Source organism: Rhizobium sp. P2_G9 (assembly GCF_056403475.1).
On record NZ_JBFUFK010000004.1, the window covers coordinates 112,567 to 167,496 of the forward strand.

The following is a 54,930-nucleotide window of genomic DNA, read 5'->3' on the forward strand; positions in this document are numbered from 1 at the left end:
CGGTTTGGTAAGTCCGATTTTACCGGCAATTCACCGGTTTCATGCAATCGATTTTTGCTGCATTGTTTTTCAATGCGAGTCGCCCTATTTCAGGGCTCAAGGTTTTGTACTCTGGAGACGTGGATGAACGACGACGAAGACGACGACAAGGAGAAGAAGAGCGAGGCTCCGTTGGGCAAGGACATCGAGTCCAACCTGTTCAAGTCGCGTTCGATTTTCATTTATGGCGGCATCACGCAGGAACTGGCGCATCGCGTGTGCGCGCAGCTGATGGCGTTTGCTGCGGCCAGCGAGGACGATATTCGCGTCTTCGTGAACTCGCCCGGCGGTCATGTGGAATCGGGTGATTCCATCCATGACATGATCAAGTTCATCAAGCCGAAGGTCTGGATGATCGGCACCGGCTGGGTCGCTTCCGCCGGCGCGCTCATCTATGTCAGCGTGCCGAAGGAACAGCGTCTCTGCCTGCCCAATACCCGCTTCCTGCTGCACCAACCGTCCGGCGGCACGCGCGGCATGGCATCGGATATCGAGATTCAGGCGCGCGAGATCATCCGCATGAACGAGCGGCTCAATAAGATCTTCGCGGCAGCCACCGGCCAGGCGGTCGAAAAGATCGCCAAGGACACGGATCGCGACTATTGGCTCTCCGCCGAAGAGGCGAAGGACTATGGCTTGGTATCGCGCATCATTTCTTCGCAGGCCGATATCTGATCGACAAAAAATGATCTGCAAACAATGCCTCTGGAACATTCCGGAGGCATTTTTGTTGGGCGCCAATCTCTCGATAATTTCCGCAATTGCCTTGTAACCAATTGAAATTGCCCCTAGCATCCGCGCGATTTTGAAGCGTACTGGAGAATGCAATGATTGAAGCGGTCAAGCGGCTAGCGGGTGGATGGCGGGGAATCGCGTACGCCGCGTTCGCGGCAGGCGTGATCATCGCGGCCCCGGCGCTTGCCGATGCAGGCGAGACATCGCTGACGCTCGACGGCGGTATTTCGGCGACGCTTTATATTCCCGACCAGAGCGGCCCGGTTCCGGCGGTGCTGATGCTGCATGGTTTTGCCAGCAGCAAGGATGAAGTCGGCAATTTGTATGCGCGCGAAGCCAAGGCCCTGGCCGAAAAGGGCATAGCCTCGCTGCGGATCGATTTCGCGGGCTTCGGCAAGAGTGCGGGCGATCCCGGCAATATGACTGTTGACAGCGAACTCGACAATGCCAAGGCGGCGCTCGACGCGCTCAAGAAGACCGACGGCATCGATCCGAAGCGCATCGGCGTGCTTGGTTTCAGTTTCGGCGGCGGCATTGCCACGCTGCTTGCCTCCGATGACAATAGCAACGTGAAGTCTCTGGTGACCTGGTCCTCCGTTGGTGATTTCCAGAACGACTTCGTCAACTTGCTTGGCCAGAAGGCCTTTGATCGCGCCAAGGAAGACGGCGTTGTCGGCCTCGATCTCGGTTGGCGCACGATCGCGCTGAAGCAGGCCTTTTTCGACAGCCTTGCCAAGTACAAGATCGACGATGCCGTCGCGTCCTATTCAGGCGCCTATCTGACGATCGCCGGCTCCAAGGATTTTTCGGCCGGCTATACCGATCGCTTCGTCGGCCTGTCCAAGAGCCAGACGAAGGATGCCTTTATCGTCCAGGACGCCGACCATATCTTCAACGTCCTCGACAAGGACTCGAACGCACTCAACAAAGATCAGACGGATGCCAGCAACGTGATCAAGAAAACCGCCGAATGGTTCGCAAACACGCTGCAATAGCCGTCTGATATTGCCTTCCCGCCCGCGCGGCCCCCGCGCATTCCCGGACAAAAGACATGCTGAAGGACCTTTCGCCGCAGAGCGCTCTCATGGGCCTGCTCATCGCCTTTGTCGGCTTTTCCTCCTCCTTTGCTGTCGTCCTGCAGGGCCTCAAGGCAACCGGCGCCACTGACCAGGAGGCGGCATCGGGGCTGATGGCCCTGTCGGTGGCGATGGGCGCATGCGGCATCATCCTGTCGGTCTGGAAGCGGATGCCTATCTCGATCGCCTGGTCGACGCCGGGCGCCGCCTTTCTTGCCTCCGTCGGCATGGTCAAAGGCGGCTTCCCCGTGGTCGTCGGCGCTTTCGTCATCTCGTCGCTGCTCATCATCATTGCCGGTCTGTTCCGGCCTTTGAGCCGTGCGGTGTCGGCGATCCCGCCAGCGCTTGCCAATGCCATGCTTGCTGGCGTGCTGGTCACGCTCTGCCTGGCGCCGGTCAAGGCTGTCGCCTTCAATCCGTGGCTTGGTTTACCGATCGTCATCGCCTTCTTCGTCACCGCTGCGATCAATCGCCTGTTTGCCGTGCCGGTCGCGCTGGCCGTCTTCGTGCTGGTGCTGATCTTCGGCATTCATATCGATCCGGCAGCGCTGGCCCACATTGGCGATTCTCTGATGCCGCGGCCAATCTTCGTGATGCCGGAATTCTCGTTCGCGGCGCTGATATCGGTGGCGTTTCCGCTGTTCCTGATCACCATGGCGTCGCAGAACATACCCGGGATTACTGTGCTGAAGGTCAATGGCTATGAGCCGGGACCCGGGCTGCTCTTCACGGCCACCGGCATATTCTCGCTTCTGGCTGCGCCATTTGGTGCTCACGCCGTCAATCTCGCGGCGATCACGGCGGCGATGTGTGCCGGCGAGGATGCGCATCGTGATCCGCGCCGGCGCTATTGGGCCGGGATCATCAGCGGCATTTTCTATGTTGTCCTCGGCCTTCTTGCGGGCGCCGTCACCGCTGCCGTGGCGCTGGCGCCGGCGGTCCTGATCGAGTCCGTCGCCGGCCTGGCGCTGGTCGGCGCCTTTTCGGCTTCAGTCACATCGGCATTCAAGGAAGCCGAAACGCGCGAGGCGGCAGCCGTCACCTTCATCGTCACGGTCTCGGGCCAGGCCTTCGGCGGCATTTCCGGTGCATTCTGGGGATTGCTGGCGGGCGGGGCGGTGATGACGCTGACGGGCTATGCACGCCGATGGAAACGCTAAGAATTTCCAACGCCTGCGCTGTTGCCGCACTTGCCTTTGCCGGCGCCTCTGGTTTATACAGCCAAGCATGAGACAGACGGCCAAACACGCAAATCACTTCGGCCCGCAGGCGCATTCCGCCTCTGCGGCGCAGTTGCGTGCGCCAAACTCGCTTCTTCTCCTCGGCCTTATCCGCGGTTGCCGGGWCCACTGAGGAGCGCCCGGCGGCCGGAAAGCCGTTCGGCGCAACGCTCCTCGTCCAACCCGATATCTCAATTTCATCGGCTGTCCCTTTTTCTGTCGTCAAACGGATCGAAAGACAGTATCAGCGGAGCCGAGCGCCCGAAGGTGAATAACGACATGATTATGCAGACCCATTCCGTCAAGGACGGCATGCCAGACGCCGCCGTCAAGTACCAGCCCTATGGCCAGATCGCCTTGCCGGACCGGACCTGGCCATCCAAGACCATCGCCACCGCACCCGTCTGGTGCTCCGTCGACCTGCGCGACGGCAACCAGGCGTTGATCGATCCGATGGGCCATGATCGCAAGGAGCGGATGTTCAAGCTGTTGCTCGACATGGGCTTCAAGGAGATCGAGATCGGCTTCCCCTCGGCCTCGCAGACCGATTTCGACTTCGCCCGCTGGTGCGTGGAGCAGGGTGGCGTGCCGCAGGATGTGTCGCTGCAGGTATTGGTGCAGTGCCGCCCGGAACTGATCAGCCGTACCTTCGAAGCGCTCGAGGGTGCCCATAGGCCGATCGTGCATTTCTACAATTCGACTTCGGAATTGCAGCGGCGCGTCGTGTTCGCCAAGGATGTGCCTGGCATCAAGCAGATCGCCGTCGACGCGGCGAAGATGATCACCGACATGGCGGCGAAGGCCGCCAATAAGGATATGGGCGGCTTCCGCTTCGAATATTCGCCCGAGAGCTTTACCGGCACCGAACTGGATGTGGCGCTGGACATCTGCAACGCCGTCATCGCCGAGGTGAAGCCGACACCGGACAACAAGCTGATCGTCAACCTGCCGTCGACGGTGGAGATGGCGACGCCGAACATCTATGCCGACCAGATCGAATGGATGTGCCGGCAGCTCGACAATCGCGAAAACCTGATCATTTCGCTGCATCCGCACAACGACCGCGGCACCGCGATCGCGGCGACCGAATTGGCGTTGATGGCCGGTGCGGATCGCGTCGAGGGCACGCTGTTCGGCAATGGCGAGCGTACCGGCAATGTCGACATCGTCACGCTGGCGCTCAATATGTATACGCAGGGCGTCGATCCGAAGTTGGATTGCTCGAATATCGAGCGCATTCGCGACGTGTTCGAATATTCCAACCAGATGAAGATACCGGAGCGCCACCCTTACGTCGGTGAACTGGTCTATACGGCGTTTTCCGGCTCGCATCAGGATGCGATCAACAAGGGCATGAAGGCGCTGAAAGTGGCCAACAAGCCGCTCTGGGAAGTGCCCTATCTGCCGATCGACCCGCAGGATGTCGGCCGTACCTATGAGGCGATCATCCGCATCAATTCGCAGTCCGGCAAGGGTGGTATCGCCTATATCATGCAGGAAGATTACGGCATCAACCTGCCGCGCAACCTGCAGATCGAATTCCGCGACGACATCCAGCGGATCACCGACGAGCAGGGCAAGGAAATGCCCTCCAAAGCTATCCACGCCCGCTTCGTCGAACGCTATGTCGACCAGCCGAACGGCCGGTTCGAATTCATCGACCATGCGACTTATCCGGATGTCGATCATCGCGGCGTGCGGGTTCTCGCCGCCGAAATCCTCGATCATGGTGAGAAGAAGCGGATCGAAGGCAAGGGAACCGGCCCGATCGACGGCTTCGTGAACGCGATGTCGATCTATCTCGACGCCGATATTTCGGTGAACGACTATTCCGAGCATTCGCTGCAGCATGGCTCGAACGCCGCTGCGATCGCCTATGTCGAGATGAATACGCCGAAAGGAAAGCTCTTCGGGGTTGGCATCAACACCAACATCGTTGCGGCATCGCTTGAGGCGATCATTTCGGCGATCAACCGGATGATCGAAGAGGGGAAATAGGGCGTTTGGTCTTTGGAAAGAGCGACGCTCTGTGGAGTGCTGGGCTACCCCCCTCTGCCCTGCCGGGCATCTCCCCCTCAAGGGGGGAGATTGGATGCGGCACCCGCTCGACTCATCATCGGCGGCGCATGCCTGTCACTCAACATCGATTTGAGGCGAGGAGCGCGCCTCTGGCCAATCTCCCCCCTTGAGGGGGAGATGCCCGGCAGGGCAGAGGGGTACCCCGGACCACCAGCCGCATCCCGCGACCTCAGCTCCGATTCCGAATCAGCAGCGAGACAATCTCCGCCTCGCGCTTCGGCTTTTCATTGAAAATCTCCGCCCCGTCGGCGCGCGCGCGGGCCTGCAACTTCTGCCGTTGGGCTTCAATCGTCTGCAGCACGCGTTGCCGGTCCGTCGCGCCGAGGCCTTCCTGCTGGTCGATATGAACAGTCAGCATGGCGAGGTCGTGCTCATGGCCGAGCAGGTCGACCAGCGCTTTTGCCTGGCGCTGGATCGAGAGCATGCCTGACGACCAGGCTGAGCGGAGCAGGGTGGCCTGCATAAAGCGGTCCTGGCTGCGCTTGCGCAATTCGTGAAAAGGCTCGTCCCCGTCGGTCTGGTCACAGGCTTCGAGTGCCGCAACAGCGCGCTTTGCGGTCTTTCGCCAGCCTTGGGCGATGCAGGCAACCGCATGCTTGCGCAAGTCCGGTAGTTCGAAATCCCGGACCGCGCCCGCGGCCTCGCCAAGGGACTCGACGGCTTCCATGACCGTCCTGCGAATCTGGTGTTCGTCATCGGCGATGGTGTCGCGGCGCTCGAGCAACAGTTTTTCGAGCCGGCGGATTGTAGCCTTGGCCGGCTTTTCCGTGATCTCGCTTTCCAGATATTCGGTGGTTTCGACCAATGCGGCGCTGTCGCGGAAATGCGACAGGCTGCGGCTGATGTCGCGCAGGCGGTCGTTTTCGGCGGCGGCGGTGTCGGGGAAGCCAACTGCCACGAGCCGGTAGAGCGCGCGCAGTCGCTTGATATTCTTGCGGGCGTCGTGGATCGCTTCGTGCGGACCGTCGGGCTGCTTTTCCAGGAGTTCCGAGGCGTCCGCCAGAAGCTCGGAGGCGATGCGCCGAACCTCGTCACCAAGCGGCCGGTCGAAGTCGATCCTATAGGGCATCGCGCCAATTCTCTCCGAGGCTGCCCTGGGCGAGCGCCTGGTTGGAAAACCGCTTGTCGCCGGTCAATTCGCGGCCAAGCCATTCGGGAAGCTCGGGTTTTTCGTCTTCGCTCTTCATCTCGACTTCGGCGACGACCAGACCATCGAGAAGGCCTTCATAGACGTCGATTTCCCAGATGTAGTTGCCACGCGGCACGTCATAGCGGGTCTTGGCGATCGTTTTACCGTTGGCGAGCGACAGCAATTCCTCCCCATCGGAGACCGGCACCTGGTACTCGAATTCATGGCGAGACATGCTGCTGCCGCTGATGCCGACCTTGATCGTCACGGTGGCGTGCTGGCCATCGACGACCCGGACACGCAGGGTACGCTCTGCCTCGGAAAACACGATTGCCTGGCGAAAGCGCCTGCCAGGTGCGGCTTCCCCGCGCCAGCCATCGCCGGCGACGAGAAACTTTCGCTCGATTTCTTTCGGCATGCAAAGGCGCTCCATGTCTTCCTCATGGCCTTGGCGGGTAACACGAACCAATGTCACAAAAAACCCTGGGCACAGGTAATTCTTGTCATAAAACCGTAATGTATAACATAAAAGGCCGGAGCTGAGCCCCGGCCTTTGGCGAACTGAGAAGGTTTTTGCTCAGAGTGCTGCGGATGCCTTGTCTGCTACGGCTTTCAGCGCATTGTCGCCATTCGGACCAGCAACGATCCAGGCCGTATCGCCCTTGGCGCCGGACAGATATTGATTCGCGCCTTGCGAGGTCTCGCCCTTGGTGACAGTGCCCTTGGTGAAATAGAGCCCCACCACTTCACCCTTGGCGTCCTTGTAATACAGCGCGCCTGCCGGATTGCCGTCGACAGCGACCAGCCGGCCGCCCTGGAATGTCAGTCCGTCGGCACTCAGGTCCGGAATGTTGAAGATCACGCCGGTGCTGGAGGCGAGCCAAACTTTCAAGTCCTTTGTCTGTGCGGCGGAAAATTCACCCAGCCGGGTCGTTTCCCGGGAATAGACATCATGCACACCGGCGACAGAGGCGATCGCAATGGCCGGCAGCGAAATCGGCGCCGGCGTATCGAAACTGAGCTTCAGCTCGCGCGTCTTGCCGGTTTTGCCCACATTCGCGTCGAGCGATGTGGTAATCTCCATGTTCGGCTGGGCGGCGCTTTTCAGGCCGATGAAATAACCGGAATAGCCGCCGGAAAGCAGCAGTACAGCCGAGGCTGCAATCGCCTGCGGAATGAAGCGGAAGAACGAAACCGTGTTGTTGTTGGCCGCGGAGGGGCTGCCGCCGCTGCTCGACCTGGCTGGCGTCGCCTTGATGGTGCGCACGAGATTGAGCGGCACCGGCTCCCTGAGCATCTCGGCAAAGGCCTGATTGCCGAGCTCCGAGCCGGCGTTCAGAAGATCGAGGAGCTCGCGGGCATGCGGATCGGTGGCGAGGATCGTTTCGATCTCACGCTTGTCTTCTTCACTCACCTGTCCGTCGATATAGGCCGACAGCCGCACTTCAAGCGGCAACTCCTTGAAATTCTCCATCTTTCATGCCCTCGCTTCACGTGTGCCATTGATCATGGCGGCCAGTTTCAACCGGGCAGTCGACAGTCTGCTCATCACAGTGCCAATTGGAATATTGAGGATTTCGGCTGCTTCCTTGTAAGAGTGGCCTTCAACGTTGACGAGAAGAAACACGGAGGACAAACCCTCCGGCATGGATAGAATCATCTTGTGGAGTTGCGTGGCGTAGATCGCCTTTTCAGCGCTGGCTTCGACGATAAGCTCATCCTGTTCGCTTGCATCGACGGTGCCACCGCCTGTACGCACTTTCCTCTTCCTGACTTCATCAACCCACAAATTTCGCGTCATCGCATAGATCCAGCTCTCCAGGCGCCCTTCCCCGTTCCAAAGGTGGCTTCTGGTGATTGCCCGTTCACATGCTTCCTGCACCAGATCATCTGCATCCGATGCATTACGCGTGAGTGTCATCGCAAAGCGCCTCAGCTTTGGCAGTAAGATCACCAATTCGCGGCTTATCTGATCTGCCTTGGCTTGGTTACTCATGACCCTCACTGCAAGTATGACGTCGTTGCTTCTGGCTTTATTCGATTTGTGGATTCAAAAATTTGGGCCCGCGAAAATCGAGTCTAAGGCCCAAAACGCGGCAAAGGTATGAAACATTTTGATAGTCGTTCGCAAGTGATTAACAACAAATGGGCGCGAAAGCTCGCGCCCATCGTTAAATTGTTGTGATTTTCCCACAGCCTGGGCAGATGCCTAGCGCTTAGTAGGTGACCTTGCGCTTCAGCGCATCGTAAAGCGCCTGGTAGGCATAGGTGTCCTTGCCGCCGCGGTCGCGGATTTCGATCAGCTGGGCGCGCGCTTCCTCGATCTTGCCCTGCATGATCAGGCCCTGGCCCATATAGGAGCGCGCCAGGATATAGTTGCCGTCGATGGCGATCGCCTTCTTGTAATAGGTCATGGCGAGGTCGACGCGGCCGGCCTTGCGGTTGGCATAGCCCCGGTAGTTGAGGATGCGCGGATCGTTCTGGTTCTTGGCCGCGTCGAGCACGATCAGCGCGTCCTCATAGCGGCCGGCATAGGCCAGATCACGGGCGATTTCGTAGAGCTGCGTATCGTTCATGCTGCTCTTGTCGGCCTTGACGCACTTCTTCTTGCTTTCGGAATAGACCATGCCGTGCTTGCACTTGGCCATGGTCTTGTCCGCTTTGCCGCCCGAATCGGATGAGCTGGAGGAACTGCCAGGACTGTTGCCGCCCGCGGCAAAGGCGGAGGCGCCGAACGAGAGCGCGAGGGCTGAGACCGCTGCGATCATGGTCATTCTCTTGATATTCTGTACGGTCATTGCGGTGTTTCCTTTCTGCTGGGTTCTAGGCGGTGCTGCAGGTTGATCGGACATGAGTGCGATCTTCCGGAAGATAGAGCGCAGAGTTGACTGAATCCCGTTTGTTCGCAACTGACAAGTTCGTGACTGCCGACCACTTGTAAGTGATTGAAGACTCAATGTTGCATATAATTAATCAATCGATTAAACTTCTGATGTCATGGAGGCAGGAATGGAGAAACCCTTGTCCGGCGCGGAAGTCACGCGCGTCACCCTGGTGGAATCGGCCATACGCCTGTTCGGCGAAAGAGGTTATGATGCGGTTTCGACGCGAGATATCGCCGATCTGGCCGCCGCCAATATCGGCTCGATCGCCTATCATTTCGGCGGAAAGCCGGGCTTGCGCCGGGCCTGTGCTGAATATGTGATCGCCAATGTCCGGGGCACGCTCGGTGCCTCTTTCCTCAAGCCGACGGAAAAGATGTCGCCGGCGGATGCCCTCGCATGCATGGAGCATTCGATGGGCGCCTTTTGCCATTTCTGGCTTGCCAGTCCGGAAAGCCAGCACTTCGTCAACTTCATGCTGCGTGAGCTGCTCGATCCGGGCGAAGTGTCGGAACTGCTCTATGCCAATTGGATGAAGCCCATGCACATGCGCTTCTGTCTGCTCTTCGGTCTGGCGACGGGGCGGGATCCGTGTTCGGAAGAGGTCAAGATCGCGGTGTTTTCCTGCGTCGGCCAGGTGTTCCATTTCCGTGTCGCCAAGCCGCTGGTCATGCGTCGGCTCGACTGGGATGTGATGGGGGCGGAGGAGACCGAGCGGCTGTGCAGGCGGTTGGTCATGCATGTTGGGGGGCTGGTGGCCGCCTATAAGGGAGGTGCATGATGGATTTTCTCTGTAGCCTGCCTGTTATCGCAGGGCTTTTCAGCCACTGTGCTCCGCCGCTGCCACTCGCAACCGGCTATGTCGAGGGTGAATATGTGCTGGTGGCGCCGGTCGAGACCGGGCGGATCGTCCGGCTGCTGAAGAAACGCGGCGACCGGGTCGCCAAGGGCGAACTGCTGGTGCAGATGGAGGATGACGATGCGCTCATCGCGGTGCGCCAGGCGGAAGGTGCGCTCGACCAGGCCAAGGCCCAGCTCGCCAATCTCAAGGAGGGCAAGCGGCCGGAGGAACTGGCGGTGATCGAGGCATCGCTGCAATCGGCCGAAGCGCAGCAGGCGGAGGCGCAGCGCGTGTTCAATCGTGAGAGCGCGCTGGCCAAGCGAGGGATCAACGCCACGGCGGTACTCGATCAAGCAACGAGCGCCCTGCAACAGGCCGATGCGCTGGTCAATCAGACCTCGGCCAATCTCGCCGTGGCGCGGCTGCCGGCGCGGCCGATGGAGATCGAAGCGGCTGAGGCACAGGTGAAGCAGGCCGAACAGCAGCTCGCCGATGCCCATTGGCGGTTCGACCACAGGCGGTTGACACTGCCTTCCAACGGGGTCGTCGACGACATCATAAGGCGGGAAGGGGAGGTGGCAGGGCCATCGCAGCCGGTGATTTCGGTTCTGCCCGACGGGGCGGTGAAGATCAGGCTTTATGCCGGAGAACAATATATGTCCGGGCTGAAGCTCGGTTCGGAGCTTGCCATCCGCTGCGATGGCTGCGGCCGCGATCTCAGGGCACGGATCTCCTATGTGTCCGATAGCCCCGAATTCACCCCGCCGGTGATCTATTCGCTGGAGAATCGCCAAAAGCTCGTTTTTCTCATCGAGGCGAGGCCAGAGCACAACGAGCCGCAGCTGAAGCCGGGGCAGATCGTCGACGCCGTTCTGTCGGGCAGGGCAAAGTGAACGCGATCGAGGTCCATGACCTGGTCAAGCGATACGGTGACAAGACCGTGGTCGACCATGTGTCGATGACGGTACCGACGGGCGAGATCGTCGGTTTCCTCGGGCCGAACGGTTCCGGCAAGACGACGACGATCCGGATGATGTGCGGTCTTCTCACCCCGGACGAGGGCTCCGGCACGGTGCTCGGCCTCGATCTGGCGCGCGAAAGCCTGAAGATCAAGCGCCAGGTCGGTTACATGACGCAGAAATTCTCTTTCTACGAAGACCTGTCGATCGAGGAGAACCTGATGTTCGTCGCACGGCTCTATGGGCTCAGTCCATTGCGCGACCGCGTGGGGCAGACGCTCGAAGACCTCGGGCTGGCAAGCCGCAAGGACCAGTTGGCAGGAAAACTTTCCGGCGGCTGGAAGCAGCGGCTGGCGCTCGCTGCCTGCATCATGCACGCGCCGAAACTGCTGCTGCTCGACGAGCCGACCGCGGGCGTCGACCCCAAGGCGCGGCGCGAGTTCTGGGACGAGATCCACAGGCTGGCGGCGCATGGCATGACTGTGCTCGTCTCAACCCATTACATGGACGAGGCGGAGCGTTGCCACCGCATCCACTATATTTCCTATGGCAAGCTGCTCGCGAGCGGCACGGTGGCGGACGTGGTGAAGAATGCTGGCCTGCATACCTATGTGCTCGCGGGCCAGGGCCTCGGCGATTTGGTCGACGAGCTCGGAAAGACACCTGGCATTGACCAGGTGGCGCCTTTCGGCGCCGCGCTGCACGTGGTCGGAAAGGACAAAGATGCGTTGGAGGCGGCACTGGCGCCCTATCGTAGCCGGGAGGGCATCACGGTGTCCGAAGGACAGACTAGCCTCGAGGATGTGTTCATCCAGTTCATGGCCGGCTCGAGGGACAATATGGGATGAACGACATCTTTTCGCTCATCCGGCTGCGCGCGCTGCTGATCAAGGAATTCATCCAGATGCGCCGCGATCGCATCACCTTCGCGATGATGCTAGGCGTGCCGTTGATGCAACTCATTCTGTTCGGCTTTGCCATCAACAATGATCCGAAGGGATTGCCGGCAGCGCTGGTCACGTCATCGTCGGATCATTATGTGCGGGCGATGGTCTCGGCGCTGGAACTGACCGGCTATTATCGCTTCGTCTCCGTCGCGTCGAGCGCCGAGGAGGCCGAGCATCTGATCCAGAGCGGCGCCGTGTCCTTCGTCGTCACCATTCCCTCGGATTTTGCCCGGCGGGTCGATCGGGGCGACCATCCGCAGATCCTGATCGAGGCCGATGCGACCGATCCGTCCGTCGCATCGGGCGCGATCTCGACGCTCTCCACCGTCGCTGCGCAGGCGCTGCTGCGTGAGCAGGGCATGGAGGTCGCTTCGAAGGATGCCGCGGCAAAAGCGCTCGAAGTGGTGGTGCAGCGGCGCTATAATCCCGAATGCGTTACCCAGTACAATATCGTGCCGGGCCTGCTCGGCGTAATCCTGCAGATGACCATGGTGATGATGACCTCGATGGCGCTGACGCGCGAGATCGAGCGCGGCACGATGGAAAACCTGCTCGCCATGCCTGCCAGCCCGTTCGAGATCATGCTCGGCAAGATCCTGCCCTATCTGACGGTTGGAGCCGTGCAGGTGACGGTGGTGCTGGTCGCGGCAAAACTGTTGTTCCGCATTCCCTTTGTCGGATCGCTCGGCTTGCTGCTGATGGCTGTGTTCGCCTTCGTGCTGGCGCTGGTGCTACTCGGCTACACGATCTCGACGGTCGCGAGCTCGCAGATGCAGGCCATGCAATTGACCTTCTTCTTCTTCCTGCCGTCGATCCTGCTTTCCGGCTTCATGTTTCCGTTCCGCGGCATGCCGGTCTGGGCGCAATGGATCGGCGAGATTTTTCCGCTCACCCATTTCATCCGCATCATTCGCGCCGTGATGCTGAAGGGGGCGGCCTGGGCGGACGTGTCGTTCGAAGTTGGGATCCTGGCAGTGTTCATCCTTGCCTATGCCGGTCTGGCGCTGCTGCGCTTCCGGCGAACGCTGGATTGACGGCGTTTCTGCGGCAGCCTCTCTGGCCATCTCGATTTCAATGGAGAAATCGTCCGGGCGCCGCTTTGACTTTATCTTCTCGTCGCATCCTCGCCGACGATTTGAGGTGCGGAGCGTGCCACTTGCAAATCTTCCCCCTTGAGTGGGAGTTGGTCGCCCCTCGACAAAGGCTCGGGAGGCCACAGAGGGTTGGCGTCGATCGGGCCGAGAAGTTTTTCTTCCTCCACCAGGGCGAAGGACTGGCCGTCCGTCGCCAGCGCATAACGTTCGCGCCTGATCGACCAATCGCCCTTTTCGCCGTCGATACGGAAAAGATTATAGGCGGCCGGCGGCTTATGGCCACCATTGCCCTGGCTGGCGGAGGCGATGCCGACCACGGGTACCCGTGCGCCGCCCGGCGCCGGCAGCCAATAGAGTGAATTGAGATGGGTGTGCCCGTGCAGCACCAGTTCGGCGCCGCCAAGATGCAGCGCTGCGCCGAAGCGGCGGATGCCGACCATGCGCTTGTAGCTCGCCGTGGCGCCGCGGATCGGCGGATGGTGGATCATCACCACGCGGCAGAGGCCGGCCTCATCCAGTTGCTTCAGCAGTTCAGCGAAGCGCCGCGCCTGGTTGCGGCCGAAATAGCCTGATGCCATGAAGGGCGGGGTCGCCGTTGCCGTCGACAGCCCGATCAGCGCCACCTGTCCGCGAATGCGCAGATAGGGGAAATTATGGCCATCGGCGCGCGGCATGTCCGGCGCCAGCCACGCCTGCCATTGCTCCATGGCTTCGTCGAGGGCTCCCGGCACATAAGCGTCATGATTGCCGGGTACGACCGAGACATCATGTGGCTTCGCAAAGGATTTCAACCACACGCCGGCGCCCTTGATCTCGGTGTCGGTCGCCAGGTTGACGAGGTCGCCGGTGATGGCAAGATGGTCGGGCGCGTGTTTGTGCAGATCGCGCAGAAGCTGGTCGAGCGTGTCGCCGAACAGGTGCTTGCGGCGGTTGCGCTGCCAGTTCATGTAGCCGGTGATGCGCTTGGACATCAGATCGAGAATAGACATATCCGGCAATGGCCCCAGGTGGATGTCGGATATGTGGGCAAGCGTGAACATGCCCGGACCATAGGCGGTCGGGGGACGAGGAGCAAGTGTCAAACATGACCGACGACGTCACCCCGCCCGAGATGAGTGCGCTTCGCTACCGCATCCTGACGCGTGTCGTGCACACAGTCTTCATCTTCATCARGGGCATGACGATTGGCGTACGCGCGGCCTGTTTTGACGACCAGGGCCGGATCTTTCTCGTCCGCCATTCCTATATTCCCGGCTGGCACATGCCGGGCGGCGGTGTCGAGCGCTATGAGACGGTGCGCCAGGCGCTGGCCAAGGAGCTGAGGGAAGAGGGCAATCTGGAGCTCACTGCGCCGGCCGAACTCATCCATGTCTACTTCAACCGCCGCACATCGAAGCGCGATCACGTGGTCTTCTTCCGCTGCCGGGTGCGTCAAACGGCCCCACGCCTGAGGGACAGGGAGATCGTCGAGAGCGGCTTCTTCGCGCTGGACCAGCTACCCGAGGGCACGACCTCGGCGACACGCAGGCGGCTCAGGGAACTCGCCGGCGAAGCGGAGATCGAGGAGCTCTGGTAATCGGACGGTAGACAACGGGGCGCCAAGTGGTCGCGCCCTGCCGGTTGACAGCTACGAATGGACCACGGATAAGCGCGGCGTGGCACGTCCGTGCGGCCGGTGATCGTGTCCCGTGTCCGTGTTGAATTGGCGGAGCATGTCCAGGAGCTGGCTCATTTCGGCGGCCAAGGAGTCGCTTGCGGCATTGGACTCTTCGACCATGGCGGCATTCTGCTGCGTCACCTGGTCGATGCTGTTGACGGCCTCGTTGATCTCGCGCAGACCCGTGGATTGCTGATGCGAAGCCTCGACGATCGCCTTGACATTGCCGTCGATGCGCGCCACCTGCGAGACGATCTCAGACAGAGCCGCACCGGTTTGATTGACGAGTTTTACGCCGCTGCCGACTTGTTCGGAGGAAACGGTGATCAGCGCCTTGATCTCCTTGGCGGCCTTCGCCGAGCGTTGCGCCAGTTCGCGCACTTCCTGGGCGACGACGGCAAAGCCCTTGCCGGATTCGCCGGCGCGGGCGGCTTCGACACCGGCATTGAGTGCCAAGAGGTTAGTCTGGAAGGCAATCTCATCGATGACGCCGATAATGTTTGAGATTTCCTTCGAGGAATTCTCGATGCGACCCATGGCCTCGATCGCACTTTGCACGACCTCGCCCGATTTCTCCGCCGCCACGCGTGTCGCGCCCACAAGCTGGCCAGCTTCGGCGGCGCGGCTGGAGGAATCCGCTACGGTGGTCGTGACCTGTTCGAGTGCTGCAGCGGTCTCCTCGACCGCAGCGGCCTGCCTTTCGGTGCGCTCGGCGATTGCGCCGGAGCCCTCCTGCAAATGCTGGGCATTGGAGGAAATATTGCCGGCATTGTCCGAGATCGTCCTGACGGTTTCGCGCAGGCGATCGACGGCAAGGTTGAAGTCTGCCCGCGTCTTTTCCATGCTTGGCACGAGTGTGTCCTCGACCCGGGCCGTCAGGTTGCCCTGGGCGACCTCGGCGATCGCCTTGCCGAGCTTGTCGACCGAGGCCATGCGTTCGGTGACGTCGGTGGCGAATTTCACCACTTTCACGACTTTGCCGTTCTCGTCGAGAATAGGGTTATAGGCTGCCTGGATCCAGACCGGGTTGCCGCTTTTGCCGTAGCGGACGAATTCGTTGGAAAAGAACTCGCCATTGGCAAGCTTCTTCCAGAAATTGCGATATTCCTCGGATTGGGCATAGGCGCGGTCGCAAAACATCGAATGGTGCTTGCCGACGATCTCTTCGAGTCGATAGCCAAGGCCGTCGCAGAAATTCTTGTTGGCGGTGAGGATTGTACCATCCGGCTGGAATTCGATAACAGCCTGGGAGCGCGATATCGCGTCGAGTTTGCTCGCATCCTCCAGCGCCTGGCGCTTGCTCTCGGTGATGTCGGTGGCGATCTTTATGACCTTCACCGGCTTGCCATGATGGAGGACCGGGTTGTAGGACGCCTCGATCCAGATCGCCCGGCCACCCTTGGCGAAGCGCTTGTACTGGCGACGGTCGAACTTGCCGGCCTTGAGATTGGCCCAGAATTCCCGGTATTCGGCGCTCTTGGCGTAGTCCGGGTCGACGAACATGGAATGGTGCTTGCCGACGATTTCATCGAGCTTGTAGCCGAGCGCGTTACAGAAATTTTCGTTGGCGCCGAGGATGCGGCCATCCAGGTCGAAAGTAATTACAGCCTGCGACGCGCTGATCGCCGCCATCTCGCGCTCGGCGTTGCCCCGTCCAAGATTGAATATCCCCATCACCGCTTCCCCTCAGCTGCATGAATCAGCGCATTATAGCCTTAGGGTATGCATTTATTGTTTAATGAAAGTTTCTCAGACAATGCTAATTTATATAATTAGAAATTTAGGGTACTCCAGATTATAAACCTTTGGTTTTGTAGTCGGGCTTCTCAAATAGCGCAGATAAACTGCGCTATTTCTTCTCCAGGCAAGACTGTCAATCCAATTGCTGCAACGGTCCGAGCGGCACGATTCCGTTCGGGTTTATTGTCTTGTGACTTCCGTAATAGTGATGCTTGATATGGTGGAAATTCACCGTATCCCTGACGCCAGGATGGTTGTAGAGATTACGCAAGTATCTGTAGAGATTGGGATAATCAACGATCCGGCGCCGATTGCACTTGAAATGGCCGACATAGACGGGATCGAAACGGACAAGCGTGGTGAAGAGCCGCCAGTCGGCTTCGGTGAGCCGGTCACCGAACAGGTATTTCTGCCCGTCAAGGCGCTGTTCAAGCCGATCCAATGCTGCAAACAAGGCGTCGAAATTCCTCTCATATGCCTCTTGGGTTGTAGCAAAACCGCATTTGTAGACGCCGTTGTTGATCGAATCGTAAATATAGGCGTTGAGCTCGTCGATTTCGCCACGCAGCTCCTCGGGATAGAAATCGAGATTGCTGCCGGTGATGCCGTCGAAAGCGGAGTTGAACATACGGATGATTTCGGCTGATTCGTTGTTGACGATGGTGTTGGTCTGCTTGTCCCACAGCACCGGCACGGTCACGCGGCCGGAATAGTGTGGGTCGGCGCGGGTATAGATTTCCGACAGCGCCGAGGCGCCGAACAGATGATCGGGTGTGGCGTCTTCCTCCGGCTTGAACATCCAGCCCTTTTCCAGCATCAGGAAGTGCACGACCGAGACGGAGATATGGTCCTCCAGGCCCTTGAGCTTGCGGAAGATCAGCGTGCGGTGAGCCCACGGGCAGGCATAGGAGACATAAAGGTGATAGCGGCCGCTTTCGGCCTTGAAGCCGCCGCTGCCGGTCGGTCCGGGCGTCCCGTCCGGGGTGATGAAGTTGCGGAATTGCGAGGCGGCACGGATGAATTGCCCGCCGCTGTCCTTCGTATCGTACCAGGCATCATGCCATATGCCGTCGACCAACAGGCCCATGATCAGTCTCCTTGCGCTTTTTCCGTACATCGCAATCCCCATCGGATTTTGCGATAGCCAAAATGATGAACGCTGCGTTTTGGCTCTTGTTGCGCGGAAACTTTCCTGCTATCGGCCTTTCCACCTTAGCCGAAAGAGTTTTGCAAGGCATGACACTGCTGCGACGACCGCGATGATGTTTTCCCGCCCGCCATTCCGAATGCGCGGCGCGCCATCGCTATCGTTTGTTCAAATGCAGTGTCTTTTCCATGAAGAAGCATGACCTTGTCTACCTGACGGAAGATCCGTCCCATCACGAGTCTATCGAACTCATCAACGAGGAGGCCTTCGGCCCCGGCCGCTTCGCCCGCGCCGCCGCGCGGATTCGTGAGCAAGGACCACATGACATCTCGCTGTCTTTCATCTGCGCCGACCGGGGCGAGACGATCGCATCCGTGCGGATGACGCCTGTCATGGCGGGTGAGGTGAGGGGTCATCTGCTCGGCCCGCTCGCTGTCAGGCCATCGCACAAGAATATGGGTATCGGCCGTGAACTGGTGCGGATCGCGGTCGAGGCGGCGAAGCGCAGAGGTTCCGAAGCCGTGGTGCTGGTCGGCGACCCGCCCTACTATATGCCGCTCGGCTTCGAGAAGGTTACCTATGGAGCGCTGCAATTTCCGGCACCTGTCGATCCGGGCCGGGTGCTGGTGGTGCCAATCGCTGAAGATGCGCATGCCCGGCTCAAGGGCACGATCCATTGGCGGCCCGAGGAGAGGCATGCGGTGGAGGATGTCGAACGCGTCCTGACATTGAAGGCTGGTTGAAATCGACTGCGGAAAGATCAGGCAAACTACCAAAACGGCTGCCTGACTACCGTCCCTCGCGCCACCACGTCGAGCCGAGCGCCAGTCCCAGCAGGCCCAGTCCGAGGAAGCCGGCGAAGAGCGGCAGCGAGGTGACGCCCTTCAATGTCGTCTCGTCGGTCATGCGGATGACCATGCGGTCGGGATCATCGATGCGGACCTTGCCATTGACGGTGAGGATCTGCGGAATGGTGACTCCATCAGCGCCATCGTCGAGGCGCTTGACGATGCCCTTGTTGGCGGAGGCAAGAGGTTCGAGCTTTTTCGTGGTCGAGACCATTTCGCGGAATTCAGGTGCGTCGACGGCGCCGACATGGACGAGCGTGTTGAGGTCGCCGTCCTTGACCTCGTAGAGCCCATTGAGCGGCGTCTTCAGCGTGCCCTTGTAGAGGCCGGGTTCGGAGCGCGACAGCGTCACCTCCACGGTGCTGCCGTCCGGCTTCTTCAGGATCGCCTTGGGGTCGGAATCGCCCAGCGTCTGGCGGGTGATCTCGATCTCATGGCCGAATGCATGGGCGGTCAGCGCTTCTTCTTCCAGCGCCGGTTCCTTCATCAGCCAATGGGCGATGCGACGATAGAGGTCGATATGCGGCCCGCCACCTTCAAAGCCGCGCGCCCAGAGCCAGCCCTGGTCGGACAGCAGCATGGCGACACGGCCTTCGCCATTGTGGGACAGCACTAGCAACGGGTCCTTGTCGGGCCCGTCCATGATCACATTGCCCTCGGGCGGGTTGACGTCGACCACGCGGAACCAGCGGCCCCAATGCGGCGGCTCGGTCTTTCCACCCTCCAGGCCGCGTGTGACCGGGTGGCGCTGGCCGAGTTCGGAAACGCGCGGATAGAAGGGCTTGTTGACCATCTGGCCGGTCGGCATGGCCGGCAGCACGGAAGAAAGCGGCGTATAGGCGATCGATTCAGGTCCGGCATGTTCCGGTCCGGAGACCAGCAGCAGGGCGCCGCCTTCCTTCACATATTGGGCAATGTTGTCGTAATAGAGGATCGGCAGCACGCCGCGATGCTGGTAGCGATCGAAAATGATCAGGTCGAAGTCTTTGATCTTGTCGACGAACAGTTCGCGGGTGGGGAAGGCGATCAGCGACAGTTCATTGATCGGGGTGCCGTCCTGCTTTTCCGGCGGTCGGAGAATGGTGAAGTGGACGAGATCGACCGAAGCGTCTGACTTCAGCAGATTGCGCCAGGCGCGCTCGCCGGCATGCGGTTCGCCGGAGACCAGCAGCACGCGCAGGTTCTCGCGGATGCCATCGATGGTCTGGACGATGCGGTTGTTGATCGGCGTGACCTCACCGGGGATTTCGTTGACCGCGACTTCGACGATATTGCTGCCGGCGCGCGGCAGCTTGAAGGTGGCGACGCGATCGACGCCTGCTGTGGCGTCCAGGCGGTTGGTGACTTCGCCGTTGATGCGCACGGTGATCTCGGCCGAATCGTTGCGGCTGGTGCCGTCATCGACCACGCGCAGCGTCATCTGCTGGTCCTGGTTGACCAGACCGAAGCGCGGCGCCTTGACGATCTCGATGCGGCGATCGAATTCGCCGTCCTTGCCGGTGATCAGCGCATGCACCGGCGCGTCGATGCCGTCCAGCTTGTTGTTGGCCGGCAGGTCATGCACCTGGCCGTCGGTGACGGCGATCACCGCGCCGATGCGCGAAGGTGGGACATCTTCGAGTTCGTTGGCGAGATTGGAGAACAGCCGCGTCGAGGGCGTTTCCGAGCCCTCGTCGGCTGCGGCATTGATCACCCGTGTCTCGATGCCGTGGAACCGGCCAAGTGCGGCCCTGAGTGCCTCGACTGCCTTGTCGGTCTGGGCTTTGCGATCACCGACATCCTGGCTCTGGCTGCGATCGGCGGCAATGGCGACGATCGTCGGCAGCGGTTCGCGCTCCTCATTGACGATCACCGGATTGGCGAGCGCGCCGATGAGCAAAGCAAGCGCTACGGCGCGCAGGATCATGCCGCGTTGGCGGCGATAGAGGCCGAAGCCAATGAAGAGAACAGCGATGACGGCGAGGAGGCCGATCAGGACGGGCTGCAGCAGCGGATTGAAAACCACGCTCATATCACTGCCCCAACCGTTCCAGCAGAGCCGGCACGTGCACCTGGTCCGCCTTGTAGTTGCCGGTCAGCATATACATCATGATGTTGACGCCGGTGCGATAGGCCATTTCGCGCTGGTTCTCGTCCGGCGGCACCATCGGCATCAGCGGCGCACCCATGTCGCTTGTCGCCCACGCGCCGGAGAAATCATTGCCGGTGATCATGATCGGCGTCACGCCATCGCCGGCGCGGACCGGCCGCGAGGGATCGGACTTCGTCGTTTGCGCCTCGACCCAGAGCGGGCCTCCTGAGTAGCGGCCAGGGAAGGATTTCAGCAGGTAAAAGGCCTTGGTCAGCACATGGTCGGAGGGCACCGGCTCAAGCGGCGGCACGTCGATATCGGTGAGGATGGCGCGCAGCCGGTCGGTGTTGGGGCTGACGCGGCCCATGGCGGTCATCGCCGATTCCTGGTCCTGGGTGTCGAACAGCACGGTGCCGCCGGCGCGCATATAGGCGTCGATGCGGCTGATCGTTTCCTCGGACGGCATTTTTGCGGTCGCATGCACCGGCCAATAAAGGATCGGGAAGACGGAGAGCTCGTCCTTGGAAATATCGACACCCACGGGGTCTCCGGGCTCCAGCGTGGTGCGGTAATAGAGATAGTCGCTCAGCCCCTGCAGACCGCGCTGGGAAAGGTGGTCGACATCCTCTTCACCGGTGATCACATAGGCGAGATGCGTCTTGTCGAGCCGCGACATCAGCACATCGTCGCCGGGTTTGGAATCATCGGCACGGGCGCTGTCGAAATGGCCGAACGTGGCGCCGGCGGCGATGAAAAGCACGGCGGCTGCCGCGGTCGCCCGGCGGGCGAAAGCACCGCCAAGCAGCAGCATGGCAAGCGTGTCGGCCAGTGCCAGAATGACGGCTGCAGTGATCAGCCAGGGCTTCAGCGATACGGAATCATCGCCGGTAAAGCCGCTTTCCAAGACTTTCAAATCGCTCGGCAGGGCGATCGGCTGCAGCTTTGCGTCTTCCGGCAACAGGTTGAGCGCCTCAAAGCCGTCCTCGCCGCCATAGAGGCCAGGCGGATTGATGAAGGAGGCGATCACCGGCTTGCCGGGTTCGATCGGCTTGGCAAGGCCTTTTTCCGTGGTCAGCACGCCCTTGGCGTTGAGCAGCCGGTAGGGCGGCAGCACGGTCTTGCCATCGGCGGTCTGGGTGCCGGCGGTGCTGTGCGACAGCTGCACGATCCGGCGCAGCATTTCAACGAAGTCGCCCGACAGCGGCAGGTTCGACCAGGAGGATTCGGCGCTGACATGGAAGAGCACGATCCGGCCGGCATTGATCTTGCGGGCTGTCACCAGTGGCGTGCCGTCGGTGAGGCTTGCCCAGGTCATCGATTGCAGGTCCGGCGACGGCTCGGCCAGAACCTGGCGGTTGACCAGCACGCCCTTGGGCGGCGTCAGGCCGGCAAACGGGCTCGATTGCGGGAAAGTGTCGAGCGGCTGCGGCGAGGCCCAGGACATGGCGCCGCCGAGCGCGCGCTCGCCTTCGCGCAGGCGGACCGGGATCAGCGGGTCGCCGGTCGGGGCGGCGGCCAGACGCGGGCCGGCGAAGCGCACCAGTGTGCCGCCCTTGTCAATCCAGTCAGTCAGCGCCTTTTCGGCCGAGGGCGGCATGCGGCCGATATCGGCCAGCACGATCATCGACGGGCGCGTCTTGATCAGGTCGGGAATGGCGGTGGCGAGGTCGTTGCTCTTGGCCTCTTCAAGATTGGCGAAGGGCGACAGCGCGCGGCTGATATAATAGAGCGGCGACAATAGCGGCTGGCTGCGATCGGCGGATTCTCCGGAGATCAGGCCGACGCTGCGGCGCTTGAAACTGTCGTCAAGCAGGTGCACCGAGCCGGCCGTGTCGTAGCCGTCGATGGAGAGCCGGGCATAGTCGTTGCGCAGTTCGAAGGGCGCTTCGATCGAGCTCTCGGCCGTGCGCTCGCCTGGCTTGAAGTCGAGCTTGGCGGTGCCGACGACGCGGCCCTGGATGTCATGGGCGGAGACGCTGACGATTTGCGGCTGCGTCGCTTCCAGGCGCGTGGCGTCGATCGTCAGGCGTTCGGCGGAGTTGACCGCTTTGGTGATGGCGATCGCATCCGGGTTCTGGCGGCCGATCAGGTGGACCTCGCCTGGCGCCAGCACCTTAAGCGCGTCGTAGAAGGCGGCATCCTTCGATGACTGGATGCCGTCGGTGATGAAGGCGAGGGTGCCGGGCTTTTCATCCTTGAAGGCGGTCTGCAGGGCGCCGACGACGCGGTCGCGATCGGCGGGCAGCGGTTCGGGTTTTGCCGCAGCGAGCATCTTCATTGCATCGTCGGCATGCTTGAAGGTCGCGTCATGGGTGCTGTCGGCAGTGAACACGAGGCTCACCGGTGCGTCGCTGGCATCAGCCTCGCGGATCAGCATTTCGGCGGTATGACGGCGCTTTTCGAAGCTCGGTGCGCTTGCCCAACTGTTGTCGAGCACGATGGCAAGCGGACCTTTCCCGCCAACCAGGGCAGCATTGGGATTGATGACCGGACCGGCAAGCGCGATGATCAAGGCACCGGCGAGCAGCAGGCGCAGTGCGAGCAGCCACCAGGGTGTCGTTGCCGGCGTTTCCTCGCGACGGGTGAGTGCCAAAAGGATGCGGAAGGGCGGGAAGACTTCACGCTCGGGCTGCGGCGGCGTGATCCTAAGCAGCCACCAGATCGCCGGCAGGGCGGCGAGGGCGATCAGGACCAGCGGTGCGGTGAAAGCGAGCGCACCCATGGGTCACTGGCTCCCGATTACGGCACGGCCCGGCTGGCCGGACAGATAGGTGTGCACGGCCACGAGTGCCTCGGAGGCAAGCCGGCCGGTATTGTGGGCGATGAAATTCCAGCCCATATGCTGCAATCCTTCACGCAAGGCGTCGCGGCGGGCGAAATAGATGGCGCGATATTCCTCCTGCAGCGCTTCCGAGCGGCCGGAGAGGAATTTCGCACCCGTCGCGGGGTCGCGGAATTCGACGCGGCCGGCATAGGGGAAGGTTTCTTCCGCAGGGTCGGCGACTTCGACGACATGACCGCGCAGGCCGCGACGGGAGAGCGGCTGCAATCCGGCGAGCACGTCCGGCACCGGTTCGAGGAAGTCACCGAACAGGACAATGTCGCTCGACCCCCGGATCATGCGTGTATCCGGCAATGTGTCTGTGGGATCGGCAAGGGCAAGCGCATGGGCAAGCCTTTCAGCCGCATTGCGCGCGGCGACGGGCTCCATAACCCCCGGGCAGCCGATCCGTTCCCCGGAGCGCGCCATGATCTCGGCCGTCGCCAGCATCAGCACCAGCGCCCGGCTTTCCTTGGACACATTGCCGAGGGTGGACTTGTACATCATCGACGGCGACAGGCTGGCCCAGAGCCAGATCGTGTGCGCCGCTTCCCATTCGCGGTCGCGGATATAGGTGTGGTCGTCGCGGGCCGAGCGGCGCCAGTCGACGCGCGACAGGCTGTCGCCTTCGACGAAGGGTCGGAACTGCCAGAAATTCTCGCCGACGCCGCGCTTCTTGCGGCCGTGCCAGCCGGCAATCACCGTATTGGCAATGCGGCGTGCCTCGACYAGGCAATCGGGCAGCATGCGCGCACGCTCGCGCGCCCGGGCGAGGGCAGCACCCGGCGTGGTCGGCGTGACGGTCTGGCCAATCGGAGCCAACTTCTTTTCGTGTCCTTAGTTTCGCAGCGGCTCGACCAGCCGGGAAATCACGTCCTTCATCGTCACGCCTTCGGCGCGCGCGGCGAAGGTCAGCGCCATGCGGTGCTGCAGCACTGGGCCGGCAAGGGCAATGACATCGTCGATCGATGGTGCGAAGCGGCCCTGGTAGAGCGCGCGGGCACGGGCAGTCAGCATCAGCGACTGGCCGGCGCGCGGGCCGGGACCCCAGGCAATGCGGCTGTTGGCGAGCTCGTTGCCTTCGCCGGGACGGGCGGAACGGACGAGCTTCAGGATGGCCTCGACCACGCTTTCCGGCACCGGCATGCGGCGGATCAGCGTCTGGATTTCCATCAGCCTGGAGGCATCGATGACGCGCGAGGCCTGCGCTTCGGTCACGCCGGTGGTTTCGAGCAGGATGCGGCGTTCGGCATCGAGATCCGGATATTCGACATCGATTTCCAGGAGAAAGCGGTCAAGCTGGGCTTCGGGCAGCGGATAGGTGCCTTCCTGCTCCAGCGGGTTCTGGGTGGCGAGCACATGGAAAGGCTGCGGCAGGTCATAGCGCTGACCGGTGATGGTCACATGGTATTCCTGCATGGCCTGCAGCAACGCTGACTGGGTGCGCGGGCTGGCGCGGTTGATTTCGTCTGCCATCAACAGTTCTGTGAAGACAGGACCCTTGACGAAGCGGAAGGAGCGGCGGCCGGCTTCGTCCTGGTCCATCACTTCGGAACCGAGGATATCGGAGGGCATCAGGTCGGGCGTGAACTGGATGCGGTTGGTGGCAAGGCCGAGAACGGTGGCCAAAGTCGCAACCAGCCGGGTCTTGGCGAGGCCGGGCACACCGACCAGAAGCGCATGGCCGCCGGCGAGCACGGCGAGCACCGTCTGCTCGACCACCTTCTCCTGGCCGAAGATCACCTTGCCGGTTTCGGTTTTGATGAGCGCGATGTCGGCGAGGGCTTTCTCGGCTTCGGCCGCAACGGCCTTTTCGTCGATGGCACCATCCACCGGTGTCAATGCGCCCATGAAATTCTCCTGGTCCACACGTTTGAAGTTCGAATCGAAATAACCACTTGTGTTGTGTTGCTTTCTAAACTGACAGGGGTATCAACGGCTGACAAGCGCGATTCCAATCAAGATTGCGTATGCCTTATGCACCGGCAATGAGGACAGAAGAATGGCAGGCGGCCAAATTAGCGCGCAGACGAATGCCGGCGATCTCGCCTCGCTGATCGCGCGCGCGGCGGCCGATACCAATGATCCGAGCAAAGGCCTGCCACCGGTCGACAGATGGAACCCGCCGTTCTGCGGCGATATCGACATGCGCATCCGCGCCGATGGGACATGGTTCTACATGGGCACGCCGATCGGCCGGCATCCCCTGGTGCGGTTGTTTTCGACCGTGCTGCGGAAGGACGAGGACGGTAAAACCTATCTTGTCACGCCGGTCGAAAAAGTGGGCATACAGATCGAGGATGCGCCGTTCCTCGCCGTCGAAATGGCCGTGACAGGAACGGACGAGGGGCAGAGGCTCACGTTCCGCACCAATGTCGGCGATGTCGCGGAAGCCGGGCCTGACCATAAGCTGCGCTTCGAGATCGCCGGCGAAAACCAGGAGCTCAAGCCCTATCTGCATATCCGCGGCCGGCTGGAAGCGCTGGTTTCGCGGCCGGTCATGTACGATCTCGTCGAACTCGGCGAGGAGATCGATATCGACGGCCGGCGGATGTTTGCCGTCCGCTCCGCTGGCGTGCTCTTCCCGGTCATGCCGGCCGACGAGCTGGAAAGATTGTCGAGATGAGGCCACATCCGGCACTGTCAGCCGTTCCGCGCTATTCGGCCGAGGAGTTCCGTCGCCGCGCTGAAGTGCATATCGCGGGCGCGCCGGGAGATTTCCTGCAATATGGGGACTACAAGCTCAATGCGGGCACCGAGCTTGGCCTCGAAAACATGGATCTGAAGGATGCGGCGGTCCTGATCGGTGTCGTGGAACAGGATGACGATGCACGGGTGATCTTCACCCAGAGGACATCGACACTGAGGAAACATTCCGGCCAGATCGCCTTTCCTGGCGGCAAGCTCGATTCCGGCGAGACGCCGGAAATTGCGGCTCTGCGCGAGGCGGAAGAGGAGATCGGGCTGGCGCGGCATTTCGTCGACGTCATCGGCCATCTGCCGTCGATCCCTGTCATGTCGGGTTTTCGCATCACGCCGGTTCTCGCGACTGTGCGGCCTGGGTTCGAACTGACGCTCAATCCCGACGAGGTCGAATTCGTCTTCGATGCACCGCTGTCTTTTCTGATGAACCCGGTCAATCACAGGCGGGAGCGCCGAAAGTTTGGCGAGCGGGAATGGTATTACTACGTCATGCCCTATGAGGATCGCCGCATCTGGGGGATCACCGCCGGTATAGTCCGGTCCGTCTATGAAAGGCTTTATGAATGACCAGCATTGCCGGCCATGCCTGGTTCCGGGACCCGGCCCTGCAACGCGTGCTGAGCTTGCTCAACGATGAGAATGGCGAGGCTCGGATTGTCGGTGGGGCCGTGCGCAACAGCCTTATGGGCCTGGCGGTCAGCGACATGGACATTGCCACCACGCTTCTGCCGGACGTGGTGATCGAGCGCGCCGAAAAGGCTGGTGTCAAATGCGTACCCACCGGCCTGAAGCACGGCACGGTGACGCTGGTCATCGACAGCCGGCCCTTCGAGGTGACGACGCTGCGCCGCGACGTCGAGACCGACGGCCGGCATGCGACCGTGGAGTTCACGCGCGACTGGAAGGCCGATGCCGAGCGGCGCGATCTGACGATCAACGCGCTCTATGCAGACAAGGACGGCATGGTGCACGACTATGTCGGCGGGTTGCAGGACATAGAGACGGCGACGGTCCGCTTCATCGGCTCCGCTACAGATCGGATCGCCGAGGACTACCTGCGCGTACTGCGCTTCTTCCGCTTCTTTGCCATTTATGGCCGCGGCCGGCCTGATGCCGAGGGCCTGCGCGCCAGTGCGGCGGCGCGCAAGAAGCTCAGTTCGCTTTCTGCCGAACGGGTGTGGAGCGAAATGAAGAAGCTCCTGGGTGCCGCCGATCCGTTCCGGGCGCTACTCTGGATGCGCACTGCGGGCGTGCTGACCGAAATCCTGCCGGAGACGGAAAAGTGGGGCATTGACGGTATTCCGGGCCTCATGCTTGCCGAAAGTAAATTCGGCTGGGTAGCGAACCCGATGCTTCGGCTCGAGGCAATCGTGCCGCCGGTCGCCGATCGGCTAAACGCCATGGCGGAGCGGCTGAAGATGTCGGGTGCCGAGCGGAAATTCCTGCAGCAGTTTGCGGATTTTCCTGATGTGGCTGAGACTATCTCTGAAGCGCAGTTCCGTATCCTGCTCTATGAAAACGGGCCGGAAGGCGCAATTGCCCGACTGAAGCTCAAGATTGCTTCGGCGGTGGCGAAAGGCGACGACGATTTCGAAGCTCTCGGACGCATCGCGGCGTTCGGAAAGCTTTTGAAAATCGCTGAAACCTGGCGGAAACCCGTGTTTCCGCTGAAGGGCTCGGATCTGATCGAACGGGGCATATCTCCCGGCCCCGAAATGGGAGAGGTTCTCAATGGTCTCGAACGCGCATGGATCGCATCCGATTTTCAACGCTCAAAAGAAAATCTTCTGGCGACGCTGACGTCTTAAGAAGCCAACGTCGCTTCCACGTTCAATTTACACGGCCTCAGCCGTGCGAAAAGTCCGGCATCGCCCAAGCATTGAAGCAATCCGAACCCTTGGCGCTCGCCGGAACGTTCTTGTTGTCGTTGTCGGCTGCCTTGGGATTGAAACGCTCGAAATAGGAGATGCGGTCGATGAAGTCGAGCGACGCAGGGTCAAGCGGCTTCTCCGTCGCCTTGGCCTGATTGATCGTCTTATTGTCTTGCACAGTCATGATTACCTCCTCCGGCGCATCACGAACGAAATGATTCATAGCATACTTTTGTTCCATTAGCATGACGCAGGATACGAAATGTTTTTTATCCACTGGTTTTGAACCATTCGGCCGGCAACCTGAATTTTACATTCCCGCTGTCGGCCGCCATTGATCCAGATCAAGCATGATGCGGTGTTCGCCGGCCGAGTGATTCAAGGCCAGCGCACCACGGGCGGAAGCGACGATAGGATGGCTTCGACATTGCCGCCGGTCTTCAGTCCGAAGGTCGTGCCGCGGTCGTAGAGCAGGTTGAATTCGACGTAGCGCCCGCGGCGGACGAGTTGCTCGTCCCTGTCTTCCTCAGTCCAGGGCGTGTTAAAATTGTCGCGCACGATCTTGGGATAGATGACGCCGAAGGCACGGCCGATCTCGCGAGTCAGCGCGAAATCGGCGTCCCAGCCGCCGGCCGTATCGTCGGAATGCTGCCAGTCGTAGAAAATGCCGCCGATGCCGCGCGCTTCGTTGCGATGCTTGAGGAAGAAATACTCATCGCACCATGTTTTGAATTTCGGATAGTCCGCGACAGGATGCCGGGAGCAGGTGACCTCCAGCCCGCGATGGAAGATGCGCGAATCCGCATCCTCCTGGGTGCGGCGGCGCTCCAGCACCGGCGTCAGGTCGGCGCCGCCGCCGAACCACCAGGAACTGGTGACCACCATGCGGGTGTTCATGTGAACGGCCGGGACATTGGGATTGACCGGATGGGCAATCAGCGAAATTCCGGACGCCCAGAAGCGCGGGTCGTCATTGGCACCCGGCATCTGCTGGCGGAACTCGGCCGAAAATTCGCCATAAACGGTGGAAGTATGGATCGCCGCCTTTTCGAAGACCCGGCCTTCGAGCGTCGACATCGTGCCGCCGCCGCCGCGCCCGTCCTGGCGCTGCCATGGCTTGCGGACAAAGCGCCCAGCAGGCAGGTCGGAAAGCGGGCCGCTGAGCTCGTCTTCGAGCGCCTCGAAACTGGCGCAGAGATGGTCGCGCAGGCTTTCGAACCACAGGCGGGCGGTTTCCTGCTTTTCGGCGATATCGGCCGGCAGGCCGGTGGGTAGAACGGGTCGTTCCATAGTCTGTCAAATTCCATCAATCAGATGCGGCGAGAACTGGGTTAACTTGAACGAAAATTGTAAACGCAAAATCAACCATTGGTTCCGATAGTTTGAAAGTGACGAATTTTTTTTGCCGACTTTAAGCGTTTGATAGAACATCGGGCTTAATTCCAGACATACGGTCCTGCATGGTGCCCTGTCTACGAGTGCGGGAGGTATTCGGAATTTCGTCGCACTGATCCATGATGGGAACCAGCGCGACGGGGCGCAGGAAGGAAGGCCTAAGGCCCCTGGTCTTGGGCAGAATTTAGGCGGTCAGGTTGAACATGTCATTTAACTGGTTCAAGAAGCAGGACAAGGATGCGGCAAGCGGCAAGCTTTCCGATCGTCGGACTGCGCCCGATGTGCTCCAGGGAACTGATGCCGGCCGGTTCGACGTCATCCAGGCTCTTGCCCGATACAATGCCCGCCGCGTCAAACAGATGATCGTGGCGATCAATCTGTTGGTCGTCCTCTCGATTGTCAACAATCTAATCTTCGACCGCGGGATTTGGTTAACCGCTGCCGCCGCCCTGACTTTCGGTGTGCTGTTCGTGGCACGCCGCTACTATGACAGCGACCGGCCGACCGCGGCACAATTCATCTTCATCTGGACGATCTTCACCGCCGTTACTTATATCACCTGGCAGGGCGACGGCCTGCGCGATCAGATCATTCTCGGCAATTCCATCTCGCTGGTGTTTACCGCCATCCTGGCAACACCCCGGCATTTCGCCATCATGTATCTGGCAGTCATTGCCAACGCCATCGCGCTTGGCGTGGCCAATGAATACCACTGGGTCGACTATGGCCAGTTCTATTTCGACTGGTCGAATGTCGGCGATGCCGTGCTGCTTTATTCGGTCACGGCGGTGACTGTGTTCATGCTCGCCAATGACATGCGGCATCTGCTCTCACGCTACAACAGCGAATACCGCAAAGCCAAGGCTTCCGAAGACGAGATCTACCGGCTCGCCAATCACGACACGCTGACTGGCCTGCCCAACCTGTTCATGGCCGAGAAGAAATACCGCGACGAGCATTCGGCTGCCAACAGCCCCAAATGCACGCTGTTCATGATCGGGCTCGACAATTTCAAGACCGTCAACGACTCGCTCGGCCACGTCTTTGGCGATAGCGTGCTGAAGACCATTGCGGAGCGGCTGCTCAGCATTGCGACGCCGGATTGCTTCATCTTCCGCATCGGCGGCGACGTGTTCGGCATCATGACCTCGCGTGCGGTCACGCCTGAAGCTGTGGCCGAAATGGCGGAGGTGATTCGCAAGAAATGCTCCGAGCCGCTTGGATCCGGCCATCAGTTCATCCTGCTTACCTGTTCGATCGGTGCCGCAATCCGCGAGGAGGTCGCCACGAATTTCGAGCGCCTGCGCCGCGAAGCCGATATTGCCATGAACAAGGGCAAGAGCTCGGGACGCAATGTCTTCAAGCTCTATGACGAGACGATGAGCAGCCAGACCATGGCCTCGGTATCGATGGCGGCCAAGCTGAAGACGGCCATCGACAAGAAGGAATTCCGACTGTTCTTCCAGCCGAAGCTCGAGCTGGAAACCGGCAAGATCCATGGCGCCGAGGCCTTGCTCCGGTGGTTCCCCGACGAGGCAACGGTGCCGGTGCGTCCGGATCTCTTCATCCCTGTCGCCGAGTCGACCGGCATGATCGTCGAAATCGGCGAGTGGGTGATCCGCGATGCCTGCATGCAGTGCAAGCGCCTGCAAGAGCTCGGCGCGCCCGATTTCTCCATGGCCGTCAATATCTCGGCAGTGCAGTTCAAGCGCGGCAATCTGGAACATATCGTCCTCGATGCACTGGAGGCGAGTGGGCTTGCGCCGCAGTTCCTCGAACTCGAGCTGACAGAATCGCTGCTGCTCGAGGACGAATACGACATCAAGGGCCAGATCAGCCGTTTGGCCGAGAAGGGCATTTCCTTCGCCGTCGACGATTTCGGCAAGGGCTATTCGAACCTGGGCAACCTTTCCAAATTCGACGTCGAGGTCCTGAAGATCGACCAGTCCTTCGTCTTCCAGATGTTCGACACGCCGCAAAACGCCGCCCTGGTGGAGGCCATCGTCAGGATGGCCAAGTCGCTGGGCTTGAAGATTGTTGCGGAAGGCGTCGAGAACCAGCGTGCGGCCAATATTCTCGGCCTGCTGGGCGTCGATTTCGGCCAGGGTTACTACTGGGCCAAGCCGCTGCCGATCGAGGATTTCATTGGCTTCACTGGCATCGGCAAGATGAATACGGCGATCCGGGCCTGAGCGCGCGGTTCACCTCAACTCGCAAAACCCACCTGTCGCAGCGCTTCGCCGGCAATCATCGCCGCCGACATGGCAACATTGATCGACCGCTGGCCTTCCACCATCGGGATCAGGATGCGTGCGTTCGCCGCCTCATGGACATGTTCGGGCACACCGGCGCTCTCGCGGCCGAAAAGCAGGATGTCGTCCGGCGCAAACTCGAAATCGATGTAGGGCATGGCCGCCTTGGTCGATGCAAGGACGAGACGTCGGCCCGCGCCGGCGCGCCACGCCTCGAAATGCTGCCAGTCGACATGGCGGGTGAGGAGCACGGTGTGCAGGTAGTCCATGCCGGAGCGCCTGAGGTTGCGATCCGACGTGTCGAAGCCGGCCGGCTCGATGATGTCCACGGTCAGTCCAAGACAGGCTGCCAGTCGCAGGATCGTGCCGGTATTGCCGGCAATATCAGGCTGGTAGAGGGCAATAGAGAGCTTGGGCATGGTAGGCCTGATCCGGGTTGGCAGCGCTGGGATGCGGTAGACGGTCTGTGCCTATTTGGCAACATCCCCTCCGGCATCACCACATTCTGCCGAAAGTTTGGGCAAGGCTCTGGCGATCTGGCAAAAATCAGGTTATTGAAGCGCATCTCCAACACGAAGGAAAAGGAGGCCGTTATGGATATTGTAACCCACGCTTGGCGCCTCCGCCGGATGACCCCATATTCATCCTGAATTTCAATTCCTTCGCCTTCTGAAAATCATCGATTGACATTTGCAGCATGGCTTTTGCTGCGATTTTCTTGCCGATCGGCCCCGGGAGACATGCCGATCATGTCTCTTCTCTGGAGAGCTTCAAAATGTTCGCCTGGTTCGAAAAACGCGTAAACCCCTATCCGTCCGAAGAGCCGACGCGGCCACCGGAAGGGCTGTTCCCATTCATCATGCACTATTCGCGTCCCGTCCTTTGGTGGCTGGTCGGCATGGCGGTGGCAACCGCTCTGATCGGCGTCGGCGAAGTGATTATGTTCAATTTCCTCGGCCAGATCGTCGATTGGTTGTCGAAATCCGATCCGAAGACTTTTCTGGACAAGGAAGGCTGGCGGTTGCTCGGCATGGGCCTGTTTGCCGGTATCGGCCTGCCAAGCCTGGTCATCCTGCAGGCCTTCATGATCCATCAGGTCCTGCTCGGCAACTATCCGATGATCGGCCGCTGGCAGATGCACCGCTATCTGCTGCGGCAGAGCATGAGCTTCTTCGCCAATGAATTTGCCGGACGCGTCGCGACCAAGGTGATGCAGACATCGCTCGCCGTGCGCGAAGTGGCGATGAAGGTGCTCGACGTTTTCGTTTACGTGCTAAGCTATTTCATCTCGATGTTCGTCATCATCGGTTCGGCCGATTGGCGGCTGATAGGCCCGCTGGGGCTGTGGCTGATCGTCTATTCGTCGATCCTCTGGTTCTTCATTCCGCGTCTCCGCAAGATTTCCGAGCGGCAGGCCGATGCGCGTTCGAGCATGACCGGCCGCATCGTCGACAGCTACACCAATATCGCGACGGTAAAGCTGTTTTCGCATGCCGGTCGCGAGGAGGACTATGCGAAGTCGGCGATGGATGAATTCCTGCACACCGTGCATGGCCAGATGCGCTATGTGACGATGTTCCAGGCGCTCGTCTATTTCAACAATGCGGTTCTGGCATTGCTGACGGCGGGACTGTYGATCTGGTTCTGGATGCATGGCTCGATCTCGACCGGCGTGATTGCCGTGGCGATTTCGCTGGCGCTGCGCGTCAACGGCATGTCGCAGTGGATCATGTGGGAAGTCTCGGCGCTGTTCGAGAATGTCGGCACCGTCTATGACGGCATGGCAATGCTGTCGAAGAAGCAGGAGATCAGCGACGTCGAGGACGCCAAACCCCTTGCCGCGCCGAAGGGCCGGATCGAGTTCGACCGCGTCAATTTCCACTACGGCAAAGCCAAGGGCGTGATCAGCGACATCACCCTTTCGATTCAGCCGGGTGAGAAGGTCGGCTTGGTCGGCCGGTCTGGCGCCGGCAAGACGACGCTGATGAACATCCTCTTGCGTTTCTACGACATCGAGAGTGGGCAGATCCGCATCGATGGCGAGGATGTCAGCCGTGTGACGCAGGATAGCCTCAGGAGCAAGATCGGTGTGGTGACGCAGGACACCTCGCTGCTGCATCGCTCCGTGCGCGATAACATCGCCTATGGCAAGCCGGGCGCCAGCGACGCCGAGGTGATCGAGGCGGCAAAGCGGGCGAACGCCTGGGACTTCATCGAGAGCCTCGTCGACCCGCAGGGCCGCGTCGGGCTCGATGCCCAGGTCGGCGAACGTGGCGTCAAGCTTTCCGGTGGACAGCGGCAGCGCGTCGCGATCGCCCGCGTCTTCCTCAAGGACGCGCCGATCCTGGTGCTGGACGAAGCGACTTCGGCGCTCGACTCGGAAGTCGAACAGGCGATCCAGGAGAACCTGTTCGAGCTGATGGAGGGCAAGACGGTGATCGCGATCGCCCATCGTCTGTCGACGCTGACGGAAATGGATAGGCTCGTCGTGCTCGACAAGGGTGTGATCCGCGAGGAGGGCACGCATGCCGAACTCGTTGCCAGCGGCGGCATCTATAGCGACCTCTGGCGCCGGCAATCCGGCGGATTCATCGCGGACGATGCGGAGGCAGAGGTCGAGGCGGCTGCGGAATAGAAGGTCGAAGCCGCTTGAGGGTAAAGAAATGCCGGGGTGAGAGCTCCGGCATTTTTATTCGGCCGCCTCGGAGGCGGTGTCCTCGTTGTCACCAGTCATTTTCTGGCGCTCGGCCTCGACTACCGCCAGTGATCGTACGGATAAAACAAGCCCTAGCGATTTCAGTACGGCTATCGTTGATTTTATGCTGGGATTGCCTTCCTCACTGAAGGAGCGGTAGAGCGCCTCACGCGCGAGACCGGTCTCGTCAGCGATCTTGGACATACCCTTGGCGCGGGCGGCGACCCCGATGGCATGCACGATGTAGCCTGTATTATCGGTCTCGAATGCGTCATTCATAAAAACTTCGACGGCTGCGTCGGAAGTGAGCGCTTCGGCCGGATCGTAGGGAACGAATTTTTCTTTCATTTCAACAATCTCGCATACCGGCCAATTCTTTGGCTCGCTTTATGTCACGTGCTTGGCTGCTCTTGTCGCCGCCACAAAGCAGAATGATCATTTCTCTGCCGTGCATCTGAAAGTAGATTCGATAACCCGGTCCGTAGTGAATCTTCAATTCGCTTACGCCTTCACCCACAGGTCGAACATCGCCCATCAACCCGTAGCGGAGTTTATCCAACCTTGCGGCAATGAAAGCACGCGCCAGCCGATCGCGCAAACCCGTTTCCCACTTCCGGTATGTTTCCGATTGGACAATCTCATACATCAATGTAACCTATAAATCACAATATATCAACCGACCGCGACTCTGCCTCCCATCTCATCTTCTATATGTGCCCGGATGATCGCCTCGAACGACGCATCCGCCCGGAACCCCAATTCCAGCGCCCGGCGCGGGTCGTACTGCTCAGCCCATCCTCCGACGATCCGCTGAATGGTCTCGTCCGGCTCCCGCCGAATCAGGCTGACGGCCTTTTCACCGGCAACCTTCCTCAGTGCTTCGATCTCGTCGCCGACGGTGGCGGAGACGCCGGGCATGGAAATGCTGCGGTCGTTGCCGAGCCGGCTTGTATCGAGGCCGGCGGCGTGGATGAGGAAGCCGACGGCGGAGCGGGGGGAGGCGTGCCAATGCCGTACGGTGTCGGCCACGGGCAGGATCGCTTCGACGCCGTTGAGTGGTTCGCGGATGATGCCGGAGAAGAAGCCGGAGGCGGCGCGGTTGGGTCTGCCGGGCCGCACGCAGATGGTCGGCAGGCGGATACCGACGCCGTCGACGAAGCCTTTGCGGCTATAGTCTGACAGCAGCAGTTCGCAGATTGCCTTCTGCGTGCCGTAGCTGGTGGCGGGCGTCAGGTGGAATTCATCGGGGATGATTGCGGGGAAGGGCGGGCCGAAAACGGCGAGCGAGGAGGTGAATACCAGGCGCGGCTTGTAGCCGTCCGAAAGATGGGCGAGCCGAATGGCTTCGAGCAAGTGCCGCATGCCGTCCATGTTGATGCGGTAGCCCTTCTCGAAATCCGCCTCAGCCTCGCCGGATACGATCGCGGCAAGGTGAAAGATCACGTCGGGACGAATGTCGACCAGCTTCTGGATCTCGCCCGCGTCGGAAAAATCGCCGCTCCGGACATCGGCCTGGCCGGAAAATCCGGCTGGACTGTCCGCTGGCACGACATCAGCGAGCGTGAGACGGTCGATTGTCTTGCCGTCGAGTGCGCCATCCCTGACCAGCCTGTCGGTGAGCTTGCGGCCGATCATGCCGGCGGCGCCGATTGTCGCGATATGCATGGAAATTCCTCCGATGATTTGTCATACCAATAGAGCCGCCCGACAAGACTTTGCAAGCATAGGCGACACGCCGCAGTCCATGTCTTTGCCGCGCCACAGAATCCGCCTATATCCTGCCCATGATCTTTCGCCGCGTCGCTCAATTCTTCGAAACCTGGATCGATCCATTCCGCCCAAGGCCGAGTTATCGGCCGCCGGAAAGCACGCTCGCCTTCATCTGGTATTATGTGTCGCAGGCCAAAGGGCCGTTCCTGGCGATGCTGGTGCTCGGCGGCATCACCGCGATGCTGGAGGCGGCGCTCTTCTGGTTCACGGGCGGGCTGGTCGACATTCTCGATAGCGTCGGGCCGCACAAGGGGTGGAGTGGTCTCTTTCAGACGCATGGGCTGGAAATCCTCGGCATGGCCTTCGTGGTGATGGGCGTGCGCTTTGCGGCAATCGCACTCAATGCCCTGGTCGAAGAGCAGACCGTGGTGCCCGGTTTCTTCAACCTGACGCGCTGGCAGGCGCATGTGCATATCTCGCGCCAGTCGCTGACCTTCTTCCATAATGATTTTGCCGGCCGCATCGTTGCCAAGGTCTGGTCCGGCGGGCAGGCGGTCGGTGATCTCATGGTGTCGCTGATGCAGGTCGCCTGGTTCATGGTGATCTACACGCTGACGACGGTGTTGCTTGTAACGCGCCTCGACTGGCGGCTTGGTGCCATCATTCTCGTCTGGATCGCCATCTTCCTCTGCCTGGCGCGTTACTATGTGCCCTATGTGCGCAAGCATGCGCGCGACACGGCGGAAGTCTCTTCGATGCTCAACGGGCGGCTGACGGATTCCTATTCCAATATCCAGACGCTGAAACTGTTCGGCCGCGAAGAGGACAATGACCGCTACATCCGTGACGGCTTCGATCTGTTCCAGCAGTCGCTGATACCCTTCACCCGCTATCTGACCAGCGTGCGCTCGTCGCTTGCGTTCCTGTCGGGGCTGATGATCACGGCGGTCGGCGCCATGACCATTCAGCTCTGGCTGGACGGCGCGATCACCACCGGCTCGGTGGCCTTCACACTCGGCCTGGTGCTGCGGATGAACATGCTGCTCGGCCGGATGATGAGCAGTTTCAACGCGATCATGCGCAATATCGGCACGATCCAGAATACGGCTGAAATGATCTCGCAGCCTATCGGGCTGGTCGACCAGCCGGGTGCACCGCCGCTGGTCATGCGCGCGCCCTCAATCACCTTCGACAATGTCAGCTTCCACTACGGCAAAGGCGCCGAAGTTCTCGACAAGTTCAGCCTGTCGATCGCGCCGGGTGAGAAGGTGGGCATCATCGGCCGTTCGGGGGCGGGCAAGACGACGCTGGTCAATCTGCTGCTGCGTTTTTACGATCTCGAAAGCGGCCGTATCCTGATCAGCGGCCAGGACATCGCGGATGTGACGCAGGAATCGCTTCGCCGGCAGATCGGCATGGTGACGCAGGATACCGCGCTCCTGCATCGGTCGATCCGCGACAATATCATGTTCGGCCGGCCGGAAGCGACGGAAGAGGCGATGCATCGCGCTGCCGAGGAAGCTGAGGCCGATGCCTTCATCGCTGGCCTCGTCGATTTTCGGGGCCGCAAGGCCTATGACGCCCATGTCGGCGAGCGTGGCGTGAAACTGTCCGGCGGCCAGCGGCAACGTGTGGCGATCGCCCGCATGCTGCTCAAGAATGCGCCGATCCTGGTGCTGGACGAAGCGACGTCGGCGCTCGACTCGGAAGTCGAGGCGGCGATCCAGCAAAATCTCGAACGGCTGATGCATGGCCGCACGGTGATCGCCATTGCCCATCGGCTGTCGACCATCGCCCATCTCGATCGGCTGGTGGTGATGGACAAGGGCAAGATCGTCGAGGATGGGACGCATCAGGCGCTGCTGGCGCGCGGCGGACTTTATGCGGAACTCTGGGCGCGGCAGTCGGGCGGATTTATCGCCGCCGATACCTGAACTGCCGCGAATGCATCGCTGAATCACTTCGGCGGATAGCTGGCTGTGGGGTCGATCAGCGTGACTTCAGACATCAGGCCGAAATGGTTCGAGCCGATCGGGTCCGGCACACGCTTCAGCGATGTGATGCGCATCGGGTCTTGCACGAAGAGGTGGTCGATGGCCATGCCGAGTTGTGGCAACTGCACCGGAATGGTGGCGGGCTCGTTGTCTACGGTCATCAATTTCCTGTCCCGGATGAAGCGCTGGACAACGGGGTTCAGGACGGTGGAGTTGAAATCGCCTTCCAGCACTAGCGGGCCCTGGACCTTGTCCAGCCACTCGGTGATCTTCTTCAGCTCGATTGCCTGGAAATTATCGAAATAGGGCTTGGTGAGGTGGACATTGGCGAAATTGATCACCTTGCCGCCGAATTCGATCGAGGCGATCTGCAGCCGGTCGCGGTAGATCGGGCTCGCCGTCTTGACCAGGCTGTTGACGAACGGCTTCTTCGACCAGACCGAGCTGTCACAGGTGATGGTGAAATTGCCGCAGCCGAGCCGGTAGGGATAAGCGACGCTGATGCGCGCGAGTTCGGGGAAGAGCGGTGCCGATTCCTGGATGAAGATCACGTCGGCGCCGGAGCTGATCATATAGTCGGCGATCTTCTTGCCATTGGCGAAGGAATTGTCGCCCTCGATATTGAGCGACAGGAGTTTTGCCGTGGGTATGTCGCCATAGTTTTCCAGCGCCGGCTGGCGGAATTCGCCCAGCATGACGAAGCCGTGGCCGGCGATGGCAATCGCTGCCAGCATGATCAGGACATTGAGCATGTGGCGGCGGAAGATGAAGCTCAGCAGGCCGAGGACGAAGGCCACAATCGCCAGATGGATCTGCATGCTGGCGAACGTCCAGAACAGCCACCAGCCGGAGACATAGCGCGCGGCGACGAGCGCGAGCACGATCGTGGCAAGCGTGCCAAGGACGAGGGAAATGCTTTTCATGGACTTTCCGGATGAGCTTGATGGGGATCTGTGGATGGACGGGTCAGATACCGGCAAATGTGCTGGTTTGACCCTGTGCGGCAGGCCTTTTGAACCGATTTCTATGACATTTTCGATACGGTTTTGGGCAAAAAAGTCAATTCCTGCAAATGGCTCGCATGCTGCGGCAAAATTACCGCGACATTGTGCCCGTGGCCCCTTGCCAAGTCTGGACTTATCCGGCAATCAAGCTTAGAACGCGCCCGAAAGTGGGGGAATCTATGGTCGCTTTGTGGCCAAGGGGGAGCCTTCTCTTGGGAGTGCTAGGGACGAATTCTTTCGTTGAGAGGATGGAGAAGCCGTGAGCGGACACGACACGACGAGTGGGGAAGCGGGTCCGACCCGCCGTGATTTCCTGTATTTGACCACGGGCATGGCAGGCGCTGTCGGCGCGGTTGCAGTTGCCTGGCCGTTTATCGATCAGATGCGCCCGGACGCTTCGACGCTCGCGCTCGCCTCGATTGAAGTGGATGTCGGCGCGCTGGAAAAGGGCCAGTCGCTGACGGTCAAGTGGCGCGGCAAGCCGGTCTTCATCCGCAACCGCACCGAGAAGGAAGTCGCTGACGCCAAGACCGTCAAGATCGACGATCTCAAGGATCCGGTCGCACGCAACGCCAACCTGCCCGCTGACGCCGTTGCCACGGCCGCGGATCGCTCGATGCAGGGTAAGGAAGACTGGCTGGTGATGGTTGGCGTCTGTACGCATCTGGGCTGCGTGCCGCTCGGCGAATCGGGGGAATTCGGCGGTTGGTTCTGTCCTTGCCATGGCTCGCAGTATGATACAGCCGGCCGCATCCGCAAAGGTCCTGCTCCGGAGAATATGGCGATCCCGAAGGCCGCCTTTATTTCGGACAAGGTCATTCGTATCGGTTGAGAGGGGACACACTAGATATGAGCGCTGATCATCATTCAACCTACGAGCCACGCACGGGCATTGAGAAATGGGTGGATTCCCGCCTGCCGCTGCCGCGCATGGTCTACGATTCCTTTGTTGCCTATCCGGTGCCGCGGAATTTGAACTACGCCTACACTTTCGGCGCCATGCTGGCGGTGATGCTGGTGGTGCAGATCCTGACCGGCGTCGTGCTGGCGATGCACTATGCAGCCGATACCACGGTCGCGTTCGAATCGGTCGAGAAGATCACCCGTGACGTCAATCACGGCTGGCTGTTGCGCTACATGCATTCCAACGGCGCCTCGTTCTTCTTCATCGCCGTCTACCTGCACATCGCCCGCGGCCTCTACTACGGCTCCTACAAGGCGCCGCGCGAAATCCTCTGGATTCTCGGCGTGGTCATCTACCTCTTGATGATGGCAACCGGCTTCATGGGCTATGTTCTGCCCTGGGGTCAGATGTCCTTCTGGGGTGCGACGGTCATCACCGGTTTCTTCTCGGCCTTCCCCTGGGTGGGTGAGTGGATCCAGCAGTTCCTGCTCGGCGGCTTTGCCGTCGGCGACCCGACGCTCAATCGCTTCTTCTCGCTGCATTACCTGCTGCCGTTCATGATCGCCGGCGTCGTCATCCTGCATATCTGGGCGCTGCATGTCACCGGCCAGACGAACCCGACGGGCGTTGAAGTCAAGTCGAAGACCGATACCGTTCCGTTCACGCCCTATGCGACGCTGAAGGACGCTTTCGGCACGGTCATCTTCCTGTTGGCCTTTGCCTGGTTCGTCTTCTACATGCCGAACTTCCTCGGTCATCCGGACAACTATATCGACGCCAATCCGCTGAAGACGCCGGCTCACATCGTTCCGGAATGGTATTACCTGCCGTTCTACGCCATGTTGCGCGCCATCACCTTCAATGTCGGCCCGATCGACTCCAAGCTCGGCGGCGTTCTGGTGATGTTCGGCTCGATCCTCGTGCTGTTCTTTCTGCCCTGGCTCGACACGTCCAAGGTCCGGTCGGCGGTTTATCGTCCGTGGTACAAGCTGTTCTTCTGGCTGTTCGTCGCCAACGCGCTGATGCTGGGCTGGCTCGGTTCGCAGCAACCGAGCGGTATCTTCACGCTGATGGCGCAGCTTGGCACGCTTTACTACTACGCCTTCTTCCTCGTCATCATGCCTGTCCTGGGCCTGGTAGAGACACCAAGACGGATTCCGAACTCGATTACGGAAGCCGTGCTTGAAAAGACTGCCAGGGCTTGATGGAGGGGATGGGACCGATGAAAGAGCTTATCACGAGCATCGTCCTCGTCGCTGCCGTTGCCGGCGCTGGCATCGCCTTCGCGGCGGAGGAAAAGAAGGATGATCTGGCCGCGGCCGTGGCGCATGCCACGGAGGCGGGACATTATCCGATCCTCGAACCGGAGCAGGAAAAGTGGACCTTTGCCGGTATCTTCGGCAAATACGACAAGGGGCAGCTGCAGCGCGGCCTCAAGGTCTACAAGGAAGTCTGTTCGAACTGCCATTCGATGAAGCGCGTCGCCTTCCGCAACCTGGAAGACCTCGGCTATACCGAAGCGCAGGTGAAAGCCTTCGCTGCCGGATATGAAGTGCAGGACGGGCCGAATGCCGCCGGTGAGATGTTCACCCGCAAGGCGGTTCCGTCCGACTATTTCCCGCCCCCGTTCGCGAATGACGAAGCGGCTGCCGCTTCCAATGGCGGCGCGGTGCCGCCGGACTTCTCGCTGCTTGCCAAGGCACGCGGCGTGGAGCGCGGCTTCCCGCAATTCATCTTCGACATGATCCCGATCGTCGGCGGCTACCAGGAAGGCGGGCCGGATTATATCCACTCGCTGATAACAGGCTATGTCGATCCACCGGCAGGCTTCAAGGTTCCGGAAGGCACGCATTTCAATCCGCACTTCGCCAGCGGCCCGGCGCTGAAAATGCCGCCGCCGATTGCCAAGGATCAGGTCGAGTACGAAGACGGTACGCCGCAGACTGTCGACCAATATTCGCGGGATGTCGCATCCTTCATGATGTGGGCGGCTGAACCGAAGCTTGAGGAACGCAAGCGGACCGGCTTCATGGTGATGATCTTCCTGCTGGGCCTTGCCGTGCTGGTCTGGCTCACCAAGCGCTCGATCACCGGCGGCGCGCACTGATCGATTGCTGAGATTTGCGAAAGGCGGCCTCGTGCCGCCTTTTTTGCTGCCAAAACGCCGGTGGCTTGATAATGTCCGTCGGCCTTTCTTTTCGAATTTCCAACTCATGGACGGTGATATGAGCTCAGCTCGGGAAACACTGCTTGCGGCGATCCGCACCATTCCGGATTATCCGAAGCCGGGGATCATGTTTCGTGACATCACCACGCTGCTCGGCAATCCGCAGGCGTTTCGGCGCGCCATCGACGAGCTGGTGCACCCTTTTGCTGGCATGAAGATCGACAAGATCGCCGGCATCGAGGCGCGCGGCTTCATCCTCGGCGGCGCCATGGCGCACCAGATGTCGGCAGGCTTTATCCCGATCCGCAAGAAGGGCAAGCTGCCGCACGACACCGTGCGGATCGCCTACAGTCTCGAATACGGCGTCGATGAGATGGAAATGCATCGCGACGCGGTGCAGCCCGGCGAAAAGGTGATCCTGGTCGACGACCTGGTTGCGACGGGTGGCACCGCTGAGGGCGCGACCAAGCTGCTCAAGCAGATGGGGGCGGATATCGTTGCCGCCTGCTTCATCATCGACCTGCCGGAGCTTGGCGGCCGGAAGAAGCTGGAAGCGCTCGGCGTCAACGTGTTGACGCTGATCGATTTCGCGGGACATTGACGCGATCGAGAGGTGCGGAGATCACCGCTTATAGATGTCTCGCCGGTCACCTATCCGGACAACGACGATTTTGAGAACTTTGTCTTCGATGTCGGCGATAACGCGGTAGTCACCGACTCGGTATTTCCAGAAATTCCCGAGTTTCGAGCCTCTTAAGGCCTCGCCGATGCCGCGTGGGTCGTCCAGTTTGGCGACACGCTCAAAGAGGAACTTCAATATTCGCTGGGACTGTACGTGATCGATATCGTCGAGATTTCTTATGGCCAGGTTGGAAAGTTCAATTTCCCAGACCATAACGCCTCATAACCTCGGAGAGTGGCGTCGTACCGGATTTGCCGTCTTTGATATCCTGCAATTCCTGCTCGGCAAGATAGAGGTCTTCAAGATCTCCCAGATATTCGATGATCGCCTCCTCAAGAAATGACGACTTGGTGCGACCAGTCGCTTTCTCCAGCTGATCAAGCCGACGTTCTATTTCCGGAGGAAGGTTGAGTGCGATCATTCGATGCTCCTTTCCCCAACTCTAACGGAACCAGCAGCAGTCTTCAACGACAGTGTTCTTCGGCACTATCATCGATGAACGGTACAAAATTGCTGCGAACCCGCGTTTTTCCTGCGCTAGCGTCAGAGAGACCCTTCAAAACGCGTTCGAGTCCATCTGCGCTTTCGAAAAGCCACGCTTCCCTTGCTGGTATTTACTTTGCAATCCATTTGTCGACGCCTTGTTCCGGTGCCGATTCACTTTCTAACATGGCTCTGCCCCAACCTATTGTCTTTTGTCATCGCCGGGAAAATTCACTCAAACTCCACCACGCCGCAGTCAAACCGCATCACCGTCTCACCGTGCTGGTTGACCCCCTCATAGGTCAGATTGCAGATATGCCGGCCCGGGCGGTGCGGAACCGGAGCGTCGCCGTTGAACTGCATCGAATAGGTGACGGTATCTCCCGCGAAGACTGGCTTCAGCCATTTGAGATTGCGGATGCCGGGGGAAGGGCCGAGTTTGGGCGGCGTGCCGCCATCGGCACGGATCGCTTCGTTCTGGTGGTAGATACTGGCGACGTTGCATTTCATCGCTGCGGCGCAGACATGCCAGCCCGAGGCGCAGAGGCCACCGAACAGCGATTGCTTGGCGAGTTCCGGATCGGTGTGGAAGGAATGCGGGTCGAATTCCCTGGCGAATTCCACGATCAGGTCGGCGGTGAATTCGTAGGTGCCGATGACCACCGGCTTGCCGACCTCAAGCAATTCGCGCATCCTCATGCGGCGGCCTCCGCGCGCATGCGGAACATGCCGGGATTTTCCATGAACATGACGACATCGCCGTTCTGGTTGGTCACCGTGTGCTGCATGCGCACAAGCCCGATGCCGGGGCGCGATTTCAACGGCCGCGAGTCGACCACTGTGGTCGTGCCGAACAGCGTATCGCCGACTCGTACCGGCTTGCGCCATTCGACGATGTCGACGCCCGGCGAGCCTTGGCTGGACGAATAGTGCAGCAGATTGTCGTAGAACATGCGCATCCACATGGCGCAGCTATGCCAGCCTGAGGCGGAGAGCCCGCCCAGGATGCTTGCCTTGCCGGCTTCCGCATCGAGGTGGAAATCCTGCGGGTCGAATTCGTTGGCGAAGTGGATGATTTCTTCGGCGGTGACGGTGCGGGAGCCGAGATCAAAGACACGCCCGGGCGTCAGATCTTCGTACCAATAACGGATCTCGGACATTTTGCTTGCATCGTCCTCCCAAAATCTCTTTTTTGCTTCGCAGATCACTTCAGGAGGGGCGATGCAAGAGAAATATGATCTCGGCGATTGGGAAAGGCGCAAGGCCACGCTTTTGCCTGTCCTGGATGCGGCGGCGAATGAAGGGCTGATCGGGCGCGACCAACTCGGCCGGCTTGCCGAATTCCTGCTCGGGCGCGGCGTGCGGATCGGCGACAGCGTCGCAGCAGCAGCGCTATCGGCAGATGGCCTGGATACGCCGATTGCGTCGGAACCGGCGCCCGCCGTCGAGGAAAGCGAGGTGCCACGCTTCATCCGCGGCTTCCATGATATCCTCATCACCATCGGCGTTGTCGTCGTACTGTTGGGGCTTGCCGGTCTCGCCACTGTCTATGCCGTGATACCGGCAGCCATTGTGCTGGCGGAGATTCTCGTGCGCCGGCAGCGCCTCGCATTGCCGGCCGTCGTGCTGACCGTGGCCTTTTCCATTGCCTGCAGCTTCGGCATCTACCCGGTGATCGAGGACCTTGGGGGTAAGCTGCCGGAGATATGGCAGCCGGTTATCGTTCTTGCGATCATTGCGATCGTCACGCTCATCTTTTTCTGGCGTTACCAGGCGCCGATCGCGTTGGCCACAGGCTTGGTCGCAGGCTATGGCGCGGCCGTGTTTAGCCTGGCGATACTGGTTATCATCCACGGACAGATCGAGAAATTCTTCGATGCTCCGATTGCCTATGCCGCTTTCCTCGGTGTCTTTGCCGCGCTGGTGTTCGGCACGGCGCTGCGCTTCGATTTTGCCGATCGATCGAGGGTGACACGGCGATCGGATGTGGCCTTCTGGATGCATCTCGCCGCGGCGCCGGCCATCCTCTACACGATCATGGCCTGCATCTATCTCAAGGGGACGGCGAGCATGATCTCGGCCAACACCAACCTCCTTCAGGCCGTCGTGATCGTTGTCGCAGTTCTGGCTATGATGATGATCGGCGTGGTCCTGGATCGGCGCGCCTTCGTCACCTCCGGGCTGCTGTCCTTCGGTTATGCCTTCAAGGTGATCCTCACGGAAGGCGGCTTCGAGAGGCTGGTGTCCTCCACCGATACGATGGCATTCGTGGTCCTGCTTGCCGTGGGCACTATCGTGCTCAGCCTCGGCATCGGCTGGCAGCCCTTGCGCCGCTTCGTGCTCGGCGTGCTGCCCGAACCTGTGCAGGCAGTGGTTCCACCCATGCGGAGCTAAAGCCGTTCAGGCCGCTTTGGAATCGGGCTCGGCCTGGCTGTCCTGATCCACCGATCGGCGTAGGTCGATCTCGATGTCACCGGGACGGATCAGCAGGCTGGAACAGAGCTGAAAGAGTTCGCCCGGCGTCTGGATGCCGGCAATGTCATCGAAAAACACCAGCGTGCCGTTGGGCTTGATCCCGGTGAAACGTGGTGCGTCGGAGGGGGCAGGACGCGGCGTGAAGACCGGGTTGAAATATTCGAGATAGCGACCGTCCTGCCAGATGGCGATCGCCTCCCGATACCGCCCTGCGACCAGTTCGAACTCCGCTTCCGTGCGGAAAAGACTGCAATTGGCAGCGAATGCACCGACGAGCTTCTGTTCGAACCCCTCATGTGTGATGCCGTAGCGGCGCGTCAGCCAATATTGGATGACATAAATGCAAGCGCTGATGCCGTGCCAGGTCTCGAACGGCATGTCCGCTTTCCACGCGTCCTGGTTCAGATCGCGGCCGAGTTCGCTGTTGAACACTTCCTGGCTCTTTCTCTCGGCCTCGACATTGCCGATGGCGCGCGAATTCGACTCTGGGCAGGCGCCCAGCACGGAGAAGGGGCGGGCGACATGGACAAAGGTCTCGCCGAACAGGATCGCCTTGAAGGCCATCTCATAGTCGACGACCGGGAATTCGAAATAGCGGCCATTGCCCAGCTTGCGAATCCGGTCGAGCAGGCGGCGTGACAGCGCGCCATGATAGATCGAACAGCCGCTGAGCGGCACATGGCTGCAATCCTCCCAAAGGAAGGCCCTGCGCATCAGCCGCTTGCGGTCAAGCAGCGTGACACCGGTGTTGAGGCTGATCGAGATGATATGCGGCCGGGAGCCTTCGGTCGGCCAGATGTAATTCGGTCCGGTCCAGCAGATCGCATCGGCATCGATCTGTCGTTCCAGATTGGCAAGGAAGCCAGCAAGCTCGGGATCGATGAAGTCGTCGTCGCCGATGAAGGATACGAACCGGCCGGTCGCGGCTTCGAGCGCGCGCTCCCAATTGTCCATCATCGCCAGCGTCTCCGGCGGCGAGGGAAGGTAGCGGATGCGCGGATCTCCAGCGAAGGCTCGCATGAAGCCATCCATGACCGCCGGATTGTCGGAATTGTCGGCAAACACGAATTCGACGTCGTCGCGTGGGCAGGCGGTGAGCGATTTGATCGCTTCCTGGAAGTAAATCTGCCGGTTGCGCGATGGAACGCAGATGGAAAGAATGGGCTTGGCCGACATGCAGGACCTCCGTTGGACTATGCCAATAGCGCCACAGCCTGTCTTGAAGCTGAAGAGATGTTACGGCCTTGCAATCGGAATTCAGCTTCGCCTTTCGCTACGCCGCCACAATATCTGCACGATGCGATTTAATTCTGCTGCTTCTGAGGTCGTGGGGAGGGGCTTAATGGAAGTTCGGATTAGGAGTGGTCTTGGCCGGATAACGCGGTCGCATCTTGGCTATGTGCTGGTCGCCGTTGTTTGCATCGTGGCGTTTGCGATCGCCAGAATGAATGAAGCTTTTCTTGCTGCCACGCTTTTGTTGGTACTCAACCTCGAAATCGTCAGAAGAACTGATCTCGACGGGTCCATGGCGGAATATCTCAACACGGTGCTCTTCCACGTCGCCTTCTTCTTCCTCGCCCCATCGTATTACTTTGACTTATTGCCTCCGCCTGTGAACAGATTCGACTCTGAGATTCAGTTTGCTGTCGAAGCCCTGGTCGTCGTACTGCTGAATATGCGCTATCAGTTTGTCTCTCTTCGCGCACTCTCCCACTTTCTCGCATTGGCGGTCATTGTCTGCCTTCCATTCGAGATTTGGCGACTGATCTGGGTGCCGCATGGACGAGTCCACGGCTTCAGCATAGCGCTTGAAGTCTATCGGTATTGGATGATGCCTGTGGAAATGATGCTGATCGCAGGGCCGTTTTTTGTGACGGCGTTGGCGATGGATTTCGGCAGCAAGGGGAACGGGTCGCAAGCGGTGATGGCAGACGTCTACTATCTCTACGCGTTGCCGCTGATGGCATTCGGTCTTTTCCCCGGCGTTGGCATTAGCCTTCAGGCGAATTGCGACCTCAATTCGACATATGTTGCGATTGGCGGGATTGTGGTGTTGATCTTGGCGGGGTTGATGCTTTCGCTCTTTACGCACAGGAAGTCGATCGTGCTCGCGTCTGCTTTGGCCGCGCTTCCCCTCGGCGTCAATCGCTGCGTTACGGCGCCGGTCTTCGAGGCCATCTTGATTGTGTGCGGTATCCTGCTGCTGACATGGCGGTGGCTGCCGAAGGGGCCGGGGCGCGGCGCATAGCAATCTTCACGGTGCTCTGCGAAACGCGCCGCAGTTCAACTCAGGTGTTGAAGCGGAAATGGATCACGTCGCCGTCAGCGACGACATATTCCTTGCCTTCGTCGCGCGCCTTGCCGGCTTCCTTGGCGGCCACTTCGCCGCCGAGGGTGACGAAGTCGTCATAGCCGATGGTGAAGGCGCGGATGAAGCCGCGTTCGAAATCCGTGTGGATCACACCGGCGGCCTGCGGCGCCTTGGTGCCGCGCTCGATCGTCCAGGCGCGGGTTTCCTTCGGGCCGACGGTGAAATAGGTGATCAGGTCGAGCAGGTGGTAGCCGGCCCGGATCAGGCGGTCGAGGCCGGCTTCTTCGAGGCCGAGTGCTGCGAGGAATTCCTTGGACTCTTCGTCCGGAAGCTGGGCGACTTCGGATTCGATGGCCGCGGAAATGATCACGCATTCCGCACCCTGATCCCTAGCCATCCTGGCTACGGCCTCGGTGTGCTGGTTGCCGGTGGCGGCTTCAACCTCGGCGACGTTGCAGACATAGAGGACCGGATGCGAGGTCAAGAGGTTGAGGCCCTTGAGAATAAGGATCTCGTCTGCCGCAAGCGTCCTCAGCAACAGGCGCGCCGGCTTGCCGTCGTTGAGCAACTTGACGACGGCTTCCATGACCGGCAGCGTCGCCATCGCGTCCTTGTCCTTGCCGGTGGCACGCTTGCGGGTCTGCTCAACCCGGCGCTCGAGGCTCTCGAGATCGGCGAGCATCAGTTCCGTCTCGATCGTGTCGGCGTCGCCGACAGGATCGATACGGCCTTCGACATGGGTGATATCGGGGTCTTCGAAGCAGCGCAGCACATGCACGATGGCGTCGACTTCGCGGATATTGGCGAGGAACTTGTTGCCCAGGCCTTCACCCTTGGAGGCACCACGGACGAGGCCGGCAATATCGACGAAAGAGATTCGAGTGGGGATGATTTCCTTGGAATGGGCGATCGCGGCAAGTTTCTGCATGCGCGGATCAGGCACAGCCACTTCGCCGGTATTCGGCTCGATGGTGCAGAACGGATAGTTGGCCGCCTGCGCCGCCGCCGTGCGCGTCAGCGCGTTGAAGAGGGTGGACTTGCCGACATTCGGCAGCCCGACAATTCCGCATTCAAAACCCATGGATCGGTCCGGTCATCTCTGATCTTGTTGCCGTTGCCTATGGGCAATGCAGCGCGAGAGGTCAAGGAGATATCGGCGTAGCATCTTGAAAATGCGGCTCTCGCGATGCAATATAAGGCCTTGCGGAGCGTGGATGGAACGCCCGCCCACGTCCTCGCCAACATCTCAGTGCCCATTCATCGGAGATTTACCGATGGCCGACAACGACGTTCTCGTCCCGAAGACCAAGATCAAGCCGAAGGTCGAAAAGCCCAAGCTTTATAAAGTGATCCTCTACAATGACGACTATACGCCACGTGAATTCGTCATCATGATCCTGCAGGCGGTGTTCAAGACCGGCGAATCCGCCGGTTACCACATCATGATCACCGCCCACCAGAAAGGGTCATGCGTGGTGGCGGTTTATACGAAGGATATCGCCGAGACGAAGGTCAAGGAGGCGATGGATTATGCCAAGGATGCGGGATTTCCGCTGATGCTGACAGCAGAGCCGGAGGAGTAGGGGGTGTTAGTTGTAATTCGGATCGGTCATCCTCAGCCGTAAGAGTTCGATCACTCCCTCGAGACCCTTATTGCCCGGCTTTATCCCGCCATATTTTCCGATATCACCGTATCGCTCGTATTCCGAGACGCAGAAGTCATCGTCCATTTCATTGAAAACGTCGTCGTACCAAACGACCTGCTTGCCGATGACGCCTACGACCCATACCTTTCTCTTCAGACTTGGCTTAGGCTCATATGACCACTTTTCCGGTAGGATTTTGGCGAGTTCCCAAACCCTCTTTTGTGGAATGGTCATCTTTAAGAATGCATCGTTGATCAGATCCCAGATTGCCGCTTCACCCTTACGCCAGTAGCCCATGTATTGTGTCCTATGCTCTGCTTGAGAGCGAGGGAAAGCCCGGGGCGATCTCCTACTACGTCACGGAGTAGGGACTTTGCGATATCGCCAAATAACCTAAGTCTACGCTCACTTCTTCTTCGGGCTCTTCGACCCCACCCCAAGCCCCTCGGCCGTAACCCAGAACACCTCGCCCTGCGATTCCGCCGTATCCAGCCAGAAGAATTCCAAATTCGGATATTCCTCTTCCAGCAACTCACGTCCGGTGCCGATCTCGCAGATCATGCCGCCGCCTGCGTTGAGGTGTTTTGGCGCCTCGGCAAGGATGCGGCGGACGAGGTCGAGGCCATCTTCGCCGCCATCGAGGGCCATGGCTGGCTCGGCCTGGTATTCGTCCGGCAGAACGGCCAGTTCCTCGTGGCCGACATAGGGCGGGTTGGTGATGATCAGGTCGTATTTCCTGTTCTTGAGCGGTGCGAACAGATCGCCCTTGTGGAGCGTGACGCGGCTCTCGACCTCGTGTTCGGCGAGGTTGAGCTTGGCGACTTCAAGTGCATCGGCCGAGAGGTCGACGGCGTCGACTTCGGCGTTGGGGAACAAGCCGGCGGCGAGCACCGCGAGACAACCGGAACCGGTGCAGATGTCGACGACGCTTTCGACGCTGAAACGGTCGGGAAGGTAGAGCGAGTCCTCCTCGCCGTCATATTCGGAGAACAGGATTTCGCCGATGAAGGAGCGCGGCACGATCACCCGCTCATCGACGATGAAGCGGATGCCCTGGATATAGGAGCGGCCGGTGAGATAGGCCGACGGCTTGCGGGTGGTGACGCGCGCTTCGATCCGGTCGGCGATCAGCCTGCGTTCCGCCGATGTCAGCCTGGCATCGAGAAAAGGATCGAGCGTGTCGATTGGCAGATCGAGCGAATCGAGGATCAGGAAAGCGGCGTCGTCGCCGGCCGTCGAGGTGCCGTGGCCGAAACTCAAATTGGCCGATCGGAAGCGGGAAATCGCATAGCGCCAGTAATCGCGGAGGGTGAAAAGCTCTTCAGTAATCTTGCTTTCGGCCATGGGCGGAATCCGTCTTGCTTCAATCCCTTACGGATACACGCTCATGCGCGTGAGCGCCATATCAGGCACCTTGTTTATCGCGATTTTCCATGTTGTTGCTTTCGCTAAAATTGTGATCCGGCCGTTAGCCTGGACTTATCGGCTCGGCGCTATGATGGCCGCCGAGGACAAGACATGATCGCGCAAGCCTATCTCTGGCACTACATCGTCGTGGGCATCCTGCTGGCCATTGTGGGTGCCGTGGCCCATGTCTGCCACGCCGTCTTCAACGTGCTGCCGGACCGCCTTTCCGACAAGCCGTGGATGGATATGCTGGTCAGCAATGGCTACAGTCTCGGCGACCGGCTGTTCGGCACGGAATATGACGATGCCGGATTTTATAAGCTCGACAGTCCAAAGAACCTGCGCAACTACGTCGTCGGCACGGTGATCGGCGGCTGGGCGGCTATGCTCCTGCTCCCGGATGCGTCCGGCATGATCGCCTACTTGATCAATTGTTCCTGCGTCTGGCTTTGGGACCTGTTTCTCTACCGTTTGGCGAACATCCATCTCTTCTGAATGGCCGCCGTCATCGTGACGGCGGCGTGTTGCGGAAGCGCGGGGTGGTCCAGGCATCTTGATCGGGATTGTTGTCTGCGAGTTCAGTCCTGACCGCCATCAGTGCCTCGCCGAGCCAGTTGCTGCCCTGCCAGTTGGCCTCGTCGTTGATCGCCGGATCGTCCCACGAAAGACCGACACCCCAGATGCGGTCATACCAGGCGCCCTCGACGAGGTGACGGCGTTCGGTTCCGAGCAGACGGGCCTTGAGATCGGGATTAGCGCTGAATTTTTTGAAATTCATGATGCAGACGATCCGGTAGGCGACGGTGCTCCAGGTGACTGTATCGAAGTTGCGGACCTGGCGGCCGAGCTCTTTCTGTTCCTTCGGCGTCGCTGCGGCCATGATCGCGGCCAGCGTCTCGTCATCGCCGAAGACGCTCGCCTTTGCCGCCATCATCGCCTGCTCCGCGTGGGAAAACTGCATGCGCTGTTCTGAGGGCACCAATTCAACTGCTCCGCTTTCTTCGACGAGGACGGGGAGGCTGGCGAAAAAGGGCGACGGGTGCCATTGGCTGAACGGGCCGCTGACGAAATAGATATGCGTGCTGGTGATGCGCATCTTCACATATTCGGTCATCGAAATATCTCCTTGTCCCTGTCTTACAGACGGAATGTCTTCACCGCATTACCGCGCTCCAGGTCCTTGCTCGCCATGAACAGTGCAGCCTTGTCCTCCTCTTCGCGGCGGACCGCCATGAGGTCGAGGATGGTCTGTAGCCGCTGGATCGCCCTGGCCTTGTTGCGGTGTTGCGAGCGTTCGTCGCGGCAGACGACGGTGATGCCGGTCGGAATGTGGGTTGCCCGCACGGCACTGTCCGTCGTGTTCTGATGCTGGCCGCCAGGACCGCCGGCGCGCAGGGTTTCGAACCGAAGGTCTTTTGCGTCGATTGTCGTTTGCATATCTGCATTTTGGAAATGGAGGCGCTGAATGCCGACGAACCAGTTCTGGCGTTGATGGCCTTTGCGGACCGGGCTCTTGAAGACGAAGCGGATCGTGCCGTACCAGCCGTCGGCCAGGAGAGCGGCTTGCGCTCCCCTAATCGTGACGACGGCGGATTTCGGGCCGTGATCGTCGGGCTGTGGTCCGGTCGTCGCTTCGAAGCTGCAGGTGCGTGCAGCAGCTTCGCGCTCCAGCAGCCGGAGCAGGGCTGCGAGAGCGATGCGGCATTCGACCGGGCCGTTGCCGGAGGTCAGGAACAGCGTCACTTCATCCATGGCGCATCCTCCTGATCGTCGAGCGGTCCCGGTCCTTCGAACGTTCTCGCTCTATCCGGTCCGGCTGCACGCTCTTATAGGTCACCAGCGGCTTCATGGTCGCCAGCGGTTGGACGAGGCCGAACGAGGCAAGGTCGGCGACCACCTTGCCGGCATCCTTATAGGCACTTGCGGCCTCCTCGATCAGCAGCGCGCGATCGTCGCAGATGGCAACGCCACCCCACTCATTACCCCCAAGAGCCTCGCGCTCGGAGCGTGTCGCGCCGACGCGGCCATGCATGGCCTTGCGGTCATACTTCCGGCCCGCGCCGTGGGAAATGCCCCAGTGGGCTTCTTCCGCCGCCGGCAGGACCTTGACCAGATGGCTGAGGGTGGCCCGTGAACCGGCGACCGGTGCGATCGCGCCGGCACTGACGGCAGCGGCACCCTTGTAGTGCACCACGCCTTCGCCAGTAAGCCGAACGAGATTATGTGGCACATCGGCGACCAGGCTGATATCGGCGCGCAAAGCCGCGGCCGCTCGTTCCGCGATCATCTGACGATTGACGGAGGCCCATTCCACCGCGGCGTTGTGGCTGAGCAGCCAGTCGACGGCGGCCTCCGTGCCCATCTCGATGCCCTCGGCGAGTGAGCCGTGCGCTTCGATCGTTTCCCGGAAGACTTGGGCGCCGAGTGCGCGCGAGCCGGAATGGACGAGCAGATAGAGCCGCTGGCGATCGAGCAGGCCTTCAGCGTCACCGTCGACCACATCGGCAACCGCCTGCACCTCGCAGAAATGATTGCCGCCACCGATCGTGCCAAGCGAATCCGCGAAGAAATCGCCCGGCATGCCCTGTGCCTCCAGCCGGTCGGCCTGGTCCGTCAGCGCGATATCCTCGAGCTTGCGCAACTGCTCAGCTGCCTTGTCGACCCTGAATTTGCGCAGCGGCAGATCGAGCTCGAAGACGGACATGCCGCAGCCGATATCGTTGCCGATCAGCTGCGGATAGAGGCGATGCGCCAGCGCCGTCATGCCGACAGGACCGTATTTGCCAGGATGCAGATCGGGGAAGCCGGCGAGCGATAGCATGTCGGGCAGGGCCGCGACATGGTTCAATTGTTCTATAGCCGCGCCTTCGATCCAGCTTGCGGCGGTGAAGAAATGGCGGATGGCAGCCTTGCGCATGCCATCGCCGGGGACGGAATCCCCGAAAATATTGCCCATGATGAGAAATCCAGAACAGGTCAATCAGCCGGCTCTCAGGCCGGCAGGATAGGTCCGCTCAGCGCGTCGACGCTGATCAGCCGTTAAGCCCGGTGGGGCGTATGGAAATGGACTGCGTCATTTTCCGCTCCCGTTCTGGAATTGAACTGCGCCCGAGATGAACCTTTCCGTCGGGAAGTTCAAGCGCCAATTTTGACGAAAGGCAATGCAATCAGCGACTGTTGCGTCACGGACACGCCCTTGGGAGGAGAGGGTGGGATATTGCTGTGGTCGACTGGGCGCTTGAAATGAAAATCCCGGGCGTATGGAACACCCGGGATGGAAATCGTGCGGGCTTGATGGATCAGAATTCCGTCCACTGCTGCTGCAGCTGGTTGAGCGCCGCATTGCCGCGCGAGACCGGCATGGCGCGCTGGGCTGCAACCGGCGCTTTGCCGACCGGCGTCGGGGCGGGGCGGCGGGCGGGAGCGGCAGCCGCTTCGCCAGTACGGAAGGCGGCGAGCAGGTCACCGAGACGGGCGCTTTCCTCGGCAAGGCCGGCGCCGGCGGCGTTCATCTGTTCCACCATGGCGGCGTTCTGCTGAGTTGCCTGGTCCATATGGTTGACGGCGCTGTTGATTTCGCCGAGCCCCATCGACTGTTCCTGGGCCGCGATGGCAATCGCGTCCATGTGCTGGTTGATCTGCTGGACGAGCTCGGCGATGGCCGAGAGGCCGGCGCCGGTGTCGCTGACGAGGCGCACGCCTTCGCTGACAGCGATCTCCGAATTGCCGATCAGAGCCTTGATTTCCTTGGCGGCTTTGGCGGAGCGCTGGGCGAGTTCGCGCACTTCCTGGGCGACGACGGCAAAGCCCTTGCCGGCTTCACCGGCGCGGGCGGCCTCGACACCGGCATTGAGCGCCAAGAGGTTGGTCTGGAAGGCGATCTCGTCGATGACGCCGATGATCTGGCTGATCTGCTTCGACGAATGCTCGATCTTGCCCATGGCGT

The 54,930-nt window shown here is 60.4% G+C and carries 56 protein-coding genes (1 of these 56 only partly in view); 25 read left to right on the forward strand and 31 right to left on the reverse strand.

Features of this window, described 5'->3' with window-relative positions:
• Nucleotides 1–123: 123 nt before the first annotated feature.
• From AC1DYF_RS04875 to leuA, 4 genes are all read left to right on the forward strand, one after another.
• The gene (locus tag AC1DYF_RS04875) at nucleotides 124–714 is read left to right on the forward strand and encodes an ATP-dependent Clp protease proteolytic subunit (protein WP_477875554.1); all 591 of its coding nucleotides are present in this window, start codon (nucleotides 124–126) and stop codon (nucleotides 712–714) included.
• A 152-nt stretch (nucleotides 715–866) separates the two neighbouring features.
• Nucleotides 867–1,769, forward strand: coding sequence for an alpha/beta hydrolase family protein (locus tag AC1DYF_RS04880; protein WP_477875555.1), 903 nt, complete (start codon nucleotides 867–869; stop codon nucleotides 1,767–1,769).
• A gap of 56 nt (nucleotides 1,770–1,825) precedes the next feature.
• Nucleotides 1,826–3,010: a benzoate/H(+) symporter BenE family transporter gene (locus AC1DYF_RS04885; protein ID WP_477875556.1), complete on the forward strand. Its 1,185-nt coding sequence runs from the start codon at nucleotides 1,826–1,828 to the stop codon at nucleotides 3,008–3,010.
• A 339-nt stretch (nucleotides 3,011–3,349) separates the two neighbouring features.
• Entirely contained in the window at nucleotides 3,350–5,068 is a 1,719-nt protein-coding gene (leuA, locus tag AC1DYF_RS04890; RefSeq protein ID WP_477875557.1) for a 2-isopropylmalate synthase, read from the forward strand.
• 250 nt (nucleotides 5,069–5,318) lie between these two features.
• On the opposite strand, the gene AC1DYF_RS04895 is transcribed toward leuA, so the two are convergent.
• From AC1DYF_RS04895 to AC1DYF_RS04915, 5 genes are all read right to left on the reverse strand, one after another.
• Nucleotides 5,319–6,218 carry a CHAD domain-containing protein gene (locus AC1DYF_RS04895; protein WP_477875558.1) on the reverse strand — a complete coding sequence of 300 codons (900 nt, stop codon included), beginning with the start codon at nucleotides 6,216–6,218 and terminating at the stop codon, nucleotides 5,319–5,321.
• Complete coding sequence (locus AC1DYF_RS04900; protein ID WP_477875559.1) at nucleotides 6,208–6,696, reverse strand: CYTH domain-containing protein; 489 nt, start codon at nucleotides 6,694–6,696, stop codon at nucleotides 6,208–6,210. Before AC1DYF_RS04900 ends, AC1DYF_RS04895 begins: the two co-directional genes overlap by 11 nt.
• A gap of 159 nt (nucleotides 6,697–6,855) precedes the next feature.
• Entirely contained in the window at nucleotides 6,856–7,752 is an 897-nt protein-coding gene (locus tag AC1DYF_RS04905; protein ID WP_477875560.1) for an anti-sigma factor family protein, read from the reverse strand.
• 3 nt (nucleotides 7,753–7,755) lie between these two features.
• A complete protein-coding gene (locus AC1DYF_RS04910) occupies nucleotides 7,756–8,274 on the reverse strand; it encodes an RNA polymerase sigma factor (protein ID WP_477875561.1) in 519 nt (172 codons plus the stop codon).
• 220 nt (nucleotides 8,275–8,494) lie between these two features.
• Entirely contained in the window at nucleotides 8,495–9,076 is a 582-nt protein-coding gene (locus tag AC1DYF_RS04915) for a tetratricopeptide repeat protein (RefSeq protein WP_477875562.1), read from the reverse strand.
• 211 nt (nucleotides 9,077–9,287) lie between these two features.
• Here AC1DYF_RS04915 and AC1DYF_RS04920 point away from each other — a divergent pair, with 211 nt between their 5' ends.
• From AC1DYF_RS04920 to AC1DYF_RS04935, 4 genes are read left to right on the forward strand one after another with little or no spacing between them, the layout of a single operon-like run.
• Nucleotides 9,288–9,941: a CerR family C-terminal domain-containing protein gene (locus AC1DYF_RS04920; RefSeq protein WP_477875563.1), complete on the forward strand. Its 654-nt coding sequence runs from the start codon at nucleotides 9,288–9,290 to the stop codon at nucleotides 9,939–9,941.
• A complete protein-coding gene (locus AC1DYF_RS04925; protein WP_477875564.1) occupies nucleotides 9,941–10,894 on the forward strand; it encodes an HlyD family secretion protein in 954 nt (317 codons plus the stop codon). The genes AC1DYF_RS04920 and AC1DYF_RS04925 overlap by 1 nt, the downstream gene beginning before the upstream one ends.
• On the forward strand, nucleotides 10,891–11,808 hold the full coding sequence (locus tag AC1DYF_RS04930; protein WP_477875565.1) for an ABC transporter ATP-binding protein: 918 nt from the start codon (nucleotides 10,891–10,893) through the stop codon (nucleotides 11,806–11,808). Before AC1DYF_RS04925 ends, AC1DYF_RS04930 begins: the two co-directional genes overlap by 4 nt.
• The gene (locus AC1DYF_RS04935) at nucleotides 11,805–12,941 is read left to right on the forward strand and encodes an ABC transporter permease (protein ID WP_477875566.1); all 1,137 of its coding nucleotides are present in this window, start codon (nucleotides 11,805–11,807) and stop codon (nucleotides 12,939–12,941) included. The genes AC1DYF_RS04930 and AC1DYF_RS04935 overlap by 4 nt, the downstream gene beginning before the upstream one ends.
• A gap of 71 nt (nucleotides 12,942–13,012) precedes the next feature.
• Here the strand turns inward: AC1DYF_RS04935 and AC1DYF_RS04940 are convergent, their stop codons facing one another.
• Complete coding sequence (locus tag AC1DYF_RS04940) at nucleotides 13,013–14,041, reverse strand: metallophosphoesterase family protein (RefSeq protein ID WP_477875567.1); 1,029 nt, start codon at nucleotides 14,039–14,041, stop codon at nucleotides 13,013–13,015.
• Between the two features lie 44 nt (nucleotides 14,042–14,085).
• Between AC1DYF_RS04940 and AC1DYF_RS04945 the strand changes: the two genes are divergently transcribed.
• The gene (locus tag AC1DYF_RS04945; protein ID WP_477875568.1) at nucleotides 14,086–14,577 is read left to right on the forward strand and encodes an NUDIX domain-containing protein; all 492 of its coding nucleotides are present in this window, start codon (nucleotides 14,086–14,088) and stop codon (nucleotides 14,575–14,577) included.
• A 51-nt stretch (nucleotides 14,578–14,628) separates the two neighbouring features.
• On the opposite strand, the gene AC1DYF_RS04950 is transcribed toward AC1DYF_RS04945, so the two are convergent.
• Nucleotides 14,629–16,332: a methyl-accepting chemotaxis protein gene (locus AC1DYF_RS04950; protein ID WP_477875569.1), complete on the reverse strand. Its 1,704-nt coding sequence runs from the start codon at nucleotides 16,330–16,332 to the stop codon at nucleotides 14,629–14,631.
• A gap of 199 nt (nucleotides 16,333–16,531) precedes the next feature.
• The gene (locus AC1DYF_RS04955; RefSeq protein ID WP_477875570.1) at nucleotides 16,532–17,485 is read right to left on the reverse strand and encodes a glutathione S-transferase family protein; all 954 of its coding nucleotides are present in this window, start codon (nucleotides 17,483–17,485) and stop codon (nucleotides 16,532–16,534) included.
• Between the two features lie 248 nt (nucleotides 17,486–17,733).
• On the opposite strand from AC1DYF_RS04955, the gene AC1DYF_RS04960 reads away from it, so the two are divergent.
• Complete coding sequence (locus AC1DYF_RS04960) at nucleotides 17,734–18,288, forward strand: GNAT family N-acetyltransferase (protein WP_477875571.1); 555 nt, start codon at nucleotides 17,734–17,736, stop codon at nucleotides 18,286–18,288.
• A gap of 46 nt (nucleotides 18,289–18,334) precedes the next feature.
• On the opposite strand, the gene AC1DYF_RS04965 is transcribed toward AC1DYF_RS04960, so the two are convergent.
• Genes AC1DYF_RS04965 through AC1DYF_RS04980 form a run of 4 tightly spaced genes read right to left on the reverse strand, consistent with a single transcriptional unit; the run spans nucleotide 18,335 to nucleotide 25,136 of the window.
• Nucleotides 18,335–20,404: a hypothetical protein gene (locus AC1DYF_RS04965; protein ID WP_477875572.1), complete on the reverse strand. Its 2,070-nt coding sequence runs from the start codon at nucleotides 20,402–20,404 to the stop codon at nucleotides 18,335–18,337.
• Nucleotide 20,405: 1 nt separating this feature from the next.
• Nucleotides 20,406–23,186, reverse strand: a complete 2,781-nt coding sequence (locus AC1DYF_RS04970; protein ID WP_477875573.1) for a DUF4159 domain-containing protein — start codon at nucleotides 23,184–23,186, stop codon at nucleotides 20,406–20,408.
• Between the two features lie 3 nt (nucleotides 23,187–23,189).
• Nucleotides 23,190–24,107: a DUF58 domain-containing protein gene (locus AC1DYF_RS04975; protein WP_477875574.1), complete on the reverse strand. Its 918-nt coding sequence runs from the start codon at nucleotides 24,105–24,107 to the stop codon at nucleotides 23,190–23,192.
• Nucleotides 24,108–24,122: 15 nt separating this feature from the next.
• On the reverse strand, nucleotides 24,123–25,136 hold the full coding sequence (locus AC1DYF_RS04980; protein WP_477875575.1) for an AAA family ATPase: 1,014 nt from the start codon (nucleotides 25,134–25,136) through the stop codon (nucleotides 24,123–24,125).
• Nucleotides 25,137–25,287: 151 nt separating this feature from the next.
• Between AC1DYF_RS04980 and AC1DYF_RS04985 the strand changes: the two genes are divergently transcribed.
• The 3 genes from AC1DYF_RS04985 to AC1DYF_RS04995 are packed head-to-tail and all read left to right on the forward strand — an operon-like array spanning nucleotide 25,288 to nucleotide 27,796.
• Nucleotides 25,288–25,911, forward strand: a complete 624-nt coding sequence (locus AC1DYF_RS04985; RefSeq protein WP_477875576.1) for a DUF1285 domain-containing protein — start codon at nucleotides 25,288–25,290, stop codon at nucleotides 25,909–25,911.
• Nucleotides 25,908–26,555: an NUDIX hydrolase gene (locus tag AC1DYF_RS04990; RefSeq protein ID WP_477875577.1), complete on the forward strand. Its 648-nt coding sequence runs from the start codon at nucleotides 25,908–25,910 to the stop codon at nucleotides 26,553–26,555. Before AC1DYF_RS04985 ends, AC1DYF_RS04990 begins: the two co-directional genes overlap by 4 nt.
• Nucleotides 26,552–27,796, forward strand: coding sequence for a CCA tRNA nucleotidyltransferase (locus AC1DYF_RS04995; RefSeq protein ID WP_477875578.1), 1,245 nt, complete (start codon nucleotides 26,552–26,554; stop codon nucleotides 27,794–27,796). The genes AC1DYF_RS04990 and AC1DYF_RS04995 overlap by 4 nt, the downstream gene beginning before the upstream one ends.
• A 37-nt stretch (nucleotides 27,797–27,833) precedes the next feature.
• Here the strand turns inward: AC1DYF_RS04995 and AC1DYF_RS05000 are convergent, their stop codons facing one another.
• Nucleotides 27,834–28,043, reverse strand: coding sequence for a hypothetical protein (locus AC1DYF_RS05000; RefSeq protein WP_477875579.1), 210 nt, complete (start codon nucleotides 28,041–28,043; stop codon nucleotides 27,834–27,836).
• A 194-nt stretch (nucleotides 28,044–28,237) separates the two neighbouring features.
• A complete protein-coding gene (gene hemF, locus AC1DYF_RS05005) occupies nucleotides 28,238–29,149 on the reverse strand; it encodes an oxygen-dependent coproporphyrinogen oxidase (protein WP_477875580.1) in 912 nt (303 codons plus the stop codon).
• Between the two features lie 308 nt (nucleotides 29,150–29,457).
• Here hemF and AC1DYF_RS05010 point away from each other — a divergent pair, with 308 nt between their 5' ends.
• Nucleotides 29,458–31,446, forward strand: a complete 1,989-nt coding sequence (locus AC1DYF_RS05010) for a putative bifunctional diguanylate cyclase/phosphodiesterase (protein ID WP_477875665.1) — start codon at nucleotides 29,458–29,460, stop codon at nucleotides 31,444–31,446.
• Nucleotides 31,447–31,460: 14 nt separating this feature from the next.
• On the opposite strand, the gene AC1DYF_RS05015 is transcribed toward AC1DYF_RS05010, so the two are convergent.
• A complete protein-coding gene (locus AC1DYF_RS05015) occupies nucleotides 31,461–31,925 on the reverse strand; it encodes a tRNA (cytidine(34)-2'-O)-methyltransferase (protein ID WP_477875581.1) in 465 nt (154 codons plus the stop codon).
• A gap of 356 nt (nucleotides 31,926–32,281) precedes the next feature.
• Here AC1DYF_RS05015 and AC1DYF_RS05020 point away from each other — a divergent pair, with 356 nt between their 5' ends.
• Nucleotides 32,282–34,141 carry an ABC transporter ATP-binding protein gene (locus tag AC1DYF_RS05020; RefSeq protein WP_477875582.1) on the forward strand — a complete coding sequence of 620 codons (1,860 nt, stop codon included), beginning with the start codon at nucleotides 32,282–32,284 and terminating at the stop codon, nucleotides 34,139–34,141.
• Between the two features lie 54 nt (nucleotides 34,142–34,195).
• On the opposite strand, the gene AC1DYF_RS05025 is transcribed toward AC1DYF_RS05020, so the two are convergent.
• The 3 genes from AC1DYF_RS05025 to denD are packed head-to-tail and all read right to left on the reverse strand — an operon-like array spanning nucleotide 34,196 to nucleotide 35,866.
• Nucleotides 34,196–34,549 carry an addiction module antidote protein gene (locus AC1DYF_RS05025; RefSeq protein ID WP_477875583.1) on the reverse strand — a complete coding sequence of 118 codons (354 nt, stop codon included), beginning with the start codon at nucleotides 34,547–34,549 and terminating at the stop codon, nucleotides 34,196–34,198.
• A gap of 1 nt (nucleotide 34,550) precedes the next feature.
• Nucleotides 34,551–34,847, reverse strand: coding sequence for a type II toxin-antitoxin system RelE/ParE family toxin (locus tag AC1DYF_RS05030; protein ID WP_477875584.1), 297 nt, complete (start codon nucleotides 34,845–34,847; stop codon nucleotides 34,551–34,553).
• Nucleotides 34,848–34,873: 26 nt separating this feature from the next.
• Nucleotides 34,874–35,866, reverse strand: a complete 993-nt coding sequence (gene denD / locus AC1DYF_RS05035) for a D-erythronate dehydrogenase (protein ID WP_477875585.1) — start codon at nucleotides 35,864–35,866, stop codon at nucleotides 34,874–34,876.
• Between the two features lie 119 nt (nucleotides 35,867–35,985).
• Here denD and AC1DYF_RS05040 point away from each other — a divergent pair, with 119 nt between their 5' ends.
• Nucleotides 35,986–37,845, forward strand: a complete 1,860-nt coding sequence (locus AC1DYF_RS05040) for an ABC transporter ATP-binding protein (protein WP_477875586.1) — start codon at nucleotides 35,986–35,988, stop codon at nucleotides 37,843–37,845.
• 23 nt (nucleotides 37,846–37,868) lie between these two features.
• Here the strand turns inward: AC1DYF_RS05040 and AC1DYF_RS05045 are convergent, their stop codons facing one another.
• Nucleotides 37,869–38,828: an endonuclease/exonuclease/phosphatase family protein gene (locus tag AC1DYF_RS05045; RefSeq protein WP_477875587.1), complete on the reverse strand. Its 960-nt coding sequence runs from the start codon at nucleotides 38,826–38,828 to the stop codon at nucleotides 37,869–37,871.
• Between the two features lie 340 nt (nucleotides 38,829–39,168).
• Between AC1DYF_RS05045 and petA the strand changes: the two genes are divergently transcribed.
• From petA to AC1DYF_RS05065, 4 genes are all read left to right on the forward strand, one after another.
• Nucleotides 39,169–39,741: a ubiquinol-cytochrome c reductase iron-sulfur subunit gene (petA, locus tag AC1DYF_RS05050; RefSeq protein ID WP_477875588.1), complete on the forward strand. Its 573-nt coding sequence runs from the start codon at nucleotides 39,169–39,171 to the stop codon at nucleotides 39,739–39,741.
• Nucleotides 39,742–39,758: 17 nt separating this feature from the next.
• A complete protein-coding gene (locus tag AC1DYF_RS05055) occupies nucleotides 39,759–41,018 on the forward strand; it encodes a cytochrome b (protein WP_477875589.1) in 1,260 nt (419 codons plus the stop codon).
• A 17-nt stretch (nucleotides 41,019–41,035) separates the two neighbouring features.
• The gene (locus AC1DYF_RS05060; protein ID WP_477875590.1) at nucleotides 41,036–41,920 is read left to right on the forward strand and encodes a cytochrome c1; all 885 of its coding nucleotides are present in this window, start codon (nucleotides 41,036–41,038) and stop codon (nucleotides 41,918–41,920) included.
• Nucleotides 41,921–42,038: 118 nt separating this feature from the next.
• Entirely contained in the window at nucleotides 42,039–42,581 is a 543-nt protein-coding gene (locus tag AC1DYF_RS05065) for an adenine phosphoribosyltransferase (protein WP_477875591.1), read from the forward strand.
• Between the two features lie 21 nt (nucleotides 42,582–42,602).
• Here AC1DYF_RS05065 and AC1DYF_RS05070 read toward each other — a convergent pair whose 3' ends face one another.
• From AC1DYF_RS05070 to AC1DYF_RS05085, 4 genes are all read right to left on the reverse strand, one after another.
• Entirely contained in the window at nucleotides 42,603–42,875 is a 273-nt protein-coding gene (locus AC1DYF_RS05070; protein ID WP_477875592.1) for a type II toxin-antitoxin system RelE family toxin, read from the reverse strand.
• Nucleotides 42,859–43,083 carry a type II toxin-antitoxin system RelB family antitoxin gene (gene relB, locus AC1DYF_RS05075; RefSeq protein ID WP_477875593.1) on the reverse strand — a complete coding sequence of 75 codons (225 nt, stop codon included), beginning with the start codon at nucleotides 43,081–43,083 and terminating at the stop codon, nucleotides 42,859–42,861. Before relB ends, AC1DYF_RS05070 begins: the two co-directional genes overlap by 17 nt.
• A 293-nt stretch (nucleotides 43,084–43,376) precedes the next feature.
• Nucleotides 43,377–43,844, reverse strand: a complete 468-nt coding sequence (locus tag AC1DYF_RS05080; protein ID WP_477875594.1) for a MaoC family dehydratase — start codon at nucleotides 43,842–43,844, stop codon at nucleotides 43,377–43,379.
• A complete protein-coding gene (locus AC1DYF_RS05085; RefSeq protein WP_477875595.1) occupies nucleotides 43,841–44,305 on the reverse strand; it encodes a MaoC family dehydratase in 465 nt (154 codons plus the stop codon). Before AC1DYF_RS05085 ends, AC1DYF_RS05080 begins: the two co-directional genes overlap by 4 nt.
• Before the next feature lie 61 nt (nucleotides 44,306–44,366).
• On the opposite strand from AC1DYF_RS05085, the gene AC1DYF_RS05090 reads away from it, so the two are divergent.
• Nucleotides 44,367–45,539 carry a hypothetical protein gene (locus AC1DYF_RS05090; RefSeq protein WP_477875596.1) on the forward strand — a complete coding sequence of 391 codons (1,173 nt, stop codon included), beginning with the start codon at nucleotides 44,367–44,369 and terminating at the stop codon, nucleotides 45,537–45,539.
• A 6-nt stretch (nucleotides 45,540–45,545) separates the two neighbouring features.
• On the opposite strand, the gene AC1DYF_RS05095 is transcribed toward AC1DYF_RS05090, so the two are convergent.
• Complete coding sequence (locus tag AC1DYF_RS05095) at nucleotides 45,546–46,796, reverse strand: glycosyltransferase family 2 protein (RefSeq protein ID WP_477875597.1); 1,251 nt, start codon at nucleotides 46,794–46,796, stop codon at nucleotides 45,546–45,548.
• A gap of 166 nt (nucleotides 46,797–46,962) precedes the next feature.
• Between AC1DYF_RS05095 and AC1DYF_RS05100 the strand changes: the two genes are divergently transcribed.
• On the forward strand, nucleotides 46,963–47,868 hold the full coding sequence (locus AC1DYF_RS05100; RefSeq protein ID WP_477875598.1) for a hypothetical protein: 906 nt from the start codon (nucleotides 46,963–46,965) through the stop codon (nucleotides 47,866–47,868).
• Nucleotides 47,869–47,908: 40 nt separating this feature from the next.
• On the opposite strand, the gene ychF is transcribed toward AC1DYF_RS05100, so the two are convergent.
• Nucleotides 47,909–49,012, reverse strand: coding sequence for a redox-regulated ATPase YchF (ychF, locus tag AC1DYF_RS05105; protein WP_477875599.1), 1,104 nt, complete (start codon nucleotides 49,010–49,012; stop codon nucleotides 47,909–47,911).
• A 193-nt stretch (nucleotides 49,013–49,205) separates the two neighbouring features.
• On the opposite strand from ychF, the gene clpS reads away from it, so the two are divergent.
• On the forward strand, nucleotides 49,206–49,514 hold the full coding sequence (gene clpS / locus AC1DYF_RS05110) for an ATP-dependent Clp protease adapter ClpS (protein WP_477875600.1): 309 nt from the start codon (nucleotides 49,206–49,208) through the stop codon (nucleotides 49,512–49,514).
• Between the two features lie 6 nt (nucleotides 49,515–49,520).
• On the opposite strand, the gene AC1DYF_RS05115 is transcribed toward clpS, so the two are convergent.
• Both AC1DYF_RS05115 and prmB read right to left on the reverse strand, forming a co-directional pair.
• Nucleotides 49,521–49,874, reverse strand: a complete 354-nt coding sequence (locus tag AC1DYF_RS05115; RefSeq protein ID WP_477875601.1) for a hypothetical protein — start codon at nucleotides 49,872–49,874, stop codon at nucleotides 49,521–49,523.
• A 108-nt stretch (nucleotides 49,875–49,982) separates the two neighbouring features.
• The gene (prmB, locus tag AC1DYF_RS05120; protein ID WP_477875602.1) at nucleotides 49,983–50,921 is read right to left on the reverse strand and encodes a 50S ribosomal protein L3 N(5)-glutamine methyltransferase; all 939 of its coding nucleotides are present in this window, start codon (nucleotides 50,919–50,921) and stop codon (nucleotides 49,983–49,985) included.
• 43 nt (nucleotides 50,922–50,964) lie between these two features.
• Here prmB and AC1DYF_RS05125 point away from each other — a divergent pair, with 43 nt between their 5' ends.
• Nucleotides 50,965–51,099, forward strand: a complete 135-nt coding sequence (locus tag AC1DYF_RS05125) for a hypothetical protein (protein WP_477875603.1) — start codon at nucleotides 50,965–50,967, stop codon at nucleotides 51,097–51,099.
• Nucleotides 51,096–51,479 (forward strand): hypothetical protein, encoded by a 384-nt coding sequence (locus AC1DYF_RS05130; protein WP_477875604.1) that lies wholly within the window; start codon nucleotides 51,096–51,098, stop codon nucleotides 51,477–51,479. Before AC1DYF_RS05125 ends, AC1DYF_RS05130 begins: the two co-directional genes overlap by 4 nt.
• A 10-nt stretch (nucleotides 51,480–51,489) precedes the next feature.
• Here the strand turns inward: AC1DYF_RS05130 and AC1DYF_RS05135 are convergent, their stop codons facing one another.
• The 4 genes from AC1DYF_RS05135 to AC1DYF_RS05150 all read right to left on the reverse strand — a co-directional run.
• Nucleotides 51,490–52,098 carry an NADAR family protein gene (locus tag AC1DYF_RS05135; protein WP_477875605.1) on the reverse strand — a complete coding sequence of 203 codons (609 nt, stop codon included), beginning with the start codon at nucleotides 52,096–52,098 and terminating at the stop codon, nucleotides 51,490–51,492.
• A 23-nt stretch (nucleotides 52,099–52,121) separates the two neighbouring features.
• Nucleotides 52,122–52,736, reverse strand: a complete 615-nt coding sequence (gene prfH / locus AC1DYF_RS05140) for a peptide chain release factor H (RefSeq protein WP_477875606.1) — start codon at nucleotides 52,734–52,736, stop codon at nucleotides 52,122–52,124.
• Nucleotides 52,729–53,940, reverse strand: a complete 1,212-nt coding sequence (locus tag AC1DYF_RS05145; protein WP_477875607.1) for an RNA ligase RtcB family protein — start codon at nucleotides 53,938–53,940, stop codon at nucleotides 52,729–52,731. Before AC1DYF_RS05145 ends, prfH begins: the two co-directional genes overlap by 8 nt.
• A 343-nt stretch (nucleotides 53,941–54,283) precedes the next feature.
• Nucleotides 54,284–54,930 carry the final stretch of a methyl-accepting chemotaxis protein gene (locus AC1DYF_RS05150; RefSeq protein ID WP_477875666.1) on the reverse strand. It continues 1,684 nt past the right edge of the window, so only the last 647 of its 2,331 coding nucleotides appear in the window; the start codon falls outside the window, past its right edge — the gene reads right to left on this strand; the stop codon is at nucleotides 54,284–54,286.

Coding starts and splice junctions, on each gene's coding strand:
- AC1DYF_RS04875 (WP_477875554.1), top strand. CDS start 124: ATGAACGACGACGAAGACGACGACAAGGAGAAGAAGAGCGAGGCTCCG.
- AC1DYF_RS04880 (WP_477875555.1), top strand. CDS start 867: ATGATTGAAGCGGTCAAGCGGCTAGCGGGTGGATGGCGGGGAATCGCG.
- AC1DYF_RS04885 (WP_477875556.1), top strand. CDS start 1,826: ATGCTGAAGGACCTTTCGCCGCAGAGCGCTCTCATGGGCCTGCTCATC.
- leuA (WP_477875557.1), top strand. CDS start 3,350: ATGATTATGCAGACCCATTCCGTCAAGGACGGCATGCCAGACGCCGCC.
- AC1DYF_RS04895 (WP_477875558.1), bottom strand. CDS start 6,218: ATGCCCTATAGGATCGACTTCGACCGGCCGCTTGGTGACGAGGTTCGG.
- AC1DYF_RS04900 (WP_477875559.1), bottom strand. CDS start 6,696: ATGCCGAAAGAAATCGAGCGAAAGTTTCTCGTCGCCGGCGATGGCTGG.
- AC1DYF_RS04905 (WP_477875560.1), bottom strand. CDS start 7,752: ATGGAGAATTTCAAGGAGTTGCCGCTTGAAGTGCGGCTGTCGGCCTAT.
- AC1DYF_RS04910 (WP_477875561.1), bottom strand. CDS start 8,274: ATGAGTAACCAAGCCAAGGCAGATCAGATAAGCCGCGAATTGGTGATC.
- AC1DYF_RS04915 (WP_477875562.1), bottom strand. CDS start 9,076: ATGACCGTACAGAATATCAAGAGAATGACCATGATCGCAGCGGTCTCA.
- AC1DYF_RS04920 (WP_477875563.1), top strand. CDS start 9,288: ATGGAGAAACCCTTGTCCGGCGCGGAAGTCACGCGCGTCACCCTGGTG.
- AC1DYF_RS04925 (WP_477875564.1), top strand. CDS start 9,941: ATGGATTTTCTCTGTAGCCTGCCTGTTATCGCAGGGCTTTTCAGCCAC.
- AC1DYF_RS04935 (WP_477875566.1), top strand. CDS start 11,805: ATGAACGACATCTTTTCGCTCATCCGGCTGCGCGCGCTGCTGATCAAG.
- AC1DYF_RS04940 (WP_477875567.1), bottom strand. CDS start 14,041: ATGTTCACGCTTGCCCACATATCCGACATCCACCTGGGGCCATTGCCG.
- AC1DYF_RS04950 (WP_477875569.1), bottom strand. CDS start 16,332: ATGGGGATATTCAATCTTGGACGGGGCAACGCCGAGCGCGAGATGGCG.
- AC1DYF_RS04955 (WP_477875570.1), bottom strand. CDS start 17,485: ATGGGCCTGTTGGTCGACGGCATATGGCATGATGCCTGGTACGATACG.
- AC1DYF_RS04960 (WP_477875571.1), top strand. CDS start 17,734: ATGAAGAAGCATGACCTTGTCTACCTGACGGAAGATCCGTCCCATCAC.
- AC1DYF_RS04965 (WP_477875572.1), bottom strand. CDS start 20,404: ATGAGCGTGGTTTTCAATCCGCTGCTGCAGCCCGTCCTGATCGGCCTC.
- AC1DYF_RS04970 (WP_477875573.1), bottom strand. CDS start 23,186: ATGGGTGCGCTCGCTTTCACCGCACCGCTGGTCCTGATCGCCCTCGCC.
- AC1DYF_RS04980 (WP_477875575.1), bottom strand. CDS start 25,136: ATGGGCGCATTGACACCGGTGGATGGTGCCATCGACGAAAAGGCCGTT.
- AC1DYF_RS04985 (WP_477875576.1), top strand. CDS start 25,288: ATGGCAGGCGGCCAAATTAGCGCGCAGACGAATGCCGGCGATCTCGCC.
- AC1DYF_RS04990 (WP_477875577.1), top strand. CDS start 25,908: ATGAGGCCACATCCGGCACTGTCAGCCGTTCCGCGCTATTCGGCCGAG.
- AC1DYF_RS04995 (WP_477875578.1), top strand. CDS start 26,552: ATGACCAGCATTGCCGGCCATGCCTGGTTCCGGGACCCGGCCCTGCAA.
- AC1DYF_RS05000 (WP_477875579.1), bottom strand. CDS start 28,043: ATGACTGTGCAAGACAATAAGACGATCAATCAGGCCAAGGCGACGGAG.
- hemF (WP_477875580.1), bottom strand. CDS start 29,149: ATGGAACGACCCGTTCTACCCACCGGCCTGCCGGCCGATATCGCCGAA.
- AC1DYF_RS05010 (WP_477875665.1), top strand. CDS start 29,458: ATGTCATTTAACTGGTTCAAGAAGCAGGACAAGGATGCGGCAAGCGGC.
- AC1DYF_RS05015 (WP_477875581.1), bottom strand. CDS start 31,925: ATGCCCAAGCTCTCTATTGCCCTCTACCAGCCTGATATTGCCGGCAAT.
- AC1DYF_RS05025 (WP_477875583.1), bottom strand. CDS start 34,549: ATGAAAGAAAAATTCGTTCCCTACGATCCGGCCGAAGCGCTCACTTCC.
- AC1DYF_RS05030 (WP_477875584.1), bottom strand. CDS start 34,847: ATGTATGAGATTGTCCAATCGGAAACATACCGGAAGTGGGAAACGGGT.
- denD (WP_477875585.1), bottom strand. CDS start 35,866: ATGCATATCGCGACAATCGGCGCCGCCGGCATGATCGGCCGCAAGCTC.
- AC1DYF_RS05040 (WP_477875586.1), top strand. CDS start 35,986: ATGATCTTTCGCCGCGTCGCTCAATTCTTCGAAACCTGGATCGATCCA.
- AC1DYF_RS05045 (WP_477875587.1), bottom strand. CDS start 38,828: ATGAAAAGCATTTCCCTCGTCCTTGGCACGCTTGCCACGATCGTGCTC.
- AC1DYF_RS05055 (WP_477875589.1), top strand. CDS start 39,759: ATGAGCGCTGATCATCATTCAACCTACGAGCCACGCACGGGCATTGAG.
- AC1DYF_RS05060 (WP_477875590.1), top strand. CDS start 41,036: ATGAAAGAGCTTATCACGAGCATCGTCCTCGTCGCTGCCGTTGCCGGC.
- AC1DYF_RS05065 (WP_477875591.1), top strand. CDS start 42,039: ATGAGCTCAGCTCGGGAAACACTGCTTGCGGCGATCCGCACCATTCCG.
- AC1DYF_RS05070 (WP_477875592.1), bottom strand. CDS start 42,875: ATGGTCTGGGAAATTGAACTTTCCAACCTGGCCATAAGAAATCTCGAC.
- relB (WP_477875593.1), bottom strand. CDS start 43,083: ATGATCGCACTCAACCTTCCTCCGGAAATAGAACGTCGGCTTGATCAG.
- AC1DYF_RS05080 (WP_477875594.1), bottom strand. CDS start 43,844: ATGAGGATGCGCGAATTGCTTGAGGTCGGCAAGCCGGTGGTCATCGGC.
- AC1DYF_RS05085 (WP_477875595.1), bottom strand. CDS start 44,305: ATGTCCGAGATCCGTTATTGGTACGAAGATCTGACGCCCGGGCGTGTC.
- AC1DYF_RS05090 (WP_477875596.1), top strand. CDS start 44,367: ATGCAAGAGAAATATGATCTCGGCGATTGGGAAAGGCGCAAGGCCACG.
- AC1DYF_RS05095 (WP_477875597.1), bottom strand. CDS start 46,796: ATGTCGGCCAAGCCCATTCTTTCCATCTGCGTTCCATCGCGCAACCGG.
- AC1DYF_RS05100 (WP_477875598.1), top strand. CDS start 46,963: ATGGAAGTTCGGATTAGGAGTGGTCTTGGCCGGATAACGCGGTCGCAT.
- ychF (WP_477875599.1), bottom strand. CDS start 49,012: ATGGGTTTTGAATGCGGAATTGTCGGGCTGCCGAATGTCGGCAAGTCC.
- clpS (WP_477875600.1), top strand. CDS start 49,206: ATGGCCGACAACGACGTTCTCGTCCCGAAGACCAAGATCAAGCCGAAG.
- AC1DYF_RS05115 (WP_477875601.1), bottom strand. CDS start 49,874: ATGGGCTACTGGCGTAAGGGTGAAGCGGCAATCTGGGATCTGATCAAC.
- prmB (WP_477875602.1), bottom strand. CDS start 50,921: ATGGCCGAAAGCAAGATTACTGAAGAGCTTTTCACCCTCCGCGATTAC.
- AC1DYF_RS05125 (WP_477875603.1), top strand. CDS start 50,965: ATGCGCGTGAGCGCCATATCAGGCACCTTGTTTATCGCGATTTTCCAT.
- AC1DYF_RS05130 (WP_477875604.1), top strand. CDS start 51,096: ATGATCGCGCAAGCCTATCTCTGGCACTACATCGTCGTGGGCATCCTG.
- AC1DYF_RS05135 (WP_477875605.1), bottom strand. CDS start 52,098: ATGACCGAATATGTGAAGATGCGCATCACCAGCACGCATATCTATTTC.
- prfH (WP_477875606.1), bottom strand. CDS start 52,736: ATGGATGAAGTGACGCTGTTCCTGACCTCCGGCAACGGCCCGGTCGAA.
- AC1DYF_RS05145 (WP_477875607.1), bottom strand. CDS start 53,940: ATGGGCAATATTTTCGGGGATTCCGTCCCCGGCGATGGCATGCGCAAG.